The organism is Bacillus sp. YH3-2-B2 (assembly GCF_053663335.1).
Map to the genome: position 1 here is coordinate 113,974 of NZ_JBSJQE010000001.1, position 55,607 is coordinate 169,580.

Below are 55,607 nucleotides of genomic sequence, written 5' to 3' on the forward strand. Positions count from 1 at the left end.
CTATCTGGCGAGATTAAAAGGAATGAGCAAAAAAGAAGCGGAAAAAGAGCTCATGACATGGCTCGAACGCTTCGGCATTACAGATTACAAGAATAAGAAAGTCGAAGAGCTGTCAAAAGGAAACCAGCAGAAAATCCAGTTTATTTCGGCCGTCCTGCATAAGCCTGAACTGCTGATTCTCGATGAACCTTTCAGCGGTCTTGATCCGGTGAATGTCGAGCTGCTGAAAGAAGCGGTTATTTCTTTGAAAAACAGCGGCGTTTCCATCGTTTTTTCAAGCCACCGAATGGAGCATGTGGAAGAACTTTGTGAGAATTTGTGCATTCTCCAGAAGGGAAAACCCGTCGTTCAAGGCAATCTGAAAGACATTAAGCGGTCTTTCGGCAAAAAAAATGTCACCGTTCATTCAGATGATGACCTCAGCTTTTTAAAAACGCATGAAGGTGTCGTGAAATGGAAGGAAACAAATGACGGAATCAGACTGCAGGTTGCGAATGAACCGGTTTCTCAGGATATTTTCCGGGCGCTGCAAGGGAAAGGTTTTATACGGAAGTTCGAATTGGAAGAGCCGTCACTGCATGATATTTTTATAGAAAAGGTGGGGGCCGTATATGAATAAATTTTGGATTATGCTGTTTCATACATATAAAAACAAAATCGCGACAAAGTCATTCATTATTTCGACCGCCATTACCGTTTTATTAGTATTAGCGGTGACCAACCTGCAATCGATTATTTCCGTGTTTCAATCGGATGACGGCAAGCAGCAAATCGCGGTGATTGATGAAACGGGCGGGCTGTACCCGGCGTTTGCAAAACAGCTTAAAGCGGCGGATACAGACAATGATCTGCAGGCAATGGAGACGAAGGAGTCCGAAAAAGATGCCGTAAAGCGTGTCAAAGACGGTGAATGGGACGGACTGTTTATCATCAGACAAGATCAAAAAGGAACGATAACAGGAGCATACAAGGCGCTGACCATTTCCGATGAATCAGCGTATAAACTTCTCAAACAGGCTTTAACCCAGACAAAAACCGCTGTCGAAACCGCCAAGCTCGGCATTTCGGCAGAAAAAGTCAGCAGCCTCTACACTCCGCCGGAAGTCAGCAAAAGCGCGCTGGAAAAAGGGGCGAAATCTGAGGAAGAGCTCGGTCAGGTAATGGGGCTTGTCTACATCATGCTGTTTGTCATCTACTTTTCAGTCTTCATGTACGCAAGTATGATTGCGATGGAAGTGGCGACGGAAAAATCGTCCCGCGTCATGGAAATTTTAATTTCAAGCATGCCGCCGATTCAGCAGATGTTTGCCAAGCTGTTCGGTATCGCGCTCGTGGGGATCACACAGTTTGCGGTGCTGATTGCAGCGGGTTATTTCTCACTGAAGCTGAACCCTCAAAATGATGCGTCGTCGCCGATCAGTGCATTTCTTAATTTTACGGATGTTCCCGTCTCGACGATTGTCTATGCCGTCATTTTCTATTTGCTCGGCTATTTTCTTTACGCGACGCTTGCCGCGTTTCTCGGCAGTGTTGTCAGCCGGATAGAGGACGTGCAGCAGACGATTCAGCCGATGATTTTTTTAATCATGGCAGGTTTTATGATCGCCATGTTCGGCCTCGGCAATCCTGACGCCGGTTTTATTACCGTTACCTCTTATATACCGTTTTTCACGCCGATGATTATGTTTTTGCGTGTCGGGATGCTTGATATCCCGTTTTGGCAGGCTGCGGCCGGAATCGCCCTGACACTGCTCACTATCGTGATCTTTGCGGCGGTCGGCGCGAAAATTTACAAAGGCGGCGTTTTGATTTACGGAAACGCCGGCGGATTCAAAGCGATCAAACAAGCGCTGCGCATCTCCAAAAAATAAGTGAAACAGCCCGGAACAGCCGGGCTGTTTTTTTATTTTGCAGAACGTGCATTCGTATAAAAACGGTGCTAAAATAAGGGTAATTCAATTTGCAGAAAGGGGAGGGCGAGATGGCTGATCTGACGTTTATTCATGCCGCTGACCTGCATCTGGACAGCCCGTTTTACGGCATTTCGAATCTGCCTGAACCGGTATATGCGCGTATTAAAGAAAGCACATTTCACAGCGTCCGCCGTCTGACGGACGGGGCACTGCGGGAGCAGGCAGATTTCGTGCTGCTTTCGGGGGATCTGTTTGACGAAGCCAACAGAAGTTTAAAAGCCCAGCTGTTTTTGAGAAAACAGTTTACGAGATTACAGGAAGCGGATATCCAAGTGTTCGTCATATTCGGCAACCATGATCATTTGGGCGGTAAGTGGACGCCGATTGAATGGCCGGAAAATGTACATATATTCACCTCGGGTACACCGGAGGAAAAATCTTTCTTTAAAAACGGAGAGCTTGCGGCAAGCATATACGGATGCAGCTATCAGGAAAGAAGCGTAACGGTCAATCAGGCGGCCCGTTACCGGAAAATGACCGGCGCGCCTTATCATATCGGCATGCTCCACGGCATGTTATCAGGAGCGGAAGGGCATGACCCGTACTGCCCGTTTACGAAAGAAGACCTTGAAAAAAGCGGCATGGATTACTGGGCGCTCGGACACATTCATAAACGGCAGGTTCTGTCCGCCCAGCATCCCGCCGCTATTTACCCCGGGAATATTCAAGCCCGGCATTTAAAAGAAACCGGGCCTAAGGGATACTATCTCGTCCGGGCGGCAAACGGTGAGATGTCTTGGGAATTCAAAGAAGCGCATGATGTGTTATGGGAGGAAATTGATCTTGATATCTCCGGAGCTGAACATATGACTTCACTTCTGAAAGCCGCATCGGATACATTCTCCGGCTTGCGCGCGGCGGGCCGCCCGGCATGTGTCAGGCTGGTGCTTCGCGGCGCGGCGCCCCGCTTTTGGACGGAGGCGCCCGCAGGCATCGCAGAGGACTTTCTTTCCGCTTTACAGGAGGAAGAGGCCGAAGAGGAATGTTTCGTCTGGCCGCTCGCGCTTGAGGATCGGACGGATGATACAGACAGCGTGCCGCACGATCCGTTTTTTAAAGGGCTGCTTCAGGATATAGAACAATGCGCAGACATGAGCGGTGTATTTGAAGCCCTTGAGCGTCATCCCGTATATCGGCGTCAGATCACTTCATTTACAGATGAAGAGATACTGGATATTAAGCGGCAGGCTCAAGCCGTTTTAAGACGCCAGATGAAGGAGATTCAGCGATGAAAATAACGGCGATGCATATTTACCAATACGGAAAATTTTCCGACCGAAGTTTTCAGCTGTCAGATTCTCCCGTGCAAGTGATCTACGGATTAAATGAAGCGGGCAAAACGACATTGATGTCCTTTATCAAAAGCGTGCTGTTCGGTTTTCCGAAATCAAAAAAATACGAACCGAAAAACGGCGGGGTTTACGGCGGCACTGTGGAATTGAAGCATGTCGATCACGGTGCCGTCAAAATCGAACGGACAAAAGGCGCTGCCGAAAAAGTCAGAGTGTATACGGCTTCAGGCGAAATCAAGGACGGAGAATGGCTCAAACAGCTTCTCTCCGATACAGACCGGGCGCTGTACGAAGCGATCTATTCGTTCGATGTATTCGGACTGCAGGAGATTCAAGCTTTTAACCGGGACAAAATCGGCGAGTTTCTCCTGTATTCGAGCTTATTCGGGTCGGAAGCGGCGGCAAAGCTTGACGGGCGGCTGGCAAAAGAACTTGACAGGATGTATAAGCCGAACGGGCGGAACCCCCGCTTAAATCAGGAGTTGGATACATTAAAGCGGCTCAGCGCCCAGCTGAAACAGGCGGAAGCTGCGGAAGCGGGCTATCACAGCCTTCTGGAAGAGAAAAAAAGCGCCGGCGGCCGTTTGCAGGATGCTGAAGCACGATTGAAAGACATAACTGAAGAAATCAAAACAGTAAAATCGGCGATAGAAGCAAAGCCGCTCGCAGACAAAAAAACAGCCTTGGAAAGCGAACTTTCTTCTTATCCGGAAGCATTGAAGCAATTCCCGAAGGACGGGATGCATCAGCTTGAAAAATACGAATCGCATCTCCATCCGAAAGCGGCCCGTCTTGAGGGACTTCGGGCAAAAGCGGCTGAACTCAGGCGGCAGGCTGAGCTGCTCGCTCCAAATGAGGACTTGCTGCAAACAGAGCGGCAGCTGCAGGAGCTTTCCGGCGAGCAGCATATGTACGAATCGCGCGGTGAACAGCTTGCCGCCATCCAATCACAGATCCGGCAGACATCTGCCCGCGTTTCGTCAGGATTGCAGCAGCTCGGAAGACATGAGGAAGACGGCATTCTTTCACTGAACACCGATTATGAATATGAATGGCGGCTGCAGGAAGCCGTGCAGAGCGCCGGACAGGCAAGAGAAAGAAAGACACAGCTTGATGCGATTTTCGAACAAGCGCGGCTGGAGCTGGAAGAAGCCGAACGAAAACATGCCTTGACGGCGGAAAACATTTTGGACCCCGCTGTCAGGAAAGAAAAAGAAGCCGCTTTACAATCATATAAGCAAACAGCTGATACAGAAGGAAACGAATGGCAGGCACATATACAGCAGCTGGAAAAACAGCGCGTCAAACAAAAAAAGCTCTTTCTCGGTGCGGGCATTCTATTCATTGCGATTTTCGCTATGTTAAAGGAATGGCTGCCCGCCGCCCTTTTTACCGGCGCTCTGCTGCTGTATATGCTGTCCGGCATGCAAAAACCGCTGCCGTCAGAAAGAGGAGGGGCAGGTCACAAGAAAAAGAAGCCGACGATCTCCAAAGAAGCGGCTGATCTTCTGCAGGAAGAGCTTTGGCGTGACGGCCGGCACCGGCAGCAGCTGATTGCGGATCAAGCCGTGCTTGAACAGAAAGAAGCGGCATATGAAAGAGTCATCCGCCAATATGAAGAATGGGAGGCGGAAATGGCGCCGTCTGAAAAACAGGCGGAACTTTTTATGAAGGAACTGGGGTTTTCAGGAAGTCCTTCCCATCTTCTTGACGCATATCATGTGATGAAAGATGTCAAAAAAGAAATCCTTAACAAGCATGAGCTGACCATTGAAGCGGGCCGGCTGCAAAAGCTGCAAAGAGCATTTGAGGACCGGGTCAAAAAGCTGAGTCCTTCAGACGGAAGGGAGCTGTCCGTAAAAGAAAGACTGCGCGTTTTGCTGGCGCAGGCGGAACGGGCCCGTGAGGAAGCAAAACGAAAGCAGGCGCTCGAAACGGATCTGCTGCATGCACAAGAGCAAATGCGTGAATTAAATGAAGAAGTTCATTACTACGAACAGCAGGTCAAACAGCTTTTCATGGCGGCAGGCGCAAAAAACCGAGAACACTTTTGTGAACTCGCCAGGCTGAATGAAAGCCGCCGGGAAACAGAGCGGCAGCTGCGCGAAATCAAAACGCACTTGTCCGGCATAGGCGGAAAACAGCTTGAGCCGTATATGAGCCGCACAGTGTCCGAACTTGAACATACAGTCGTTCAGAAGGAAACAGAGAAAAAAACGCTTGAGGAAAAAAGCGCGCAGCTCCGTGAGAAAACCGCTTTATTAACGGTGAAACAAGAGCAGCTGGAGTCCTCGGGGCTTGTATCCGATTTAAAACAGCAGACAGAAATGCAGAAGGAGCGCGTGAAAAAAACCGCTAAAGTGTGGGCCGCATTACAGACGGTCAGACACATCATCAGGGAAAAAATGGAGCGGCATAAAAAAGTGACGCTTCCCCGTCTGTTAGAAACCGCCGGTGCATTATACGGACCGCTTACGGACGGACGCTATAACAAATTGTATTTCTCCGAGGCGGATGATTCCATTATGGTCATGCGGAAAGACGGAACGGTGTTTTCTGCTGGCGAACTCTCACAGGCGGCATGCGAGCAGCTTTATGCGGCGATCCGTTTTGCCCTTGCGTCAGAGAGAGAATCTGCGGTATCATTGCCGTTTTTACTTGATGACAGTTTTGTCCATTTTGACAGGCAGCGGCTGCAGCGGCTGTTTGATGTGCTGAATCAGCTCTCAGAAGGCGGGCGGCAGATACTTTATTTCACCTGCCATGAGCATGTCAGCCGGTCTTTTCACAGCGGACAAGTCATGCGGCTCCTGTCATAAAAGAGTTTATTTTCAAAAAAGAGGTATGTGCTATACTGGTATTATGTAAGATATGGAGGGAGCTTTTAATAGAATGGCAAAAGGTATTATGCTGCACGAGGTCGGCGAGCAGGTCGATCAGTACTTTCTGATTAAATCTTCGACTAAAGGAATCGCAAGCAACGGAAAACCATTCCTGACGTTAATGCTGCAGGACCAATCAGGAGATATCGAAGCGAAGCTGTGGGATGCCAAACCGACTGATGAAGTAACGTACGCGGCGCAGACGATCGTGAAGGTGATCGGAGATGTCCATCACTATCGCGGACGAAACCAGCTTAAGCTGAGAAACATCCGGCCGGCCGGCGAGAACGAAAATGTCAGTATTGATGATTTTCTGGAAACGGCGCCGATTCCGAAAAATGAAATGATGGAAACCGTCACTCAATACATTTTTGAAATGAAAAATCCAAACATCCAGCGGATCACAAGACATCTGGTCAAAAAATATGCGGCGGAGTTTATGGATTACCCGGCGGCGGCTAAAAACCACCATGAGTTCGTCTCCGGGCTCGCGTATCATGTAGTGTCCATGCTGAACCTGGCAAAAGCGATTGCCGATCTGTATCCGTCTCTTGACCGGGATTTACTGTATGCCGGAGTCATTCTGCATGATCTCGGCAAAGTAAAAGAGCTTTCAGGCCCCGTCTCCACGACGTACACCGTGGAAGGGAATCTGCTCGGGCACATTTCGATCATGGTGACAGAGCTTTCAAAAGCGGCCGAAGAGCTTCAGATTGACGCTGAAGAAGTGCTGATTCTGAAGCATTTGATTTTAAGCCATCACGGAAAAGCGGAATGGGGAAGCCCGAAACCGCCGATGGTGAAAGAAGCGGAAATTCTGCACTACATTGACAATCTGGATGCAAAAATGATCATGATGGACAGAGCGCTGGAACGGGTGAAGCCGGGCGAATACACAGAGCGTGTATTTGCGCTTGAAAACCGTTCTTTCTACAAACCGACGTTCCATCAATAAGATAAAAAGGCCGATTCTCTATGATCGGTCTTTTTTACGTTCAGCTCTCATAACTTGTCTTTATCAAGCATAGCTTAGAATAAAGACTCTTGGTGAAAAAGGGAGGAAACCGACGTGCTATTTTTTCCTTGGTGGGTATACCTTTGCATTATCGGAATTATTTTCAGCGCCTATAAGCTTTTCACAACAGCTAAAGAAGAGGAAAAGCTTGACCAGTCGTTTATTGAAAAAGAAGGAAGGGTGTATATTGAACGGATGGAACAGGAACGCGAGCGCCGTATGGCGGCGCCCGCAGGTGAAAACGCGGATGCAGAAGAAAACTCCAATCATTCCATCGCATAAAAAAACTGTGCGGCTCGCCGAGAGCCCGCACAGTTTTTTTATTTAGATTCAGAAGAAGTTGAAGTGTTAAACGTGTCTTTTAAGTCTTTGTCTTCCACTTTTACGTCAGCTTTTTTCATGACTTTTTGAATTGCCGCCTGTACAGCTGAGTTGTCGTTTAATTTCTGTTTAAGAACTTCTTCTTTCAGTTCTTTTTTCATGTCATCATATTTGCCGCGTTCTTCTGTCTTTTTGATGATATGATAACCGAATTTTGTTTTGACCGGATCGCTGACTTGTCCGACTTTCAGACCGAATGCAGCTTTGCTGAATGTTTCATCCATTGACTTTTTATCGAACCAGCCAAGGTCGCCGCCGTTGTCTTTTGAGTTGTCAGTTGAATATTCTTTCGCAAGCGTTTCAAACTTCTCGCCTTTTTTCAGCTTTTTCTCCACTTCGTCAGCTGTCTTTTTGTCAGCGACAAGGATGTGGCTCGCACGGATTTTACCTTTTAAGCCGTCGTAATATTCTTTCGTATCAGCGTCAGTCACTTTGATGTTGTCTTTCGCCGCTTTTTGTGCAAGCAGTTCGTACTTCACCTGATCTTTCAGGTAATCTTCGCCGTACTGCTGTTTAAGGGCGCTGTACTGATCGCCGAGCTGCGTTTTGTACTCTTTCAGCTTGTTATCGATTTCTTTATCCGATACTTTGTATTTTTTTGCTAATACTTTTTCTTGTACGAGCTGTGTCAGCACACTTGCGCCCGCGGTTTTTTTCATATTCGTGTAGAGCTCGCCTTTTGTTACATTTCCGGCATCCGTCTTGGCAATCACGTCGTTGTCGCCGCTGCTGCAAGCGCTGAGAGCCAGGACGCTCGTTGCCGTAATAGCTGCTATCGCGATTTTCTTCATTCCTTTAAACACTCCTAATCATCCAAATTAAATTGCATATGCGTATCATAACATATTGTGGCTTTCTGTAAAAAGATTTTAAATAAAGGGCATTCGTCTAGTCAAACTTTTTCCTGATACATACAAATATATTGATCATGAAAAGGAGGTAATGAACCATGGGCGGAGGATATTCAAACGGTTTCGCACTGCTCGTAGTACTGTTCATATTGCTTATCATCGTAGGTGCAGCTTACATTTGTTAAGCGAAACGGATCGCTTTTTCTAAAAGCGGTCCGTTTTCTTACCCGGGCGCCTAATCGTTTCAGAAGTAAATTGCATATGATGTAATTGGAAAAATAAAACGTTTTGTAGGAGGTGCTTTTGGAGATGGGTGAAGTATTTGCAGGCGGTTTTGCATTATTGGTTGTTCTGTTCATCTTATTGATCATCATCGGCGCTTCTTGGCTTTATTAAGAAAAAAATATGGCTGTCGGGGGTCAGACCTCCGTCAGCCATATTTTTTTGCCTGTTTACACAGTAAAGGAGATCTCGACGAATGAAGAGATCAGTAAAATTAAAATAGATACATTAATAAAACGGAATACCTTATCCTGCCGGTCTTCAGGAATCTCTCTGACAAGGCATAATGTATTTGTGAGCCTGTTTATGAAATAAAGAATAAACAGGGCAGCCACGATAAAATAGAATAAAATGATGGGAGATTCCCCCTCTCTCTGAACTGCTCCCATATTACATTACCAAATATTTATTAAAAAAGATAGAATGTAACCTGAAAAATCAGCGGGATATCAAGACTCCGGCACTTTTTTTACTAATATATCAAAACCGTCGGATTCCTGGTCAATCAGACATGATTTGGGCGCTTTGACCAGGTGCAGCGCAAACAGAAGATCAGGCAGGCAATAACCCGCATGAATGCTCGAAATCATATAAAAGTAATGAGCGTGTCTCGGAAATGCCAGTCCGGCATAAAACAATAACGGCGTAATGAATAAAAACGGGCTGATCGTAGAAATCAGCATCGTCGTTTTCGGTATGCCTTTCCAAGTCGGCATCCGCAAGAAGTACATTTTCATTTCCTTTTTTCTTTTTTTACAGATCATCGGCAGGACATGTATGACTTTATGTACAAATAAAGTAACAACGAGCAGAACACAAAAAGCAAACACGTGCCCGTCACTTAAACTGATATTCGGACGCAGCAGCCCGAATGCCAAGAAGTTGCATATAAAAAACAGGATCATAAAACCTACAGCAGTCAATAATAAACGAACCGCACCATAATCTTTGATCAGATTAATGGTTTTCCAGCAATTCATCAGAGTCATCCTTCCGTACAAAGATGGAATACAATCTCAAAATAATTTACTCTCTTCAGGAGAAAAAATCAATCCTTTTTTAAAGAAAAAAAATAACCCCGGAAAGGGAAGAACAGAAGAGCTCGGTGAAACATGGAAATGTACGGTTTAACCTTTCTTCTCTATTCATTATCAGCTAAAATAAGATTAAAGATAGAAAGAAGTGAAACGGATGGATTCAATGGATCAGCGTATCGGGCGTTTAGAATATTACATACAATTGCTGGTGAAAACGGTGGATATGGATAAGTACCCTTTTTATGCGATGATGATTGAAAAAGGGCTGACCGAAGAAGAAGGAGAAGAGGTCGGGCGGATCTGCCGCGAATTGGAGGACGAGCTGGAGTCGCAAAAAGCGCAAGGCTTTGTGACGTTTGACAAGCTCCTTGCACTTTTTGCGGGACAGCTGAACGAAAAATTAGATGTTCATGAAACGATTTTTGCTCTGTATGAGCAGGGGCTTTATACAGCGCTGATGGAAGAATTTATTGAGATTATGAAGCACTTTGATTAACTGTTGATCGGTTCCAGCTCTTCAGCCGTTTCATGGACAGCCGATTCGTCCGTTTTTTTCTTCAGCCTTCCGTCTTCACTATCAAAATCATTGTTTATGTTTGTCAATGATTTCTCGAATATCTCCATAAAATCTTCGCCGTAAATGTGGCGGATGACACAGGTTAATTCTTCAACTTCCGGAAACTTCCCGAATAAGTGGTAGATCGGCTGTGAGCCTTTAAACACCGCGTTTCTCGACGGGTCAAACTCCTCAAGCAGGCTTTCGAATACATTTTCCCCTTCTTCTGTTAACTGAATGTACGTGTTCCGTTTATCATTCAGCCGCTTGGAAAATTTCAGATATCCCCGTTCTTCAAGCTTTTTTGAAAAGTTAAATGCAGTTGATACGTGCATAACGCCGAATTTGGCGATTTCTGAAATAGAAGCTCCTTTAAGCTGATAGGCAATCCATAATATATGATGCTCATTAATATTAAGGTCGTACGGCTTCAGCCAGTTCTGCCAGTCTTTCTCGATAGATTTCCAGAGCGCTTTGGACAGCTGCGCCATTTTTTGGGTATAGATTAAAGCTTCTTTTAGATCGTAAGGCGGTTCAACACGATTCAATACAGATCACCTGCTTCACATTTTCTTTTCCTCTATTATGCCAATAAAATAAAGATTAATAAAGATGAAAATTTAAGAATTTTATAATAAATTCTTCATCCGTTGCTGGGAAAGGCTTTAAACCGCAAAAAAAAGTGCGGAACGCAATATGTCCGCACTTTTTTTGGTTGTATAGGATATTAGTTTTGTAAGGTTTTCTCCAGCTGTCTGATTTTCTCTTCAATATCAGCGATTTCCTTTTGGAGATCCTGCTGGTGCGGCTTGATTTCCTCCTGCCACCTTTTAATGCTGGTCTGAAGCTCTCCGCCTACGTCTTTAATGACTTCTGCGCTTTCTTTCGCTGTTTGGACAAGCTGGTCTTTAAGCGCCATTCCGTCTTTTTTTAACCGTTTGATTGTGTCCTCAATTGAATTGCAATTTGCTTTGATTTTGCCCCGCAGCTCTTTTCCGGATGAAGGAGCCGAAAGTAACACCGCTGCGCCTCCGATCAATCCGCCTACGAAAAGGCCTGTTAAAAGGGAACGTCCGTCAGCCATTTGAAATCACCCCGTTTTTTTTCTCATAACTTTTATCATTTTTGTTCAGAAGAATAAACTTCTATACATAGCTTGCTTTATTTTAGCATATTTTTTAAGGGAAAAGGAGGGAGAAGGTTGTCTGTCTTTATGATTGTTTTATCTTGTATGGCTCTTGTCTTTGCGGCGGGCGCCGTTTATTACCTGAAACTGCTCGGCCAGGCCGCTTCTTATCCGCCGAAGCGGGTCGTCCGCCAAAAGGCCATCGTCTGCTCAGCAGGAACCGCCCTCGCATTGTTCCTTATCTTTTTCACAAAACTTCTCGTATAAAACATGCTGAAACACATTAAAAAACCTCTTCCGGCCGGAAGAGGTTTCGGTATGCGGTTATTTCACCGTTTCAATCATATTGGACCGTTTTAAGATCGTCTGCACAATCGGATGCATAATGATAATGGCGATCGCATTCAGCGCAGCCGCCGGAAGGACGACCGCGAGCACCAAGGCGGTGAATCCGCCCGGCAGGCCGACAATCAGAAGGGCCAGCGCCAGAAAGAGCAAACCGGAGATGAAGGTGCCGGCTATTGTAATGACGGCGGCGGCCGCTGTTTTCACGCTCTTTTTCACCAAAAGCGCCAGCGCGAGAAACAGAAACGCCGTTACCGGTTTTTCAATGATATTCGGAAGCTGTCCGCCCGGAAAAGATGTCGTGAGTGCGGAAATGATTCCCGTTACAATCCCGATCATCAGCACGTTCTGCACACGGGGGAATAACAGAATACCCATAAACATCATCACAAGCATCATATCGGGTTTCATTCCGAATAATACCGGCGGCATAATGGAATGAAGCACCGCTCCGATTGCCGCAAACAGGGCCATAATGACTAATTCTTTTGTTTTCATACTAAGCTCTCCTCTGCTAAGCTTTTTCGCCATCCAATAATATGCTCGTCATTTATTGCGATGGCCGCAAAAATTGATATGCAAACAGTATATCAAAGGAACTGTTATGTTAGAAGAAATTTATTCGTTTTCCTGCTGGAACTTTTTCATAAACTGAGCCAGTTTTTCACAATCAGCCAGGCTGACGGCGTTGTAGATAGACGCCCTGCATCCTCCGACTGAGCGGTGGCCTCCGAGTCCGGTCATGTTAGCCGCTTTCGCTTCTTCAACGAATTTTTTCGTGAGACTGCTGTCGCGGAGGGTGAATGTGACGTTCATGTAAGAACGGCTGTCTTTTGCGGCATGCCCCGCGTAAAACCCGCCGCTTGCGTCGATTGTGCCGTACAGGACGTCGGCCTTTTCCTGATTGCGCCGTTCAGCCGCTTCGACACCTCCGTTTTCAGCCAGCCATTCAAGGACGAGGCTCAGCATATAAATCGCAAATGTAGGCGGCGTATTATACAGTGAATCGGCTTTTGTATGAGTGGAGTATTTCAAAATTTTAGGGACGTTGGCGTTTTCGTTTTCAAGCCATGATTTTTTCATGATGACGACCGTGACGCCGGACGGACCGAGGTTTTTCTGGGCGCCGCCATAGATGACATCAAACGTTTTGACATCAATTTTTCTGCTCAGGATGTCGCTTGACATGTCGGCTACGAGCGGGATCGGTGAATTCGGGAACTCTTTCCACTGCGTTCCGAAAATCGTGTTATTGGACGTAAGATGCAGGTAGGCGCCGTCTTTGATTCCTGTGAGGTCCGCTTCCGGTATATGGTTGTGGTTTGAATCTGCGCTTGTTGCCGTGACGGATGTGTTTCCGAACAGTTTCGCCTCGGCGAGTGCTTTTTCAGACCATGCGCCCGTTACGATGAAGTGAGCCGTTTGCTCCGGTGTTAAAAAGTTCATCGGCAGCATGGAGAATTGAAGGCTTGCGCCGCCTTGAAGAAATAAAATATCATAATCGTCGGGAATATCCATCAGTTCTTTCAGAAGGCTTTTTGCTTTTTGATGCACCGCATCATATTCTTTGCTCCGGTGGGACAGCTCCATGACGGACATGCCGGTGTCATTGAAGTTGACAAATTCTTTCTGTGCTTTTTGCAGCACATCCAGTGGAAGGGCTGCGGGTCCTGCATTGAAATTCGTTGTACGTTCCATGTTTACGATCTCTCCCTGTTTTCCGCTTTAGTGTAAGAAATAATACAATTATCCTATCACAATTTTTTGATTTTTTTGATATGAAAAAATATAATTTTATGTTTTTTGTGTTGCCGGACGCAAAAAAACCTCATCTTTAAGATGAGGCAAGCCGTTTTCTGACGGTTGAAGCGATCTCCTGAAGATCGTCAGGCGCATAGTCTTCGGCGTGGGTCTTCCAGACAGCCCCGAAACCGTCGCCTTTTCCGTAACGCGGAATGATATGCATGTGAAAATGGAACACCGATTGGCCCGCTTTTTCACCGTTGTTATTGAGAATATTCAGCCCGATCGGCTCGAATTCATCGCGGATGGCGCGTGCGATTTTCGGCACCGCTTCAAAATATTCTTTAGAAAGCTCAGGCGTAAACTCGTACACGTTTTCGATATGTGTTTTCGGGATCACGAGCGTATGGCCTTTTGTGACCTGGCTGATATCAAGAAACGCCACAACATGTTCATTTTCGTATACTTTTGAAGACGGAATGTCACCGGCAATGATTTTGCAGAAAATACAATCGTCCGCTTTGTGCATAGATGGGTTTCCTCCCTGAAAAGAAATATATGTATATTCTCATCGTACCACAAAAACGGCCAAAACAAAAAACAGGATGAACGGCTGCGCGTTCACCCTGATGCAGAAGTACGAGCTTTATCACAGAAAATTAAATATGCCTTTTGTAAGCACCTCATTTGTTTTTAAAATGAAGACTTATGGGTCTGCTTAATCATTCCTGGGACAAACACCTCATTTGATTATTTCATCATGAATGAAGAACATCATCAAAGCAGTGTGTGAAGAAATTGTAAGCACAGGACATGTTGATTTTCATCCAACTGTTCTAAGACGTCTTTTATAAACACCTCATTTTCAGTTGATTAAAGCTGTTTCCTTCTACATACATTATGATGTCCGCCAAAACGATAACTATGCACGCTTTTCACGTGAGAAAAAAAGGGAATCGTTTCAAATCAGACTTTATTTTTGGTACTATGAAGAAAAACGAATCAGAAGGGGAGAAATTATGTCTCTGCTATCGGTAAAAGACTTAACCGGCGGTTATACGAGAAACCCGGTCTTAAAAAATGTTTCATTCACCCTTGAGCCGAACCAGATTGTCGGACTCATCGGATTAAACGGCGCGGGCAAAAGCACGACGATCCGGCATATTATCGGATTAATGGACCCGCATAAAGGCTCGATCGAGCTGAACGGCAAGACGTTTTCGGAGGATAAGGAAAGCTACCGCTCGCAATTTACGTACATCCCCGAAACGCCGGTGCTGTATGAAGAACTGACGCTCAAAGAGCATCTGGAGCTGACGGCCATGGCGTACGGCCTTTCCAAAGAAACGCTTGAAAAAAGGCTTCCTCCGCTTCTGAAAGAATTCAGAATGGAAAAAAGGCTGAAATGGTTTCCCGCTCACTTTTCCAAAGGGATGAAGCAGAAGGTCATGATCATGTGCGCGTTTCTCGCGGAGCCTTCGCTTTATATCATTGACGAGCCGTTCCTCGGCCTTGACCCGCTTGCGATCAATGCATTGCTGGAGCGGATGGACGCCGCGAAAAAAGCCGGATCAAGCGTGCTGATGTCAACCCATATCCTGGCTACGGCAGAGCGCTACTGTGATGCTTTCATTATTTTACATAACGGCGAAGTGCGGGCAAGCGGCACACTGGAAGAACTGAGAGAGCAGTTCGGCATGAAAGACGCAGCTCTTGATGACTTGTATATTGAACTGACGAAGGAAGACGCCGGCCATGAATAATATGTCTACTATTTGGCAGTCCCGGCTTGAAGAGCATATAAAGGAAACCAGAATGTATATGAAATATATGCTCAATGATCATCTCGTCATTGTGCTGATCTTTTTTATTGCCGGCGCGGCGAGCTGGTACAGCAAGTGGGTCAAAGACATTCCCGTTCATTTTCCCTCATTTTGGGTGATGGCGGTGCTCTTTTCATTTGTGCTGACCGGTTCATACGTCCGGACGCTGTTAAAGGAAGCGGACCTCGTGTTTCTGCTGCCGCTTGAACCGAAAATGGGGACATACTTTAAGCATTCATTTAAGTACAGCTATCTGTCACAGCTGTTTCCGCTTATTGCTCTGTCGCTTGTATGCATGCCTCTGTTTTTCGCTGTAAGTCCGGGGGCGTCGCTTGCGTCGTATGCCGCAGTATTTATTCAGATGCTGGCGGTAAAAGCGTGGAATCAGGCCATGGAGTGGCGGATGACGTTTATGAATGACAGAAGCATGAAAATGATGGATGCGGTCATACGCTTTATCTGCAATATGCTGCTTTTATACTTCGTCTTACAGTCGTTTTATGTGTACGCTGCCGCCGTCTACATTGTGATGGCCGGCCTTTATGTGTATTTCACATCGGCCGCAAAACATAAATCATTAAAATGGGAAGCTCATATTGAATATGAATTAAGAAGGAAGCAGCGGTTTTACAGAATCGCCAATCTGTTTACCGATGTGCCTCACCTGAAAAAACAGGCAAAACGCCGGGCGTATCTCGACTTTTTGCTCAGAATGATTCCGTTTGAGCAGCGGAAAACGTTCTCCTATATGTATGCGCGGGCCTTTCTGCGTTCAAATGATTATCTCGGCATTCAGGTCAGGCTCACGATTATTTTTATCCTGATTATTATGCTCGTTTCCGCCAATCCGTGGATCACGGCGGCGTTAACCGTATTTACCGTCTTTATTACGGGAATACAGCTTCTTCCGCTGTTCGGGCATTTTCATCATCTTTCTCTGCAGGAGCTTTACCCGGTCAATCAGAAAGCGAAGCTGCAAAGTTTCTTTTCGCTGATGAAATCGGCATTAACCGTGCAGGCGCTGCTGTTCTGTGCAGCGTCAGCCTATGCCGCGGGAGTCAGCGGGGCGCTGTATGCGGCCGTTGCTTCAGCCGTTCTGATTTTTGTGATCATGCCTTCGTATATGGGCGGAAGATTGAAAAAGTACGGCAAGCTGTAATCAATCGGGTTTTTGAAACCTCAATGAAAGAAGGAGACACAGATGACCGACGATCAGCAGCTGATACAGGAAGCACTGCAATGGAAAGCGCGTTTTTTGCGCAAGGATTCCATGCTTGAACGCTTTTCTAAAGGAATGCAGGCGAAAATAAATGAGCGGATTCCCGATAAAATTCATGCCGTCATCACAGAAAGCATCAAAAAAATGACCGAAGCAACAATGGCGGGTTCAAATCTGGTGAAAAGCAAGCGGGATACAAACGGTATGACGCTTGCTGAAAAAGATGCCCTCGCCAGACAAACCATCGCATCGTACCAAAAGGTCGCTGCAGCCGAAGGTATCGGTACGGGGGCCGGCGGAATTTTTTTAGGGATGGCTGATTTTCCTTTGCTGCTATCCATTAAAATGAAATGTCTGTTCGATCTTGCCTCCATTTACGGCTATGATGTGAAAGACGGGGATGAGCGATTGTTCTTGCTGTTTATTTTTCAGCTGGCTTTCTCAAGCGGTGAACAGCGGAAACGCATATACTCAATGATTGAACAGTGGGATTCGAAAAAGCATGATGTCGATTGGAGAGTTTTTCAGCAGGAATACCGCGATTATCTGGACGTGGTGAAATTGTTTCAGCTTTTGCCGGTCGTCGGAGCCGCCGTGGGCGGAGCGGCCAATTATAAACTGCTGTCACAGCTCGGTGAGACGGCAAGGCACGTTTTTCATTTAAGAATCACAACAGCCGGTACGTAATGTACCGGCTGTTTTTTATGTCAGCAGGGGTAGCTTACCGCGGCGCCGATAAGCACCTTGGCGGCCGTCAGCATCGCTTTTTCATTAAAATCAAATTTCGGGTGGTGATGAGGATAAATGGTTTCCGCGTTTTCTAAAGCGGCGCCCGTAAAGAAAAAAGCGCCTTTTGTATGCTGCAGATAATAGGAAAAATCCTCTCCCGCCATCTGCGGCTCTCCTTCAACGACTTTCGTAACGCCGTCTGTTTCCGCTGCGGCTGCCGCCGCGTGCGCCGCTTCCTCAGGATGATTGACGACGGCGGGATAGCCGCGTTTGAAACGATATTCATAGGAAGCGGAGTGCATGGAGCAGATTCCTTTTACGACGGCTTCTATTTCTGCTTCGAGCAGGCTGCGCACACTTTCGTCAAATGAGCGGACGGTGCCTGATATGACTGCCTGATCGGCAATCGCATTAAACGGATTTTCAGCGGTGAACGAGCCGGCTGAGATGACGGCCGGCTGCACCGGATTTACCCGCCGGCTGACGATATGCTGAAGAGCCGTGACGATTTGTGAGCCGATTAAAACGGCGTCTTTCGTATCGTGAGGGATCGCACCGTGGCCGCCTTTGCCGATGACTTTAATCGTAAAGCCGTCAGCGGCGGCCATTACTGGGCCCGGGCGGCATAAGACCGTTCCGACGGGTTCAGTCGCCCATAGGTGTGTGCCGAAAATGGCATCGACATGTTCGAGGCAGCCGTCCTCAATCATTGCTTTTGCTCCGCCGGGAGATAATTCCTCAGCGTGCTGGTGGATCATCACAAATGACCCTTTCAGTTTTTCCCGGTTGCGGTACAGCACTTTTCCGGCCGCGAGGAGAGCCGCCGTATGGCCGTCATGCCCGCAGGCGTGCATGACGCCGGGAATTTGTGAAGCATAGGGCACATCTTTTTCATCCTGTATCGGCAAAGCGTCAAAATCAGCTCTGAGTGCCACGACCGGTCCCGGTTCACCGCCTTCAATACAGGCTGTGACACCGTTGCCCCCGACATTCGTCCGGATGGGGACGCCGAGCTTTTCATAAAATGAGGCGATGAACGCCGGTGTTTTTTTCTCCTTAAAGGATGGCTCGGGATTCATGTGAAGGTGACGCCTGATTTCAACCATTTCCTCATACAGCCCGTCAAGCTGAGCGTTTAAGCTTTTTTGAAGTGTCGTTAACGTCAAAAGCGATGCCCCCTCGTCTGCTTTTCCCATGATTGTATAGAAAATGTCAGAAGATTTCAATCTTTTTGCTACGGGAGAATGATGATGGCGGCGATCGTCGTGACGATAAGTCCGGCCGCAACCGGGATAAAGTTTTTCCTGGCAAGCTCAAACGGGTCAACTTTACAAATAGCCGCAGCGGGAATCAGTGCCCAAGGGACCAATGTTCCGCCCCCGACCCAGATCGCTGAAATCTGGCCCAGCGCCGTTAAAACGGCCGGGTCCGTATGAAGCGCGGCAGAAAACAGCTTTGCCATCGAGCCTGCAAGAGATATACCGGAAAACCCAGACCCGTCGAGCCCGGTAATCGCACCGACTGCGGCCAGTGCGATGCCGGCGAATTCTCCGGACATCGGAAAAGAATGGGACAGGGCCAGTCCGAGGTCATTGACGATCCCCGCAGACCCTTTCGGCAGCGGGGTGTTCAAAATATTTTTAAACCCCGCGTCACCGAGATAAAAGAAGGCCGCGATCGGAATGACGGGGCCGAATACTTTAAAGCCGAATTGAAAACCGCCGATAAAATACTCGGTGATCTTTTCTAAATGCCGCTCTTTATATACAATGAAATGAATGATCAGGAGAATGCCGATCGCGGTTCCTCCGACGAGTGCCGTCGCATCGTTTCCTTGGAGGCGGTATACGATCATGCAGATAATATCGGCGAGAAAAACAAGCGGAATGAAAACCGCCAGGATCACCCTGAGTTTTTTCGGCAGATACATACTTGTGTCCAAAGAACCGGAGCTGTCCAAGGAGAGGGGGGCCTTCGTTTTTTTTCGATCCCGCATGATGAGGAAGAAAGCGGTGATTGTCGTCGTTAACCCCATGATCAAAACGAGCGGAATACTTGCCTGCATGACATCGCTCACGGGAATGCCCGCGGCGTCGGCCGTTAATTTCGGGGCCGCCTGAATGACGTAATCGCCCGATAAAGCGAATCCGTGGCCGAACAGGTTCATCGCCATAGCCGCGGCAATCGGAGAAAGGCCCGCCCGGATCGCTGCGGGAAGCAGCACAGCGCCGATCAGCGCCACCCCGGGTGACGGCCAGAAAAAAAGAGAGATGGCAAACATCAGACAGCCGATAACCCAATACGCGACAGCCGGCCCTTTCATCAGCTTTGCAAACGGAGAAATCATCGCTTCATTAATACCGGTTTTGGTCAAAATGCCGCTCATCGCCACGATAAAACAAATGATGAAAATCGTCGGCAGCAATTCTCCGGCGGCATACGTAAAGCTGTGAAACAGGCTGCTGACCGAAGCGGAGAATGAATGCGTCGTCCATAGCGCAATCACAAAAATGCCGGCGAGTGAAATAAAGGTTGTATCTTTTCTGAGAAGCATAAAAACGATAATGGCCGCGATAAAAGCAACATAAAGCAGATGTACCGAGTAGACGCCGATCCCCAATTGAACCACTCCGTTTATAAATAGGATTGCTACAGGGTATTCATAGGCGGGCGGAAGGTGCAAAGAAGGATGCGTAAAATCGGGACATCAAAAAAGCCGGAGAATCTCCGGCGGTTTTCAGTCTATTGCGTAATAAGCGGTTACATAAGACGGACGGGAAAAAATAGACGTCGTGTCGATACCGGCAGATGTTCCGCGTTTTTTATGAGCTTCCTGATAAGAGTTTGACTGCTGCCAATCCTGAAAGGCTTTTTCCTCTTCCCACAGGGTCAAAATGACATACGTATCGCCTTCGAGCGGTCTTAATACGCGGATGGCTTTAAAACCGGGTTCATTTTCCACTTTGCCGGCGCGGTTTTTAAACCGGTTTTCAAACAGCGGACGGCCTTCCTGGGTAACGGCGATGTTGTTGAGGACGGCGTAGCCCGGATTTTTGATTTCCCCGACGCTGTCGATGCTTTCATAGGAATGGGGCGCCTGAAAAACGGTTTCTCCATTTGTTTCATGAATTAAAACCGCATTATCCTCCCCTTGCATCAGCACCATATTCTCACTCGGGTGTTTCTTGGCAATCGTCTTTAAAAAATCGGCTGTCCCGTATGTAATATAAACCTTCATATCAGCCACCTCCTGCTTGCTAGTATATCAAAAGAGTGGTATAAGTTTCTATTGGCGACTCATTCTGACATAATTCGAAACAATATTTCCCATACTACAAGTTAAGAAAGGCGAGGTGACTTATGCTGAAAAAGAAAAAAAGATTCTTTATTCCGGCTGTAATTGCGGCGGCAACCGCTTTTCTCGCGTTAATCGGATACATTATCATTATATTTCTCGGCCATTATGTCATCGATGAAAAGAAATTAATACTGCATGCATCTTCAAAAATCGTCGATCAAAACGGTGATGAAATCGCGAGCCTCTATACGGAAAATCGCGAGCCGGTATCCATTCAGCAGGTTCCGGAAGATGTGAGAGATGCCTTTATCGCCGTTGAAGATAAACGGTTTTACGAACATCACGGCATTGATGTGAAGTCTGTCGGCCGGGCGGTGTTCCGGGATGTTTTGGCAGGCGGCAAGGTGGAGGGCGGAAGCACGATCACCCAGCAGCTGGCGAAAAACATTTTTCTGACTCATGATAAAACATTTTTGCGCAAGACGAAGGAAGTCATTATCGCCATCAATCTTGAGCGTGATTACAGCAAGGACAAGCTGCTTGAAATGTACCTGAACCAGCTTTATTTCGGCCATGGCGTTTACGGCATTCAAGCCGCGTCCCACTACTACTTTAATAAAGAAGTAAAAGATTTAACCGTTGCAGAAGGAGCCGTTCTGGCAGCGATCCCGAAGGCGCCATCTCTTTATTCGCCGATTCAGCATCCGGATAAAAATAAAGAACGCCGCGATACGATTCTTGCAATGATGAACGATCAAGGCTATATCAGCGCCAAGGAAGCCGTCAGAGCCCAGGGCCGGACATTGGGGCTTAATGTCAAGAAAACATCAGAAACGCCTTGGTTTGACAGTTATATCGATCTTGTCATCAAGGAGGCGGAAGACCGTTATTCGATGTCAGGAGAACAGCTGCTTCAAGGCGGCTATACGATCCGGACGTCACTTGATTCCAAGCTGCAGAAAACGGCATATACCCTGATGAAGGAAAGCGGCTATTTTCCGGGGACGGATCAGGCGGCAGAGGGAAGCGCCGTCTTTATTGATAATAAAACCGGAGGCGTGCGCGCGGCGGTCGGCGGACGCGACTATGTGGCAAAAGGATACAACAGGGTTACGGCGAAGCGGCAGCCGGGCTCAACGTTTAAGCCGATTGCCGTATACGGGCCCGCCATGCAGGAAGACAAGTTCAAACCGTATTCGCTTCTCCAAGACAAACTGACGTCCTACGACGGGTATGAACCGAAAAATTATGACGGACAGTACAAGGGGGAAGTGACGATGCAGGACGCGATCACTTACAGCATAAATGCGCCCGCTGTCTGGACATTGAAGCAGATCGGCGTGGATACGGGAAAATCGTATCTTGAGAAAAACGGCATGAACATTTCTGACAACGGACTCGCGATTGCGTTGGGCGGTCTGTCTGAAGGCGTCACTCCGCTTCAGCTTGCCGGAGCTTATCATACCTTTGCGGCAAACGGAATGTATACGAAGCCATTTTTTATAGAGAACATCACAGACGAAGACGGAGAAACGTTATCCGGGCCTAAAAATGGCAAAACGCGCGTCTTCAGCGGACAGACGACATGGAATATGACGAGAATGCTTCAGCAGGTTGTAAAAGAAGGAACCGCTTCACAAGGCAGCTATCAAGGCGACCTGGCGGGGAAAACCGGCACGACCACATTTACCGGCATCCCCGGCGCGACAAAGGACGCCTGGTTTGCGGGATACACTCCCGGACTGACGGGAGCCGTCTGGATGGGCTATGACAAAACGGATAAAACCCATTACCTGAAAGGCGGCAGCCAATACCCGGTCAGACTTTTTAAAGATATCGTCACAAAAGCGGGTGAAAACGGCCGGACATTCAAAAAGCCTGAAAATGTGAAGGAACTGGGCAGCCCGATTGAGCTGGAGGCGGTAAAATCCCTGTCGGCCCGTTATACATTTAAGGCGATGGGACTGATTACGGTTCAATTAAAATGGGATATTCAAAAGGATGATCGGGTTGTTTACCGAATATATGAGAAGAAAGACGGAAAAGACAAGCTTCTGGATTCGGTGAAAGGAAAAGGCAGCTTTGACATACCGTACGCCAATCTGTTTTCAGGGGCTTCATACAAAGTCGTTCCATTTAATTCGCAGACGAATCAAGAAGGAGAGGGAACGGAATACGTTCAGCCGAAGCTTTTTTCTTCTTAATCATGAATTCGGCGATTTTTTGAACATTAAGCCTCAATTCTATACCATTCAGAAAAAACAAGGTATAGTGTAATGGGCGAAGAACACGAACGTATGGTTGCAGGAGGAAAGGTGGAAATTCAGATGAGTAAACGAGAAGCGTTTAATGATACGTTTTTAAAAGCGGCACGGGGAGAAAAAACAAATCACGTCCCTGTCTGGTACATGAGACAGGCGGGGAGGTCTCAGCCGGAATACCGCAAGCTGAAAGAAAAGTACGGCTTAGTCGAAATTACGCATCAGCCCGAGCTGTGCGCGTATGTGACGAGGCTCCCGGTCGAGCAGTACGGAGTGGACGCTGCCATTTTATATAAAGATATTATGACGCCTCTTCCTTATATCGGAGTGGATGTTGAAATAAAAAACGGAATCGGCCCGGTGATCGATCAGCCGGTGCGCTCTGCTGCGGATATTGAAAAGCTCGGCGAACTGAATCCCGAACAGGATGTTCCTTACGTGCTGGAAACGATCCGATTACTCGTAAACGAACAGCTGAATGTTCCGCTCATCGGTTTTTCGGGAGCGCCTTTTACGCTGGCCAGTTATATGATTGAAGGCGGGCCTTCTAAAAATTACAACAAAACAAAAGCGTTTATGCACAGTATGCCGCAAGCGTGGCAAATGCTGATGGACAAGCTCGCGGACATGATTATCGTTTATGTAAAAGCGCAGATTCATGCCGGCGCAAAAGCCATTCAGATTTTTGATTCATGGGTCGGCGCGCTGAACCGCGAAGATTACCGGCAGTTTATAAAACCGGTGATGGACAGAATATTCCGGGAGCTTTCAGCAGAGCAAGTTCCGCTGATCATGTTCGGCGTAGGCGCAAGCCACCTGGCCGGGGATTGGCATGACCTTCCTCTTGATGTCGTCGGTCTTGATTGGAGACTCGGCATAGATGACGCCAGAAAACAAGGCATTACAAAAACGGTTCAGGGCAATCTTGATCCGTCGCTTCTTCTTGCGCCTTGGGAAGTCATCGAGAAAAAAGCGAAAGCGATACTTGATCAAGGCATGAAAACGGACGGGTTTATTTTCAATTTAGGTCACGGCGTATTCCCTGATGTCAATCCGGCAACGCTGAAAAAGCTGACGGCGTTTGTACATGAATATTCCGCGGCCAAAAAAACGGAACAATCTTCCTGAGCAGATCGTTGGTTATAAGAAGATTTTCCTGTCAAAATCAAGGTAGACAGACCATCAAAAGAGGTGTTTAACAAAATGAGCAGCAAAAAGAAAATGGGACTTCTCGTCATGGCTTACGGAACGCCTTACAAAGAAGAGGACATAGAACGTTATTATACACATATCAGACGCGGAAGAAAGCCGGAGCCGCACATGCTTCAAGACTTAAAAGACAGATATGAAGCGATCGGAGGCATTTCTCCGCTGGCAAAAATCACGCAGGAGCAGGCGGAGAAGCTCGCACAGCGTTTAAATGAAATCCAGGACGACGTAACATTCAAAGTGTACATCGGATTAAAACATATTGAACCGTTTATTGAAGACGCGGTGGCGGACATGCATAAAGACGGCATTACAGAAGCTGTCAGCCTTGTGCTCGCCCCTCATTTTTCAACATTCAGCGTCCAGTCATACAACAAACGCGCGAAAGAAGAAGCGGAGAAGCTCGGCGGTTTGACCATCAAGTCTGTTGAAAGCTGGTATGATGAACCGAAATTCGTTGATTATTGGGTCGGCCAGGTGAAGAAAACGTATGAATCAATGCCGAAAGAAGAACGGGATGACGCGATGCTGATCGTCTCAGCGCACAGCCTTCCTGAAAAAATTAAAGAATACGGCGATCCGTATCCTGACCAGCTGGAGGAATCCGCAAAACTGATTGCCGAAGGCGCCGGAATTACCGATTACGCAGTCGGCTGGCAAAGCGAAGGGAACACCCCTGATCCGTGGCTCGGGCCGGATGTGCAGGATCTCACGCGCGAGCTGTATCAAAAGCATCCTTATAAAGCATTTGTATACGTGCCCGCAGGCTTCGTTGCCGATCATTTAGAGGTGCTTTACGATAATGATTATGAATGCAAAGCTGTGACCGAAGAAGTCGGCGCAAGCTACTATCGTCCGGCCATGCCGAACGCACAGCCTGAATTTATCGACGCGCTTGCAGCGGTCGTGCTGAAAGAGCTGGACAAGTAGAATTAAACGGTAAAGAAGGCGATAAAAATGAGTGGCGATAAAAAACATCTGGTCATCATCGGCGGCGGCATAACGGGATTAGCCGCCGCCTTCTACATGGAAAAAGAAATCAAGGAAAAACAGCTGCCGCTTGAGGTCACCCTGATCGAAGCGGGCCCGAGAGCGGGCGGTAAAATTCAGACGGCGCATAAAGACGGCTACATCATTGAGCGGGGGCCGGATTCTTTTTTGGAAAGGAAAAAAAGCGCGCCGCAGCTCGTTAAGGATTTGGGGCTTGAGCATCTGCTCGTCAACAATGCGACCGGCCAGTCTTACGTGCTCGTCAATGAGACGCTTCATCCGATGCCGAAGGGCGCGGTGATGGGCATTCCGACCAAAATCGCTCCGTTCATCTCCACCGGTTTATTTTCTGTACCCGGAAAAGCGCGGGCGGCGCTTGACTTTGTCCTGCCTGCGAGCAAACCGAAGGAAGATCAGTCTCTGGGTGAATTTTTCCGCAGACGCGTCGGTGACGAAGTCGTTGAGAATTTAATAGAACCGCTATTATCAGGGATTTATGCCGGAGATATTGATAAGCTGAGCCTCATGTCCACGTTTCCGCAATTCTATCAGACTGAGCAAAAACACAGAAGCCTGATTCTCGGTATGAAAAAATCACGTCCGCAGCCTTCGGGACAGCAGCTGACGGCCAAAAAGCAGGGCCAGTTTTTAACGCTGACGACAGGGCTTCAAACGTTGGTGGAGGAGCTGGAAAAGCAGCTTACGCTGACAAAGGTGATGAAAGGAACGAAAGTCACCCATATCGGCCGCGAGGAGAAAGGATATTCCGTGACGCTTGATAACGGCAAAGTGCTCTATGCGGAAGGATGCATAGTGACAGCACCGCATAAAGCCGCGGCGAAAATGCTTTCTGATCTGCCGGCGGTTTCATGTCTCAAAGACATGCATTCTACGTCCGTTGCCAACGTCGCCTTAGGTTTTCCTGAGGGAGCCGTCAAAATGGAGCATGAAGGTACGGGATTCGTTATCTCAAGAAACAGCGATTTCTCCATCACGGCCTGCACATGGACGAATAAAAAATGGCCGCACGCGGCGCCGGAGGGCAAAACACTTCTCAGGGCGTACGTCGGAAAGGCCGGAGATGAATCCATCGTAGATCTTTCAGATAACGAGATCATTAAAATCGTAATGGAAGATTTGAAAAAAGTAATGAAAATAAATGGCGAACCGGAAATGACCTGTGTGACCCGCTGGAACGAAAGCATGCCGCAATACCATGTCGGCCATAAGGAGCGCATCAAAGAGTTCAGAGATGCGCTGAAAGCTTCCTATCCGGGCGTATACGCGACGGGCGCGTCTTTCGAAGGGGTGGGCATCCCCGACTGTATCGACCAGGGAAAAGCCGCCGTATATGATTCACTCGCTTATTTATTTGAAACGTACCAGCCTCCGTTATCGTAAAACGGAGGTTTTTTGCATGTTCCCGTTCTGTAAAGGGAACACCAATAAAGAGAAAAAACATTTGAATCTTCTTTGCGACTGTGATAAGTTATCTTATGTACAAAATGACTAAAACGTTCAAACGGTCAATTTAACGAGGTGGGAAACATGTCCGTCGATCGGAAAAAGCTCATTCTGGAAGCGGCAACGAAGTCTTTTACACAATTCGGCTACAAAGCAACGACAATGGATCTGGTGGCAAAGCTTGCAAATGTGGGGAAGGGAACCATCTACACGTTTTTCAAAAACAAAGAAGAACTGTTTGATGATATTTTCACCACTATTTTAAGAGAAATGAAGGAACACGCAGACGAAGCGATGAAACCGGAGCTTTCATTTCACGAAAATGTTCACCGGGCGCTTGTCGCGATTTTGGAATTCAGAAAAACACACCAGCTGACTATTAAAATTTTTCAGGAGAACGCCGAGATTGGTACAATAGCCGTTCAGGATGTCATTGCGAAAATGGAGCGGGCCATTCTGTCATACATTAAAGAAAAGATAGAAACAGCCATTGAAAACGGAAGCATTAAACCGTGTGATCCGGAACTGACCGCTTTTGTGATGCTCAAGCTCTACATCGCGCTGATATTTGACTGGGAAAAAAACCATCCGCCTCTTGAAAAAGAGACGATCGCCGAATTGCTGGAAATGTATGTTGGTCAAGGATTATCTAAATAATAGATGATCCTTCACTTTTTAGGTGCCGTGACCGTTTTGTCAAATGAGTCAGTTTGCGGAAGGAGGCAACAGGGTTGAATACAATAAAAAGCCAGTGGAAAGACATTGTAACGAACAAGAAACTGTTAATCCCCATCATTGCCATATTATTCGTTCCGCTGATCTACAGCGGAGTGTTTTTGAAGGCGTACTGGGACCCGTACGGCACGGTGGATCAGCTGCCGGTTGTCGTTGTCAACCAGGATAAAGGGGCGGACTACGAAGGGAAACATCTTCAGATCGGTGACGATCTTGTGAAAGAGTTAAAGAAAAATGATAATTTTGATTGGCATTTTTCAAACGATCTTGATCAATCGTTAAAGGACTTATTAAATGCTAAATATTATTTATTGGTCGAGATTCCTGAAGATTTTTCTAAAAACGCCAGCACGGTAATGGATAAAAATCCGAAGAAGCTGGATCTGAAATATCATACGAATGCCGGATCAAACTATGTCGGCGCGACAATCGGCGAAAAGGCGATCGACAAGCTGAAAGCCTCCGTGTCGAAAGAAGTGACGGAGCAATACGCAAAAGTCATTTTTGACAATTTTAAAGATATTGCCAAAGGACTCGGCAAAGCCAGCAGCGGCGCCAAGAAAATAGACGACGGCACGAAAAACGCGAAAGACGGCAGCGCCAAGCTCAAGGAAAATTTAGCGAAGCTTACTGAAAGCACCGCCACCATCGGCGATAAAACGCAGCAGCTTGCAGACGGAGCGGCGAAAGTGACAAGCGGAATTCAAACGCTTGACAGCTCTATCGCAAAACTTCAGAGCGCAAGTGCCGAAATTCAAGATAAATCAGGACAGATTGCTTCAGGAGGAGGCCAAGTGGCCAGCGGGCTGAAAACGAGCCTTGACGCACAAAAGCAGCTCCAGCAAAAGCTTCCGGATTTAACGAATGGATTAAGCGCGTTAAACAGCAAGGCGCAGGAAGTGTCGCAAAAAGCGGCGGCATTTGAAGATGCGATCAATTCAGTCAACCTCTCAGATATTGAAAAAGCGGTTGGGGAGCTTGAGCAGACTGAAAAGGAATTGCAGCAGTTTAAGAAAAAGCTTTCTGATCTGAAAAACAGCCTGGATGCCCGGGATGACGCGGTCAAAAAGGTGATTAAGGACAGTGATTTCTTAACGGATGAGCAAAAAGCGAAACTTGTTCAGCTTCTGAATGAGAAGCTTCCGAAGGCCGAACTTCCGGATTTAGACAATATCGTCAGCCAGCTTCCGTCCGGCGGAGATATCCAGCTTCCGGATATGTCAGTCATAAAAAGCGCGCTGGCAGATGTAAAAGCGAAGGCTGATCAGCTGAAAGCACTGCCTCAGTCCACATCGAAACTGTATAACGGCGCGGCGGCGGTACAAGACGCGATTAACCAGCTGACGGCCGGAACTGATAAATTGTACAGCGGAGCGCAGACCGTCTTTGAAAGCCAAAACAAACTGACGGCCGGTATCGGCGAATACAACAGCAAGTTCGGACAGCTCAAATCAGGATCAGAAGCGTTAGTGTCAGGGAGCGGCCAGGTGTCAGGCGGCTTAACGAAACTGCTGGACGCGCAAAACAAAATCCATGACGGCTCGTCCAAAATTGAGCAGGGTCAAGCGTCTCTCGGCACCGGTTTAAGCAAGCTTTTAGACGGCACCGGACAATTGTCCAGCCAGCTGAAAGATGCGGCCGATCAAACAGGGGACATTAAGACAGATGACAAAACGTACAGCATGTTTGCCGATCCGGTAAAAACGGACGATAACGCGATTCATTCCGTGCCTAACTACGGTACCGGACTGACGCCTTATATTCTCTCTATGGGCTTGTATGTCGGCGGATTGATGCTGACGGTCGTATTCCCTCTGAGTGAAGCTTCAGGGCGTCCGAGAAACGGTTTTGAATGGTTCCTCAGCAAATTCAGCGTCATTCTGCTCGTCGGACTGATTCAATCCGTAATTGTCGCCACGGTTCTGTTAAAAGGAATCGGGCTTGATGTGGAAAGCACTTGGAGATTCTATCTCTTTACGATGATTACCAGCATCGCGTTCCTGTCGATGATTCAATTATTGGCGACAACGATGGGAAATCCGGGACGCTTTATCGCTGTCATCATTCTGGTGCTCCAGCTCGGGGCAAGCGGAGGAACCTTCCCGCTTGAACTCCTGCCGGGATTCTATCAAGTGATTCACGGGGCACTGCCGATGACATACAGCATCAACGGGTTCCGTGCCGTCATTTCAAATGGCGATTACGGCTATATGTGGCAGCAGGCATCCATTCTGTTGGGCATCGCCGTTGTCATGATCGCGCTGACCATTGTGTATTTTACGGTGCAAAGCAAAAAAGAACACAAAACGGAAGAAGAAATAACAGCATAAGAAAAAGAGGCTCTGAGCAGATGCTCAGGGCCTCTTTTTTTAGATTTCGATTAAAATCCCCATCTCACCAACAGTCCGGTATACGTCAATCCGCCGCCGAACCCGAACAATACCAGCGTCTGGCCTTCCGACAGTTTTTTTGCTTTCACAGCTTCATCCAAAGCGAGAATAATAGAAACCGATGAAGTGTTGCCGTAATATTCAACGCTTGTCAATGTCCGTTCAAGCGGGAAAGGCAGTTTTTCACAGATGGATTCGATCATCCGCATGTTGGCGCTGTGAGGAACGAACCAATCCAGATCGTCTTTTGAAAAGCCGGCTTTTTCTAAAAGGGCATTGCATTCCTCCGGCACGGTTCTGGCCGCCCATTTATATACTTCGCGCCCGTTTTGCACCATATTTCCTCCGCCTTTAAGCGGCTCGCCGTTTAATTCTGCGCTCAGTCCCGTGCGATACAGCACGTCCGCGCTTCCTCCCGCTGTTCCTTGCACGGCTGCCAAAAATCCCGGCGCTGATTCGTCGCGTTCCACCAATAGGGCGCCTGCAGCGTCTCCGAAAAGAACGCAGGTCGTCCGGTCAGTATAATCCGTTACCTTTGATAATGTTTCACCGGCAATGACAATCACTTTTTGATGGGAACCGGCGGTAATTAATGCGTCTGCGAGCTGAAGGCCGTAAGTGAGTCCGGCGCATGTGGCGTTAATATCAAGCGCTCCCGTGTGCGGCCAGCCGAAGTAAGCCTGAACGCGTGCCGCGGTGCTTGGAAACGCATAGTCCGCCGTCGTGGTGGCGACAAGGATCATATCGACATCATCAAGAGTTCCGCTGTATCGTTCTGCAAGGTTTTTCACCGCTTCCACACACAAATCCGATGTGAATTCATGTTCGCCGGCAATGCGTCTTTCCTTCATACCGGTGCGCTGGACGATCCATTCATCAGATGTATCGACGATGCGCTCCAAATCCGCGTTTGTTAATCGGCGTGCCGGAGCATATGTACCGATTGCTGTAATTTTAGATTTTGACATGAAAAAATCACTCCTTTATATCAGATTATAACACCTGATATTATTACTTGGTACTAATTTTAATAAAAAAAACCCAAGCAGCATCCGCTGTTTGGGGAGCATGAGAATCTATTTGTAAAACGGGCTTGTGTGAACGATTACCAATGACGGCAGCGGCAGCATGAATGATGATGCTTCTTTTTATCTTTCTTCTTTTTTTCTTTCTTCTTTTTACAAGGGTCTTCTTTTTTCTTTTTACAGTGATCTTTTTCTTTTTTACAGCCCCAGAAGGCTGCACCAGACCAATCATCCTCAAACCAATCCTCAAACCAATCATTATGAAACCTTTTCCGCTTGTGCGGTTTACGGCTGATCATACATTTCCCTCCTATGCTCATGCTCCCTTCATTCTATGAAAAAAGAGCAGGAAAAGATTGGACGGGTTATGGATCAAAAGAGTATATTTTAAGAAGAATAAAATTGATAGGAGGAATGACCTGTGGCAAATATGAAACATACGATGGAACTGATTAAAGAACTGGTGTCGATTCCGAGTCCGACGGGCAATACATACGAGGTTATCGCCTATACAGAAAGCCTTTTAAAAGAATGGGGCGTCTCCTCTTACAGAAACCGTAAAGGCGGTCTTTTTGTCACAATTCCCGGCCGTGATGACAAGAAACACAGATTGCTGACGGCGCATGTCGATACGCTCGGCGCGATGGTAAAGGAAATAAAGGCGGACGGCCGGCTGAAGATTGACTTGATCGGCGGCTTCCGATATCACTCAATTGAAGGGGAATATTGCGAGATTCAAACTTCTTCCGGCAAAACCTATACAGGCACCATCTTAATGCATCAGACTTCAGTGCACGTCTACAAGGACGCCGGTAAGGCAGAGCGGAATCAGGAGAATATGGAAGTCCGCCTTGATGAACCTGTCCGGACGAAGGAAGAGACGTCCGATCTCGGCATCAGGGTCGGCGATTTCATCTCATTTGACCCGCGTGTGCAGATTACGCCGAGCGGCTTTATTAAGTCCCGTCATCTTGATGACAAAGCGAGCGTGGCTCTGCTCTTGAATTTAATCCGCCGCATCACGGAAGAGAAAATCGAACTTCCGTATACGACGCATTTTCTGATTTCTAATAATGAAGAAATCGGCTACGGCGGCAATTCCAACATTCCTCCTGAGACCGTCGAATACTTGGCTGTTGATATGGGAGCGATCGGCGACGGCCAGTCTACGGATGAATATACCGTCTCCATTTGTGTGAAGGATGCGAGCGGCCCGTACCATTATCAGCTCAGAAAACATCTGGCCGGGCTTGCGGAGCGCTATGGCATTGATTATCAGCTTGATATTTATCCGTATTACGGTTCTGATGCCTCAGCAGCCATCCGTTCGGGCCATGACATCGTCCACGGGCTGATCGGACCGGGAATTGACGCTTCACACGCTTTTGAACGCACGCATGAATTATCGCTTCTTAATACGGCGAAGCTTTTGCACCGGTACGTTCTATCGCCGATGGCATAAAAAACCCTGCGCGGAAATCATTCCGTGCAGGGTTTTCATTTTAACCTGAAATGGTTGTGTTTTGTTCTGTTTTGGCGAGGCTCATGACCTTCGCGCCTTTAACGGGATCATACTGGCCTTCCCATTTTGACATCACAACGGATGCCAGCGCGTTTCCGGTCAGATTGACGACCGTGCGGGCCATGTCCATAATCCGGTCAACACCGGCGATGAATGCAAGGCCTTCTGCAGGAATGTTGAATGCGCCTAATGTCGCAAGCAGGACGACGAAAGAAGTCCCGGGCACGGCAGCCATTCCTTTGGAAGTGACCATCAAGACAAGCACAAGGGTAATCTGCTGCCAAATGGACAAGTCAATGTGGTATACCTGAGCGAGGAATAAAGCGGCGATAGATTGGTACAGCACAGATCCGTCTAAGTTAAAGGTATATCCGATCGGCACAACAAAGGAAACAATACCTTTCGGACAGCCGATTTTCTCCATTTTTTCCATAACGCGGGGGAGTACGGTTTCGGAGCTTGACGTACTGAACGCTAATAAAATTTCATCCTTCATATAGGCGAGGAATTTGAAAATGTTTACTCCGGCAAGCTTTCCGACGATTCCGAATACAACAATGAGAAAGAAAGCCAAAGCTACATACACTAAACCGACCAGTTTACCGAGTGAAAGCAGGGAACTGAGCCCAAATTTGGAAACGGTAACACCAATCAACGCAAAAACACCAAACGGCGCAACTTTCATGACGAGGTTCACAACATGGAACATCGCATGAGAAACACCTTCAAAGAAGGCCAAGACAGGCTTTCCTTTTTCACCGATTGCCGAGATGCCGAGTGCAAACAGCACGGTAAAGCAGATGATGGCAAGCAGATCTCCTTCGGCTAATGATTGGAAGAAGTTTGTCGGTACGATATGCAGGAATGTGTCTGCGATAGATTTGTTATTTTGTTCTTTTTCTGTTTCAACATATTGACTGATATCTGTCTTTTGAGCTTCATGTATATTAACGCCTGTTCCCGGATGAAACAGATTCGCCAAAGCCAGCCCGAGAATAATGGCAAAAGTGGTAATGATCTCAAAATACAAAATCGTTTTGAAGCCTAATTTTCCGACTTGTTTTCCGCTTCCCGCGCCGGCAACGCCGATGATTAAGCTGGAGACGACAATTGGAATCACTATCATTTTGATTAAGCGTAAAAACAAATCGCCGATAGGCTGTAAATATGTTGGAATGGCAGGATTGCCGTACCAGATGACACCGACTACAACCCCTAGTATGAGTCCGACGAAAATTTGCGTCGCTAGTCCAAAGCGTAATTTTTTCATAGATTACCTCCCGAAGAAAAAAGTGCAATAAGTATCTAAAAAGATAGCTATTAGAACAAATTATAATAGAAAAGAAAACAATCCGTCTATAGAAAAATATAGATTGAAAATACTGAATCTTTTAAAACGTACAGATAATTGCTAATAATGGTGAATAACGCCCTATTCAGAAAGTATGATGACGGCCGAAAAAACGGGCGCCGCACAACTTAGAATTGTGCGGCGCCCTATTGTCACATATCCTTAATTTTCAAGCAGTCATTGCACAGATTAATGTGACACTCATACTGCTCAACAATCTCATTTCCGCATTCTTCGCATTTCTTACCGGGTAAATTTCTGAAAAAATCCGACATCTTTTCCAACATACCCATCCCTCTTTCATTGTTTTGTCTCTACATTGTATTATAACAGTTTTGGAAAATCAACGGCTGTTTTGGCACAATGTTTAAAACATGCAATTTGTACGAAAAATAGGTATATTGGAGGAAAGGATCTTTTTATCATAAACATTCGGAGGGTCATATGAAAGTTACAGTTATTGGATGCTGCGGCGGGTTTCCGGCCGCAAACGAAGCAACTTCAGGCTATCTGTTTCAGTCCGGCGGCTATTCTCTGCTCGTTGATTGCGGAAGCGCCGTATTATCAAAGCTGTTTGCCTATGTTCCAGCAGAAGAGCTTGATGCCGTCATTTTGTCCCATTATCACCATGATCATATCGCTGATATCGGGCCGCTTCAATTTGCCAAACAGGTCGGCTCCTTTCTCGGAAAAGGGACGCATGCACTGCCGATTTACGGGCATGATGCTGATATAGAACAGTTTGAGCGTCTTACATATAAAACGCATACGAAAGGAGTGGCCTATCAGCCGGACCGCCCGCTTTTTGCCGGGCCGTTCACCATTACCTTCCTGAAAACGGTGCATCCGGTCACTTGTTATGCGATGCGGATTACTGACGGTTCAGCTTCTGTTGTGTATACGGCTGATTCAAGCTACCAGGACGCGTTTATCCCGTTTGCGGAAAATGCCGATCTGCTGATCTGCGAGTGCAATTTTTACGCGGACCAGGACGGCACGTCAGCCGGCCATATGAACAGTTTGGAAGCCGGACGTATCGCGGAGGAGGCCGGAGCGGGGGAGCTGATTCTCACACATCTGCCTCATTTCGGCGAGCACCGGAAGCTGAAAGAAGAAGCGGAATCCGTGTTCGGGGGCGAAGTGACAATCGCCGCTTCCGGATTGAAGTGGGAGAAATAAAGGAGGAGCACCATGTTATTTATCGACAACCAAAACATAACCGACCCGAGGATCAACCTCGCGATCGAGGAATATTGCGTGAAGCATCTCGACCCTGAACAGACATACCTGCTGTTTTATGTCAATCAGCCGTCGATTATCATCGGGAAGAACCAAAACACAATAGAAGAAATCAATACGAAATACGTAGAAGATAACGGAATCATCGTCGTCCGCAGGCTGTCAGGAGGCGGCGCGGTTTACCATGACCTCGGGAATCTGAATTTCAGTTTTATCACCAAGGATGACGGCGACAGCTTTCACAATTTTAAAAAATTCACCGAACCCGTTATTCAGGCGCTGCGCCAGCTCGGTGTGGAAGCTGAATTAAGCGGCCGAAACGACATCGTCGCGGACGGCAGAAAAATTTCCGGCAACGCTCAATTTTCGACGAAAGGGCGTATTTTCAGCCACGGAACATTAATGCTGGATTCCGCCATTGATCATGTCGTGTCAGCCTTAAAAGTGAAAAAAGACAAAATCGAATCAAAAGGCATTAAGTCAATCAGAAGCCGTGTCGCCAATATCAGCGAGTTTCTTGATGACAAAATGACGGCGGACGAATTCAAAAAGCATCTGCTTCACCATATTTTTAATACAAATGATCTTTCCGAAGTGCCGGAATATAAACTGACCGATGAAGACTGGAAAGCGATCCGAAAGATTTCCGAAGAGCGCTATCAAAACTGGGACTGGAATTTCGGCAGGTCGCCCGCATTCAACCTTCAGCATTCGAAACGTTATCCGGTCGGATCGATTGATCTGCGTCTTGAAGTGAAAAAAGGAATCATTCAGGACTGCAAAATTTTCGGTGATTTCTTCGGTGCGAAAGATGTGAGTGAAGTCGAACAGGCGCTGACCGGAAAACAGTATGACAGAACCGCTATCAGGGAGGCGCTGGCCGGAATCGATCTGAAACAGTATTTCGGCAAAATAGAGCTGGAAGATTTCCTCGAGCTGATTTATTAGAACATTTGCCGAACGCATGATTTGAATCAGCGCCCGTTTTTGTGAAATGATAGAACCATAATGAATGGGGAGGGATCATGATGAAAGTATTTCTCATCGGAGCAAACGGGCAGATCGGACAGCGTCTGACCGGGCTGTTTCAAAAAGACGGCACGCATACGCTGCGGGCGATGGTCCGGAAAGAAGAGCAGAAAGAAGCGCTTCAAGCCGCGGGAACAGAAGCCGTTCTTGCAGATTTGGAAGGAAGCACGGAAGACATCGCGAAAGCCGCTGAAGGCTGTGACGCGATTGTGTTTACCGCCGGATCAGGAGGAAGCACCGGATACGATAAGACGCTTTTGATTGATCTTGACGGAGCGGCGAAAGCGATAGAAGCGGCAAAGAAAGCCGGCATCAAGCGGTTCATTATGGTAAGCGCCCTTCAGGCTCATAACCGCGACAATTGGAATGAAGCGCTGAAGCCGTATTATGCCGCAAAGCATTATGCGGATAAAATTCTTGAAGCGAGCGGTCTGACGTATACGATTATCCGGCCGGGCGGGTTATTAAATGATCCCGGCACGGGAAATATCAAAGCCGCAGCCGATTTAGAAAGAGGCTCCATTTCAAGAGACGATGTCGCCAAGACCGTTATCGCATCCCTTGATGAACCGAATACGTATGAAAAAGCGTTCGATCTGACAGCAGGCGGCACGCCGGTCAGTGAAGCGCTGAAACAATTATAGTTTCCGGTTTTCAGGCACTCGGGGCTTTTTGCCCTTGAGTGTTTTTCTATATTTTTCTATAATAAAAGTGAACGTTTATTCCGGAGAAATGAATGACTATTCATTCATTACATTTTTAAAGGGGTGGGAAAATGAATCTGGTTTCCAAATTGGAAGAAACGGCATCGCAGAAACCGGAAAAACCAGCTTGTCTGTTTCAAGATCAGTACATGACGTATGAGGAGCTGGCAGGTAAAATCAAAGCATTTGCAAACGGCTTGGAGGACAGGGGACTGAAAAAAGGGGATCATCTCGCGCTGCTGCTCGGAAATACGCCTGATTTTGTTATTGCGTTTTTCGGCGCGTTAAAAGCGGGAATTGTCGTCATACCTGTTAATCCGGCATACACACCTTCAGAAATCGCATACATGCTGAAAAACGGCGATGTCAAAGCGATCGCCGGCATCGACCTATTAATTCCCGTATTTGAAAGCCTGCACGGCTCGCTGCCGCTGCTGGAGCATATCATTATCAGCCAGACAGCAGAGAACGCTCCATCGACAGAAGACCCTCAATTGCGCTTAAAAATGACAACGTTTACAAAAATGCTCCGCCCGGCGGAGCGCAGCAGAACTTATCCGACATTGTCCAAAGACGATACTGCCGTCATTTTATACACCTCAGGGACGACCGGAAAACCGAAAGGCGCCATGCTCACCCATCAGAATCTTTTCTCCAATGCAAATGATGTCGCCGGATACTTAGGAATGAATGAGAAAGACAAAATTGTGGCGGCATTGCCGATGTTTCACGTTTTTTGTTTAACCGTTTGTATGAATGCGCCTCTGATGAGCGGAGCGTGTGTCTTAATCGAGCCGCAATTCAGCCCGGCTTCTGTGTTTAAACTGATTAAAAGCCGTCAGGCAACCATTTTTGCCGGCGTTCCGACGATGTATAACTATCTGTATCAATACGAGCACGGCAAGGCGGAGGATTTTGCGTCCGTCAGACTGTGCATTTCAGGCGGGGCCTCCATGCCGGTCGCTCTGTTGCAGACGTTTGAACAAACCTTTGACGTCACCATTCTGGAGGGGTACGGACTTTCTGAAGCGTCTCCGGTTACTTGTTTTAATCCGTTTGACCGGGGGAGAAAGCCCGGCTCGATCGGGACGAATATTTTACATGTCGAAAATAAAGTCGTCGATACGCTCGGACGCGAATTGCCCGACCATCAAGTGGGAGAATTGATCGTGAAAGGGCCGAATGTGATGAAAGGCTATTACAAGATGCCCGAGGAGACGGAGCACGCGCTGAAAGACGGCTGGCTGTACACGGGTGATTTGGCGAAGCGCGACGAAGACGGTTATTTTTATATCGTCGACAGAAAAAAAGATATGATTCTCGTCGGCGGATACAACGTCTATCCGCGCGAAGTAGAAGAAGTGCTCTACAGCCATGAGGGCATTAAAGAAGCCGTGGTCATCGGCGTTCCTGACGCCAAAACGGGGGAAGCGGTGCATGCTTATATAGTGCCTGCGGACGGTGAGCTGACAGAGCAGGCGGTTTTCGATTACTGTGAAACACATTTGGCAAAATATAAGCGGCCGGCGGAAGTGGTTTTTCTTGATGAGATTCCGAAGAACGCGACCGGGAAGCTGCTGAGAAGGGCGGTCCGGGACATGCTTCCGAAATGACGGACGAAAAGCGAAGCCGGGGGCTTCGCTTTTACATGCTGATCCGGTCAGCTCTGCGATTCTTCCTTAATGATGCTTTGCACAAGCTTCGTATCATGCCGGGTCAGTTGGTAATACGTGTTTTTATACTTGTACATCATATAATTGCCGCTTTCGAGCCACATGCTGAATGAATCAAAACGGTCTTCATGGTATTTGACCGTTCCGTCGTAATCGGGAGACACGCTTTTGGTCAGTTTGACTTGTTTTCCTTGGTTCAAGATATCGAGCATATCTTTTACATTCTGCCTGTCTTTAATTTTGATCTCTTTTTTTCCGTGCTCTGACAGAATAATCAGATCTGCGTTGCTTGATGGAAACACATCGCCGGTCCGGCTGTATACATAGAAGAAAGCAATAACCAAAAGGGCGATTACTACAATAAACGCGATTATTTTTTTCATATTCATCACTCCGTCTTTTAGTCTTTCCCGCTTCCTGTTGTTCCATTCTTTTCTGTTGTGAAAAGATTAACATCCGTTTCGGAGGCTTGGTTCTATTTATTTGCATTTATGCTTACAATAGGAGTAAGTCATAAGGCTAAGGAGGGAGACTTCCATGCGCAAATGGATAGCGGCAGCGGGACTTGCCTATGTGCTGTACGGCCTTTTTTTCTATTGGTATTTCTTTATGACAGGAGACTCCGCCGTCCCGGAGGCCGTAAAGGGAACGAAAGCCGATCCGTCCTCGTTCATGGACCCGGGCCGCCTGGCAGCCGCTGAAAACTTTTCAAATGTAAAGGATTTTTTATTTTTCATCGGAGCGCCGTTAGATTGGTTTTTATTTTTTCTGCTGCTCATTACGGGGCTTGCCAAAAAAATAAAGCATTGGCTGGAAGCAGCGGTGCGCTTTCGGGTGCTGCAAATCGTAAGCTTCGTATTTGTGATTTCACTCATCGTTACGGCGGCTTCGCTTCCGCTTGAGTGGATCGGATATCGGGTTTCGCTTGCGTATCATATTTCGACGCAGACAGCAGCAAGCTGGATAAGAGACCATGTCATTGATTTCTGGATCAGTTTTCCGCTGTTTGCCGTGTGTGTGCTTGTGTTTTACTGGCTGATCACAAAGCATACAAAAAAATGGTGGTTTTACGCTTGGTGTCTTACTGTGCCGTTTACCCTGTTTTTGTTTTTCCTGCAGCCGGTCGTGATTGATCCTTTATACAATGATTTCTATCCGCTGAAAGACAAGGAGCTGGAAAGCAAAATTTTGTCGCTTGCCGACAAGGCCGACATTCCGGCCAGCCATGTGTATGAAGTAAATATGTCGGAGAAAACGAATGCGCTGAATGCGTATGTGACGGGCATCGGTTCGAATAAGCGGATCGTTTTGTGGGATACGACGCTTAACAAACTGAAGGATCGGGAAATTTTGTTCATTATGGGGCATGAGATGGGGCACTATGTGATGAAGCACGTGTACATCGGACTGGCCGGGTATCTGCTGCTGTCATTAGCCGGGTTTTATATCATTGACAAGCTTTATAAGCGGCTGTCCAAATTCTTCGGCCGAATGCTTCATATAAAGGGGCCTGAAGATCTGGCCGCCCTCCCGCTGTTATTGCTGCTCATATCCGTTCTCAGTTTTGCTTCTGATCCGATTACGAACGCCGTCTCCCGGTATCAGGAAAACGCCGCCGACCGTTACGGCATCGAGCTGACCGGAAACCGGGAAGCGGCGATTGAGACGTTTCAGGACTTGGCCGATACGGGACTGAGCCGGGTCAACCCGCCGTTTCTCGTCAAAATTTTCAGAGGGAGCCACCCGTCGATCATGGAGCGGATTGAACATGCGGAGGAAGAAAAATAATAAAAAAACCGGCGGGGCCATGGCCGACGCCGGTTTTTTATGTTTTACTGAGCTGCCGCCTGTACGTTGATCAGCCCTTTTCCATAGTAGAAAGCATCACCAAGTTTTGTAGTGGTGTTTTCTAAACTGCTGCGGACTTGAGTGTTTGTCCAGTTCGGGTGCTTAGAAAGAATCAAAGCAGCCGCTCCGGCAACGTGCGGAGATGCCATTGACGTACCATTGTACGCGCCGTATTTGTTTCCAGGAAGCGTGCTTTGGATAGAGACGCCTGGTGCCATGACATCAAGCTCAGAACCTACGCTTGAGAAAGATGCTCTTTGGTTGCTGCTGTTAACAGCGCCTACCGCAATGACAGAAGGGTATTTACCAGGGTAGCCCACTGTGCTTGAGCCGCCGGAAGTGCCTTCGTTACCGGCTGCCGCAACCACTACGACGCCGGAAGCAACGGCTTTGTCAACTGCCGCTTTTAACGCTGCAGAACCAGAAGGTCCGCCGAGGCTCATGTTAATAACGTCCATATTGTTTGCGATCGCCCACTCAATTCCGTTAATGATCCAGCTGTACTGGCCGGAACCGTCAGCGCCGAGAACTTTTACAGCGTAAAGAGATGCGCTTGGCGCAACGCCTAATACACCGACTGAGTTATTAAGAGCCGCAACTGTACCGGCAACGTGAGTTCCGTGAGAGTTGTTATCTTGGAAAGGATTTGTTTCAGAAGGAACCATGCTGGCTCCGCCTGCTACCTTTAAATCAGGATGAGAAGAATCGATACCGCTGTCGATAACCGCTACTTTAACATTTGATCCGGTGAAGCCTTGAGAGTGCAGAGCAGGGGCTTTAATCTGTGATACGCCGTAAGGCACGGACTGCGCGTACGCCTGTGCAACGTGATCTTCTTCAACGTAAGCGACGCTAGGGTCTTTTTTCAGCTCTTTTACAGCTTTTTCATTTAATGTAGCTGAAGCTGCGTCTACATATTTGAATTGCTTTTCCACTTTCCCGCCTTTTTCAGAAATGACATCTTTTTTCTTGGCGGCGCTCATCGTGCTCATTGTCTGCTTAAATCCGACAATATATTTCTTTTCCCCGTTCGATTTCCCTGCAGCCTGGGCAGAAGTCGTGCTGCCGAACGCCATCGTAAAGATTAACGCTAAAGCAAACAGCAAACTGATCCATACCTTTTTGCCTCTCACTCTTTATCCACTCCTTTTTTCATTTGCAGAATAACCAATAGACAGATTATTCTGTGGATTAATTGTATAGTATGGAATAATATTTTAGTAGACCCAATTTTTTTCAGTTTGTTTTATTTCTATTTAGGTATATCATCTCTCTTTCGTTTAATAGGAACCCGAAATATTTAAATTTTAATGGAAAAAACCGATGGAAGGACATGAGTATTTGTACACAGCCGCAATCGCTCTCTTGTTTACTGGGTCGAACGGTTTGATTCCATTTTTGGAAGCTGAGGCAAAAACAGGATAAATGTCACCTTTTGTTGAATGCAGAAGTCTGATGGAAACGAAAGCGGAATGAAATAAAGCGGCCGGCATGAATCAGTCTTTGGCTTTCTTGACGGAGAAAGCTGTGAAACCATTTTATGAAAATAATGATATTGAATATCATTGATACTTATATTGTCAATGATATAATTGCGGAAAAACGAAAGAGGGGGAACAGATGAAACCAATTTTCAGTATGCTGATGATCTTATCCGTTCTCTTCATAACGGCATGCTCAGAACGGGAACATGAAACCGCCGTCAGGCACGATCTGGGGACGGCGCATGTGGCTGCGCACCCGCAGCGCATCGCCGTATTGAATGAGGGCTTTATTGACACCCTCCATGATCTCGGCATAAAGCCGGCGGCCGCGGCGGATAACCGGAAAGAGCGAAACGACGGCAGTCCGTCCGTCGGGCCCCCGTCACATCCCGATTTGAAAAAGATCACTTCGTTAAAACCCGATCTCATCATTGCAGACTCAAGCCTGCACAGGGGGATATACCATGAGCTGACAAAGATCGCTCCGACAATCGCTTTGAAAAATGAAGCTGCGGATTATCAGGATGCGGTTGATGCTGCCCTTACCATTGAAAAGGCGGTCGGTAAAGAGGGCATCATAGAGAAACAATTGTCGGCTCAGGAAGAAAAGCTGAATGACATCAAAAGAAAGCTGGATGCAGAAGGCGGCACGATTTTATTAATTGACGCTGCAAATGGCAGCATTTCCGTAAAGGATGATCAGTTTTTTACGTCCCGGCTTTTGGCGCTCGCAGGGTTTACATATGCGGTCCAGACGGATTCCGGCGGGAAATCAGATGCTATCAAAATGACGCCCGGGCAGCTTTTGCAAATCGATCCTGATTACATCGTACTGTTGGACGGTGAGAAAGAACTCGAAAAAAATCACCTCTGGAAACAGCTGACTGCCGTAAAAAACGGCCGCGTTTACCGCGCGGACAGGGCGGCATGGACGGAGCGCCGGAGCATTGACGGTGCGGACGCCATATTACATGATCTGCAGAAAAAAATGCTCGCCAAAAAGGCCCAAAACTGAATTCGGGCCTTTTTGTTATGATTCTGATAGGTGGCTGCTTACATTGTAATCTTTGACGCGCCACTTATTTTCAATTCGTTCGATATTGCTCAGGCACGCATTGACAAGCTTTGCGTTTTGTATGTCGGTATCACCGTCAGAAATAGCGGACAAGAGGGCGTGAATGGCTGCGCCGTGAGCGACGATCAGTACTTTTTGCTCAGGAAACCGCTCCTGAACTTTCACTAAACCGGCAAGCATTCTGTCTGTCAGCTCTTCTGCGGTCTCCATATTCGGGTAGTTTTTATCCGGGTAGCGCTTCGACCGTTCCGGTAAAGACATTCCTTCCGCATCACCGTAGCTCCGTTCTCTGAAATCTTCCATGACGACAATGGGAAGATTCAAAAACCCGTTTATAATGTCAGCCGTTTTTCTGGCCCGTTTCATCGGGCTTGAGACGATGACATCCCATTCGGACCCCTTTAAGTACTCTCCTGTTTCTTTCGCCTGACGCTCTCCCGTCGCATTTAACGGAATATCCGATTTGCCTTGAAGCTTCTTTTGGGCATTCCAATCAGTCTCTCCATGTCTTACTAAACAAACGGCAGTCATAAAGTCTCCACTCCGATCATTTTTTATCGATATCATCTATTATACTGCCGTTACGTTAACACTTCAAAGAGAAGCGCCAGTCCGACTCCGCCTCCGCTGCCGATCGCTGCTGCTGCATAGCGGGCATCAGGACGTCTTTTTGCTTCATGAAAAAGCCGGGTGACAAGCGCCGCCCCGGAAGCCCCGTACGGATGCCCGACGGCCAGAGCGCCGCCCCGGACATTTATTTTAGAATACGGCACTTGAAGCTGCTGTGAAAAAACGCATATTTTGACGGCAAACGCCTCGTTGATTTCGTATATATCAATATCATCCGGTGACAGGTCCCGTTCCTTCAAAAGCTTTTTGACGGCATAAACCGGAGCTGCTGACGGATAATGCGGATGGACGCCGCTTACCGCGCTTCCGATAAAACGCAATCCCGGCTTTAAACCGAGAGACCGCGCTTTTTGTTCTTCCATCACACAAACTGCCGCCGCCCCGTCAGAAATTCCGCAGCTGTTGGCGGCGGTGACAGAGCCTCCGGGCTGAAAGACGGGTTTGGCGCGGGCGATGAGAGGCGCCATGTTCCGCTTTTTCAGCATATTTTCGTCAGAGGCGAATCCGTGGCAGGGGAGAATTTCCCGGCGGTACAAGCCGTCTTCGTGCGCTTTGACGCTCCGTTCATAGCTGAGAAGGGCATATTCGTCCTGCATCTTTCTCGTTACGCCGTAAGCCTGTGCCGTATACTCGGCCGCTATGCCCATATCAGGATCGCCGATGTGTTCAGGAGAAAAGCGCGCCCGGGATGAGAAAGGGGAACGGCTGCTGCTCTCCGCTCCTCCCGCGATGTATGTGCTCCCCGCGCCGGCTTTAACAAAGTGGCACGCGATTCTCACGGCGTCCAATCCGGAACCGCACTGCCTGTCGATGGCCGTACCGGACACGCTCAAAGGAAGCCCGGCGGCCAAGGCTGACAGCCGGGCGAGGTTCCCGCCGCGGCCCGTCGCGTTTCCGAGCAGGACTTCATCAATGTCTTCGGGCATGTTCCGGCTCAAATGTCGGATCAGCAGAGCTGCCAAATCTTCAGGGAGACAGTCTTTTAACAGGCCGTTTTCCCGGGCGAAAATCGTCCGCTTCGCATCCGTAATTACAGCTTCCATTCCATCATGTCCTTTGCCTGCTTTTGTACGGCGGCACGGGCGATCTTTCCGCCGGCTGTTTCCGGTATTTCTGAAAACAGCCATTTTTTCGGGATTTTATATGCTGCCAGCTGCTCGCGGCACTGTTTCTTCAGTTCCTTTACATTTGCATGTCCGTCGATCACCGCAACGGCGATGCTGCCCCAATAATCATCAGGGATGCCGATGACGGCCGCTTTTCTGACGCCCGGACAGCGGTTGAGCACACGTTCTATCTCTTCCGGGAATACATTCAGGCCGCCTGATACGATCATCCCGTTTTCACGTCCTTCGATATAAAGATAGCCTTCATGATCGATATATCCCATGTCATCAACCGTCATCCAGCCGGAATCATCAGGCTTTGCGCCGTTGATGTATCCGGAAAATTTCATCGGGCTGTTCACAAAAATCTTCCCCGTTTCGCCCGGCATGCAGCGTTCCCCGCCGGGCCGGCGGATTTCGATTGTAACATTTTCAAACGGACGGCCCGCCGCGTCAGGCTTTCGGGCGCTGTCTTCAGGCGATAAGAACGCCACGAAACTCAGCTCAGACGTTCCGTAAAAATCATACAACCGCAAATGGGGATAGCGCTCTGACAGCGCTTGTTTAGACGAAGCAGGCCAGTCTGCACCGGAAGAAATCACCTTGAGCGGTGTATCCGGAAACGCCTCTAGTGAGAGCAGGGCGTCCGTCATTGTCGGAACGGTATATAGAACGTCAGCTTGTCTGAGCCGGTCTTTCATTCCGGCCGGATTGAATTTTCTTTGAAGGAGGACGGTTCCGCCGATAAACAAAGTGCTGACAGCGCCGTATAAAAAGTGTGATGAGCGCAGCGTGCCCGGCACCAGCACTTTGTCATCAGGGGAAATGCCGAATTCACGTTTCGTACAAGAAAAGCTCTCCAGCCACGAACGGTGAGAGCGGGTGAAGGCTTTCGGCTTACCGGTCGATCCCGAGGTGAATCCGGTATAAAAGGGCAGGCAGGCGTTTTTGATAAAAGCGCCTGCCGCTTTTTCCGCCTCGATCAAAGGCCTGCATTCATCCCACAGGATGACAGGCGTTTTGATGCCGTCCAGTCTGCCGCTCAGCCGGCGGTCACAGATGACGAGATCGGTTTTGCTGATGTGCAGCTGGTCCGCGAGTTCCGCCGCCGCCGAGCGGGGATCTAACGGAACCGCCGTGCAGCCGGCATGCGCCGCCCCTGCGAAAAGTTGTAAAAAAGGGATGCCGTTCGGCAGTAATAGTGCAATGTTTTCCGGCTTACCTGAAAGGCTGCCAAGCCAGTTTGCGGTTTGGTTTACTAGCCTGTTCCAAGTTTGATAGTTGATCTGTTCTGTTTCTGTCTGAATCGCGATCTGTTCCGGCGCTTGTCCGGCTGTATCTGAATATGATGATGTAATCATGATGACTAAAATCAGCTTCCTTTCGTCGGCAAAAGCCGGCTAGCTTGAAGAGTTTTTCTGATTCTTACGGCTGCGAATGAGGCTGCGGCCGCTTTAAGCAGATCTCCGGGCACATAGATGAGGCTGAGCTTTACGGCAGTCAAGATATCAATGTGCATTATAAAAGCCTGAATGGGAATGCCGATGACATACAAAAACAGCACGCCGAACAAGAACTGTCTGATAAACAAATGGGGGACAGCAGCTGAGCGAAGGCCTTGGATGCTGAGGCTCAGCAGGAATGCCGCCAGCGGATATGCGATGAGATATCCGGCGCTCGGCCCGAAAAAAACCCCGAACCCGCCTCTTCCGCCTGAAAGGAGAGGTGCTCCGCATGCCACAATCAGCAAAAAAAGCAATTGGCTTAAAAACGCCGCTTTCGGTTTCAGGATGCTTCCCGATAAGAGCACACCGATCGTCTGGAGCGTAATCGGAACCGGCGTAAAGGATAAGAAAAGCGGCGGGAGCAGCCCCAAAAGTCCCATAATGGCGGTAAACACGGCAATATGCATCATTTCTGTCAATTTCATTATGTATTCCTCCAGCTTATCAAAATATGTTTATACAATAAAGCGAGTCTTTACATATGTCAACTCTATTATATTTTAAGTTAACAATAAAAAGACCGGCCCTTTATGAAAAAGGCCGGTCGGTTTATCTTTATTCTTCTGTAAGGATAACAAGTGAATCAACGGATGATGCAACGTGGGAAACGGCGCGGCTGACTTCTTGAAGGCCGCCGAGAAAGGCCTGCAAATCAACGTCGATTTTGCCTGTCTGGTCTTTGCTCGTTTTCATGCTTTGGACGATGTCATCAAACAGACGGTTGATCTGCGTCATTTTTTCTTTCGTTTCGCTTACAAGTCCGTTTACATCTTTGATATGTTTGGACACGATGTTGATTTGTGTATTGGTATTGTTCACAAGCTCTGATACGGTGGAAACGGTTTTTTTCGTATCCTCTGAAAGCTTCCTTACCTCCGTCGCCACAACGGCGAACCCTTTGCCGTGCTCCCCGGCTCTCGCGGATTCTATTGAGGCGTTGAGTGACAGGAGATTCGTTTGCTCGGCGATCCCCGTCACGATGCCGAAGATTTTTTCGATCTGCTGGGCAATGTCATTCAGCTTGTCCATTTCTTCTTCAATCTGCAGAAGGCTGGCGTCGATTTTATTCATCTGCTGCTGCTGGCTTTCAAGCTCTTTTTTCCCGCCGATTGATTTTTCTTCGACATGTACGGAAGTGACGGTGCCGGCTTTTGACGCCTCGGAAATGCCCTCGGATTTATCGACCAGCTCCTGCACGGCTCTGCTCGTTTCTGAAAACAAATCAGCGAGTGATCCGGATGTTTCCTGGATTTTCTGATGAAGACGGGCTTTCTTTTCCTCTTGTTCGTCACGCTGGCAGTTATATTCAGTCTGGAATGCTTCAAGGACGAGCTGCTGTTCAAGATTCAATATTTTCGTCGTCGCTTTGATCGCTTTTAAAAGCTCATGCAAATCCGGAATGGTTGCTTCATATATGTTCATCATCGACAGAAGCAGATCCTGAAACGCTCCCATATACCATTTCGGTTCAAGGCCGATCCGCAAGTGGATGGAAGCGATGCGCTGTCTTTTTTCAATGAATTCATCATCAATCGTGCCGGCGAACATCTCATGGATATGACGCCGTAATGTTTTTTTCAGTCGCTCAACCGTGCTGTGGTCGTTAATGATCGTCATTAATGATTTTTCGTGATCCAGATTTCGGTAAAAGGAATCGACGATTGTTGAGATATGTTCTTTAATTAACGGCTGCAGCTCTTCAAGCACATGAAGTTCTTCGTTTCCGAGCCTGACCATTTTCAGCTGTTTTTGGACATCTGCATATTGATTTGAAAGCGCGATGCGTTTTTTTCCATCGGCTTCTGAAAAATATGCTGTTTCTTTTTTGCGGTCTTTTTTAAATAACAATATAAGTTCCCCCAGATATTCTCTTTTTCTTTTTATCGGTTTGGAAGGAACTTGAATGAAGGAATCTGATAAAAATATTTTAATGCGGAAAAAAATAAAACCATTCGTACAGAATGGTTTAGTCAATCTTGGGTGAGACGTTTCAGCGGCTTGATGGCGGGACCTTCGGCAACCCCGCCGTCGGGTGTGAACCGGGACCCGTGACATGGACAGTCCCACGTCCGTTCGCCGTCATTCCATTCAACCTCACAGCCTAAATGGGTGCATGTCGTATCGACAAGATGCAGACAGCCTTTTTCATCTTTATAGGCGCCGGCCCGTTTGCCGTTTACCGTTACGATTTTTCCCTCCCCGGGCCCAAGACTCTCAGGCGAAGCGTCCGGCCTCTCAAGTTTGCCCGAGATAAGGTGTTTGGCCACGTCGGCATTATAGGAAATCAGTTTTTTCAGTCCGGGATCTGCGTGGAAGCGTGACGGAATAAACAGGCCGGAAAACGGGTTCTTTTTGTTTTGAATATGATCAGCCAAAAGCTTCGCGGCGAGCGCTGAGCTTGTCATGCCCCATTTTTTAAAACCGGTCGCCGCCAAAATATGTTCTTCATCGCCTGAGATGGGACCGATGAACGGAATTTTGTCAATGGTGACAAGGTCTTGTGCAGACCAATGATATGGGATGCTTTCAACTCCGATTGTGTCTTCCGCAAATTGTTTCAGCGCTTCGTAATGCCCGGACATTTCTTTTCCTTGGCCTGTTTTGTGGCTTTCACCGCCGACAAGCACCAGTTTTTCACCGTTCAAATCGGTGTATCGCAGTGATCTGGACGGCTTGTCTATGCTGAGATACATCCCATCCGGATACGTTTGTTTCGGTTTTACCGCGAGTACGTAGGATCTGCTGGCATACATTCTGGCGGCATAAAGCCCGCCTCCGTCATAAAAAGGAAAGTGGGAAGAGCAGACAATGTAGCTGCACTTGATGCCGTGTCTGTTCTTCGTGACCACTTCCGGCTGCGGTTCTTTTTTTATGTCGATCGCAGCCGTCTGTTCAAAAACCCGCGCCCCGTTTTTAACGATCTCTTTCACGAGCGCCGCACCATATAAAAGCGGATGGAATTGCGCCTGATTCTTCATGGCGAGGCCGAGCCTGCAATCAACGGGGACGGGAAGTTCTTTCACAAGCTCATGTTCAATACCGAGCTTGGTATAAGCTTCCTGCTCACTGCGGATTTTTTTGACGCCTGATTCTGTATTCGTGTAAAGATATGCGTCTTGTTCAATCAGTCTGCAGTCAATCGAAAGGTCCTTGATGATCTGCTTCATGTCTTCTATGGCGCGGAGATGGGCTTCGAAATACAGCCTTGCGCTGGTCAGGCCGATCTGCTGAATAAGATCGGCATAGATGAAATCATGCTGGGCGGTGATTTTTGCGGTTGTGCCCGCGGTCGTCCCGTTTAAAATCCGGTCTGCTTCAATGACAGCGACACGGAAACCTCTTTTCGTCAGTTCGTATGCCGTTGTCAGACCCGTAATTCCTCCGCCGATAACCGCAACGTCGCATTCCGTATCTTCAGTGAGGGCGGGAAAGGAAGGAATGTCAGCTGTTGCTTGCCAATAGGAAGCCGGTTCCTCGTTTGAAAAAGTAGTCAATTCAGATTTACCTCCTCTGTTGTATATTCTTAATTTTTCCAATAAGACTCTGTTCATACATGAAATTCGTATAAGATGCTCAAATTACTCATAATATAGTAATTAATGTAAAGGAGTGATCAAAATGGCGAATCAGAAGAAGAAAACCTTGCCGCCGCAGCATCAAAACCGGCAGCCGGGCTTTGAATATGTAATGGACCCGCGCCCCGTTTTTGACAAACCGAAAGCGGCGAAAAAACTTGAAGGGAAAACGGCGATCATCACGGGCGGAGACAGCGGGATCGGCCGCGCCGTATCCGTTTTATTCGCGAAGGAAGGCGCTAATGTGGTCATCGTTTACTTTGATGAGCATCAGGATGCCGAAGAGACGAAGCAATATGTAGAAAAAGAGGGGGCGAAGTGTCTGCTGATCGCAGGGGATGTCGGCGACGAAGCCTTTTGCAACGATGTCATCCGCCAGGCGGGCCAAGCCTTTCCTTCCATTGACATCCTGGTCAACAACGCGGGTGAGCAGCACGTGCAGCCGGGGATTGAGAAAATCACGAGCCACCAGCTCATCAGAACGTTTCAGACGAATATTTTTTCAATGTTTTACTTGACGAAAGCCGCGCTCCCTCACCTGAAAAGAGGAAGTTCAATCATTAATACGGCCTCCATTACCGCCTATAAAGGCCACAAAACATTGATTGACTATTCAGCGACAAAAGGGGCGATCGTCACGTTTACAAGATCTCTTTCCCAATCTCTTGTCACTCAGGGCATCAGGGTAAACGCAGTGGCGCCGGGGCCGATCTGGACGCCGCTGATCCCGGCGAGCTTCTCGGCGAAGGAAGTGGAAGTCTTCGGCTCAGACGTGCCGATGCAGCGCCCGGGAGAGCCTGTTGAAGTGGCGCCGAGCTATTTGTACTTAGCAAGCGATGATTCTTCCTATGTCACGGGACAGACGATTCATGTGAACGGCGGCACCATCGTAAACGGATAATGTAAAAAAAGCCAATCCATATGGATTGGCTTATTCACTCTGTTTGAGAGCGGCATATTCTTTTGAAAGCGTGAGGAACGCTTCTTTATTTTTATCATCAAGCGCCTTATTAATCTGCATTGTCAGCATGGCGATCCGGCGTTTATACAAGGATTCATCAAGCACCATTTGAATGTAAATATCGGCCATTGTCACATCGAATTCGTTTGCTTTTTCCGTGTTGCGGGACTTCATGAGCTCAGTGTACGACTTTTTCTCTTTCATAAAGAATCCCCCCAATGCCTTTTTTATAGTATATGGATAACGGCCGGAAAAATCAATTAATTTTTATAATCTTTAGACAACTAATACTTGGAAATATATCGACATATCCTGCAAATTGACGAAAAAACGAAAATGATCATTGTATAAATGAGGTGAAATGAAAAAGAAAAATAATATTTAAATAGTAATTTAAGACTAAATTGCAGCTTTAAAAGGTGATTTTTAGCTATATTCAAAAAAAACCTGTCGTTTTCCAATGACAGATGATAGATTATTAGTATAAATTTTCAAGAAAAGGATTGGAGGCTGCACATCATGTGCCAGAAAACACACGCACCCTTAGAAAGCTACGAAGTAAATCGTTCAACCATCGCTGTTTTGCCTGAGGAAATAGACGGTAAAATGGGGTCGAAGGTCATTGAAAAAGACTGCATTCTGTATGTCAGCATGAAGCCGATTCACATCATCGACAGAAGCTGCCGCTACTTTGGCTCCAGCTATGCCGGGAGAAAAGCAGGAACATATGAAGCGATTAAAATTTCTCACAAGCCGCCGATTATGGTGGACCCTTCAAATCACATCTTTTTATTCCCTACACTTTCTTCTGCAAGGCCTCAATGCGGCTGGATATCTCATGTGCACGTTAAAGATTTTCAACCGACGGCATTTGATGACACAGCGGTCACGTTCTCAAACGGCAAAACGATGGAACTGGAAGTATCCTATCATTCTTTTGAAAATCAGGTTTACAGAACCGCCTATCTCAGAACCACTTTTCAGGACAGGATGGGCAGTCATATCCCGAAGCGGCAGGAATTCATGCTGTATCCGAAAGAAGAGCGGACAAGAATGATCTACGACTTTATTTTGCGGGAGCTGGGGGAGAGATATTAGAGAAAGCTGTGATGTGAAGGGACGGGCCCTTTCCTTTTAGGAAGGGCTTTTTTCGATTTACATGCCCGGATAGAGTTGTATCGTGTCCGTCCGTTGGCTATGATGATGTAAAGAGTAATGATATTTCATTTTAGGAGAGATGGGCATGGATGTGTTTGCAAAATATGTATCAGGAATCGATAACCCGGATCACCGTCTCAAAGCAGAGGAAATTTTGTCGTGGACGGCTGACCAATTTCCGAACTTAGAAGCACAGATCAAGTGGAACAAACCGACATTTACCGATCACGGCACCTATATCATTATGTTTGCCGCGGCAAAAAATCATTTGAGCATTTTACCTGAAAAAGAGACGATGGAGCATTTTGCCGATGACATCGCCCAAGCCGGGTACAGCGCTTCTTCACGCCTGTTCAGAATTCGGTGGACTGATCCGGTGCACTATGATCTGCTTAAGAAGATCATCGAATTTAACATCAAGGAAAAAGCTGAAAATCCGGGGTTTTGGCGCTAGCGGACGTGATGTTGAAGGAGGAAGACATGGACGTTTTCAAAGACTATTTATCAAGTATCGACAGCCCTGATCATCGTCTGCGAATGGAGGAAATCCTGTCGTGGACGTCTGAGCAATTCCCGGGTTTAACACCGCAGATCAAGTGGAACACGCCGATGTTTACCGATCACGGCACGTTTATTATCGGCTTTGCGGCAGCAAAGCATCATGTAAGTGTTTCCCCCGAAGAAGCTGGAATTGCGCATTTTGCCGACGACATTGCCCGTGCCGGCTACAGCGCTACTTCCCGTTTGTTCAGAATTCAATGGACTGAACCGGTGCATTATGAGCTGCTTGAAAGCATGATTCAATTCAATATCCAGGATAAGGCGGACTGCTCAGCGTTTTGGCGGAAATAATGAAAGAAATGTTAAAAAACAACCCTGAGGAGGGCTGTTTTTTTATTAAACGTAATCCGAAAAATAAGGGATTTGCGTATCCGGCAGACCCTCACAAACGCACGATGACAGAAATCGTGCGTTCAAAATTCTTTATTTGACGACAGACATGCTGACGCTGCTTCCTGACACTGTCAATTTGGCAAAATCCTGTGTATCAATCACAGGTGTGACTGCTTTATTGTCGATCGTGATGTTCGTAAAGGCTGTTGAGAAGTTTGATTTGATGTAAGGGCGCTGATCCTCTGATGTGACCGCAACGGTGGCGAGCGCTTTCCATTTTGAGACAGAGCCTACATTTGTTTGGGCGAGTTCTGAGATGATGCGGCCGGTGTATCCGTCATTATTCGTGCCCCAATATGTGGCGCGGGTATTGCCGTTCAGATTTTTGTAAATGGTCAGCTGTACGGTGCTGCCGGGCCGGAAGCCTTTCGTATAAGTGAATTGGCTTTCTCCTTCCAGATACCGGACCTGGCCTTGTCCCTTTGAACCGACTTTCATGATCGGTTTCCATACATGATAGGTGTCACTGTACTGAAGCCCGATATCAGCCTCTGTGCCTCCGGTAAATCCTGAGTAAATATAGGCTGTCCCATTTGACACCTGAATCGAGCTTGGAAGCTGAATTTTCGTGACGAGAACTGAGCCCGTGCTGTTCAGATAGGCCCTTCCGCCGATTCCTTTACTGAGCTGGGACGCCGCTTCCGCCGTATTTGGACTGATCACCCCCGGAATATCCGCCGTACATGCGCCGAATAGAACGGCTGTAGTGAGAACACCCGCAACAAGCCCTTTTTTCATCATCATTTCTCCTCCTATCATCATAGTCAGATAGCGCTATCAATTCATATTATAAAAGGTTTTGGGAAAAATTCCATAAAAGATATACGGGCGGACATAAATTAAAACTATTTTCCTATTTATCTTGTAAATGGAGATTATTTGAACTATGATATGTTCAGCCATACAACATGATTCAGGAAAGGGGATAGGATAGAAATGAAAAAGACGGCAGCTGTGCTTTTGTCTTTCGGCCTGGTGTTCGGTTGTTCATACGGAGCGGGGCAGACGGCAGAAGCGAAAACAAAGGTAAAAACGTATCAAAACTGCAAGGCGCTGAATAAGGTGTATAAGGGCGGCGTGGCCAAATCGTCGAAAGTGAAAAACAAGGGCGGCAGAACAAAGTACAAGCCGTATGTATCAAAAGCGCTTTACAATGCAAATAAAAGACTTGACCGGGATAAAGACTATATCGCATGTGAGAAATAAAAAAACAAGCCTCTTTAAAGAGGCTTGTTTTTTTAAATGGATTCGGCGGTGACGGCGGTTCCGTATCCGATTAATTCGGATGTGTTCTGTCCTGCGGTCAGTTCGAACCGCAGGCCGACGATGGCGTTCGCTCCGAGCTGCTCCGCCTCTCTGATCAGCCGCTCTTTCACCGCTTTTTTGGAGTCTTCCAGCATTTCGGTATAGCTTTTTAATTCGCCGCCGACGACAGATTTTAAGCCTGCAAGCAAGTCTTTTCCGATGTGACGGGACTGGACGATACTGCTTGTCACTAAGCCTTTTACTTCCGTAATCTGTTTTCCGGCGACGGTTTCGGTCGTTGTCATGATCATGCGGCTTTCCCCCTTCATGTGTCTTACCGCTATTTTATCATTAAGCCGCCTTTTCGGCTGCGCTGATTTGTTTTTTTCTGACTGCGGCGCTGACTGCAAACATGACGGCAATGTTCAGAACCAGCGCGATGATGCCTGTATTCATATCCTTAACGATCTGCGGAAGAAACGGAAAGAGGGTTCCGACGGTTGATTCGGTCAGCGTAATGAAGGCCACTGTTCCGACCCCGGCCGTTATGCCGGCAAAAGCGCCGTGGCTTGTGATGAAACGCCGCTTCGGCAGGCTGAATAAGAGGGCGGGGAAAAGCTGGGTGACAAGGCTGTAGCCCATTAAAAGCAAGGTGACGATGGTATTTCCGCCTTTCAGCGTAAAATATACGGATATCAGCGCGATGACGGGTACGGCGTATTTTGCGAGCCGTGAGACTTTTTCGTCAGTCGTGCCGGGCCGAATGGCTTTGTACACATTTTTGGCGAACAGCGTGCTTGAGGCCATTAATATCATTGAACCGGGTACAAGCGCCGTCAGAATGCCCGCCGATCCGATCAGCCCGACAAACCAGGGATCAAAGGTTTTCACAGACAGCTTTAATAAGGCGAGATCCGTGTCCGCCCCTTTTAAACCGGGCACCTGCAGAATCGCCGCAAATCCGGTAAAGATGACAAACAGCAGGACGAGCTGATAAAGAGGCATGATGATCGCGTTTTTCCGAAACACCCGCGGATGCTCCGCCGAATAGGAAGCGGCAAAGGTATGAGGCCACATATAAAAGCCGAGGGCGGTCAGCAAAACCGTTGAGCTGAACCAGGAAACGCTCTGTCCGGTTTCCGGCAGCGTGAGAAAACCGGGTTTTGCGGCGTCAATTTGTTTGAACATCTCCGTAAACCCGCCGTAATAATGAATGGGCAGATAAATGCCTAAATACAGGACGATGCCTAAAATCATGATATCTTTGACGACGGATATCCACGCTGAACCATGGATTCCTGAAATCATCACATAAATTGTGATGGAGACAGCGCCGATCCAGACAGCGGCGGAGGGCGGAATCTGTCCGTATGACGTTGCTGAAACAATTAATCCGAGCCCTTTCAGCTGCAGGACGAGATAGGGGATGAGGGATGCGATGCCGACGAGCGATACGAGAATGCCGAGGAGCGGGCTGTTGTATTTTGAAATAAAAAAATCTGATTGCGACATCAGTTTGTGTTGTTTGGCGTAAGTCCACACGGCTGGCAGAAGCCAATATGACAAAATGTAGGCAAGGCAGCCGTACGCGATAATATAAAAGGCCGGGCCTCCTTTTCCGTAAGCCCATCCGCTTCCGCCGAGGAATGTAAAGGTCGTGTATATTTCTCCCGCCATTAATAAAAAGACAAACATCGTGCCGAAGCCGCGTCCGCCCACCGTCCATTGTTCAAGGTCCATGCGTTTTCCTTTTCGGGCCCGGATTCCGAGATATACACAAAACAGGAGCACGGCGGCCATTACGGGAAATGCTGCGTTCATTCCGTCTCACCCGCCTTGTTTTCTTTGTCCAATTTGTAAACGGCGGCCATCAGAACGGAAGTCAGCACCGCCCAGATGACGACAAATGCGAGAATGAAAGG

59 protein-coding genes and 1 pseudogene (2 of these 60 only partly in view) are annotated in these 55,607 nt (G+C 47.6%); 31 read left to right on the plus strand and 29 right to left on the minus strand.

The genetic code is table 11. From position 1 onward, the window contains the following. The 6 genes from ACWJJX_RS00670 to ACWJJX_RS00695 form a co-directional block, all read left to right on the plus strand. Positions 1 to 619: the 3' portion of an ABC transporter ATP-binding protein gene (locus ACWJJX_RS00670; RefSeq protein WP_003155257.1), read on the plus strand. Its footprint begins 278 nt before the window's first position; 619 of the gene's 897 nt are visible here — the last part of the coding sequence; its start codon lies off the left edge, out of view; the stop codon is at positions 617 to 619. Then, a complete protein-coding gene (locus ACWJJX_RS00675) occupies positions 612 to 1,871 on the plus strand; it encodes an ABC transporter permease (RefSeq protein ID WP_070082698.1) in 1,260 nt (419 codons plus the stop codon). Before ACWJJX_RS00670 ends, ACWJJX_RS00675 begins: the two co-directional genes overlap by 8 nt. A 110-nt stretch (positions 1,872 to 1,981) precedes the next feature. Beyond that, a complete protein-coding gene (locus ACWJJX_RS00680) occupies positions 1,982 to 3,205 on the plus strand; it encodes a metallophosphoesterase family protein (RefSeq protein WP_172614567.1) in 1,224 nt (407 codons plus the stop codon). Then, positions 3,202 to 6,084: an AAA family ATPase gene (locus tag ACWJJX_RS00685; RefSeq protein WP_454022653.1), complete on the plus strand. Its 2,883-nt coding sequence runs from the start codon at positions 3,202 to 3,204 to the stop codon at positions 6,082 to 6,084. The genes ACWJJX_RS00680 and ACWJJX_RS00685 overlap by 4 nt, the downstream gene beginning before the upstream one ends. Before the next feature lie 73 nt (positions 6,085 to 6,157). Then, positions 6,158 to 7,102 (plus strand): 3'-5' exoribonuclease YhaM, encoded by a 945-nt coding sequence (gene yhaM, locus ACWJJX_RS00690; protein ID WP_003155251.1) that lies wholly within the window; start codon positions 6,158 to 6,160, stop codon positions 7,100 to 7,102. 114 nt (positions 7,103 to 7,216) lie between these two features. Then, complete coding sequence (locus ACWJJX_RS00695; RefSeq protein ID WP_454022654.1) at positions 7,217 to 7,444, plus strand: sporulation YhaL family protein; 228 nt, start codon at positions 7,217 to 7,219, stop codon at positions 7,442 to 7,444. Between the two features lie 38 nt (positions 7,445 to 7,482). Here the strand turns inward: ACWJJX_RS00695 and ACWJJX_RS00700 are convergent, their stop codons facing one another. Beyond that, a complete protein-coding gene (locus ACWJJX_RS00700) occupies positions 7,483 to 8,334 on the minus strand; it encodes a peptidylprolyl isomerase (protein ID WP_003155249.1) in 852 nt (283 codons plus the stop codon). A gap of 158 nt (positions 8,335 to 8,492) precedes the next feature. On the opposite strand from ACWJJX_RS00700, the gene yhzE1 reads away from it, so the two are divergent. Together yhzE1 and yhzE2 are read left to right on the plus strand one after the other, a co-directional pair. Beyond that, the gene (gene yhzE1, locus ACWJJX_RS00705) at positions 8,493 to 8,579 is read left to right on the plus strand and encodes a sporulation protein YhzE1 (protein ID WP_017417375.1); all 87 of its coding nucleotides are present in this window, start codon (positions 8,493 to 8,495) and stop codon (positions 8,577 to 8,579) included. Positions 8,580 to 8,703: 124 nt separating this feature from the next. Beyond that, positions 8,704 to 8,790: a sporulation protein YhzE2 gene (gene yhzE2, locus ACWJJX_RS00710; protein ID WP_003155248.1), complete on the plus strand. Its 87-nt coding sequence runs from the start codon at positions 8,704 to 8,706 to the stop codon at positions 8,788 to 8,790. 56 nt (positions 8,791 to 8,846) lie between these two features. Here the strand turns inward: yhzE2 and ACWJJX_RS00715 are convergent, their stop codons facing one another. Together ACWJJX_RS00715 and ACWJJX_RS00720 are read right to left on the minus strand one after the other, a co-directional pair. Next, entirely contained in the window at positions 8,847 to 9,065 is a 219-nt protein-coding gene (locus tag ACWJJX_RS00715) for a hypothetical protein (protein ID WP_003155245.1), read from the minus strand. Positions 9,066 to 9,125: 60 nt separating this feature from the next. Continuing rightward, positions 9,126 to 9,656: a DUF3267 domain-containing protein gene (locus ACWJJX_RS00720; protein ID WP_007409225.1), complete on the minus strand. Its 531-nt coding sequence runs from the start codon at positions 9,654 to 9,656 to the stop codon at positions 9,126 to 9,128. A gap of 211 nt (positions 9,657 to 9,867) precedes the next feature. Here ACWJJX_RS00720 and ACWJJX_RS00725 point away from each other — a divergent pair, with 211 nt between their 5' ends. Beyond that, complete coding sequence (locus ACWJJX_RS00725; RefSeq protein WP_003155243.1) at positions 9,868 to 10,209, plus strand: YhaI family protein; 342 nt, start codon at positions 9,868 to 9,870, stop codon at positions 10,207 to 10,209. Here ACWJJX_RS00725 and ACWJJX_RS00730 read toward each other — a convergent pair. Beyond that, positions 10,206 to 10,817 (minus strand): HTH-type transcriptional regulator Hpr, encoded by a 612-nt coding sequence (locus ACWJJX_RS00730; RefSeq protein WP_003155240.1) that lies wholly within the window; start codon positions 10,815 to 10,817, stop codon positions 10,206 to 10,208. The genes ACWJJX_RS00725 and ACWJJX_RS00730 overlap by 4 nt on opposite strands. A gap of 179 nt (positions 10,818 to 10,996) precedes the next feature. Further along, positions 10,997 to 11,353, minus strand: coding sequence for a YtxH domain-containing protein (locus ACWJJX_RS00735; protein WP_007409224.1), 357 nt, complete (start codon positions 11,351 to 11,353; stop codon positions 10,997 to 10,999). Between the two features lie 117 nt (positions 11,354 to 11,470). On the opposite strand from ACWJJX_RS00735, the gene ACWJJX_RS00740 reads away from it, so the two are divergent. Next, positions 11,471 to 11,662 carry a hypothetical protein gene (locus tag ACWJJX_RS00740; RefSeq protein ID WP_007409223.1) on the plus strand — a complete coding sequence of 64 codons (192 nt, stop codon included), beginning with the start codon at positions 11,471 to 11,473 and terminating at the stop codon, positions 11,660 to 11,662. 57 nt (positions 11,663 to 11,719) lie between these two features. Here the strand turns inward: ACWJJX_RS00740 and ACWJJX_RS00745 are convergent, their stop codons facing one another. The 3 genes from ACWJJX_RS00745 to ACWJJX_RS00755 all read right to left on the minus strand — a co-directional run bounded on the left by ACWJJX_RS00745 (position 11,720) and on the right by ACWJJX_RS00755 (position 14,012). Beyond that, positions 11,720 to 12,238: a tryptophan transporter gene (locus tag ACWJJX_RS00745; RefSeq protein ID WP_003155234.1), complete on the minus strand. Its 519-nt coding sequence runs from the start codon at positions 12,236 to 12,238 to the stop codon at positions 11,720 to 11,722. Between the two features lie 120 nt (positions 12,239 to 12,358). After that, the gene (gene serC / locus ACWJJX_RS00750) at positions 12,359 to 13,438 is read right to left on the minus strand and encodes a 3-phosphoserine/phosphohydroxythreonine transaminase (RefSeq protein WP_454022655.1); all 1,080 of its coding nucleotides are present in this window, start codon (positions 13,436 to 13,438) and stop codon (positions 12,359 to 12,361) included. 136 nt (positions 13,439 to 13,574) lie between these two features. Beyond that, positions 13,575 to 14,012: an HIT family protein gene (locus ACWJJX_RS00755; RefSeq protein WP_057080120.1), complete on the minus strand. Its 438-nt coding sequence runs from the start codon at positions 14,010 to 14,012 to the stop codon at positions 13,575 to 13,577. A gap of 490 nt (positions 14,013 to 14,502) precedes the next feature. On the opposite strand from ACWJJX_RS00755, the gene ecsA reads away from it, so the two are divergent. The 3 genes from ecsA to ACWJJX_RS00770 are packed head-to-tail and all read left to right on the plus strand — an operon-like array spanning position 14,503 to position 17,212. Next, a complete protein-coding gene (ecsA, locus tag ACWJJX_RS00760; protein WP_003155231.1) occupies positions 14,503 to 15,246 on the plus strand; it encodes an ABC transporter ATP-binding protein EcsA in 744 nt (247 codons plus the stop codon). After that, positions 15,239 to 16,465 carry an ABC transporter permease gene (locus ACWJJX_RS00765; RefSeq protein WP_007409219.1) on the plus strand — a complete coding sequence of 409 codons (1,227 nt, stop codon included), beginning with the start codon at positions 15,239 to 15,241 and terminating at the stop codon, positions 16,463 to 16,465. Before ecsA ends, ACWJJX_RS00765 begins: the two co-directional genes overlap by 8 nt. 42 nt (positions 16,466 to 16,507) lie before the next feature. Further along, positions 16,508 to 17,212 carry an EcsC family protein gene (locus ACWJJX_RS00770; protein ID WP_454022656.1) on the plus strand — a complete coding sequence of 235 codons (705 nt, stop codon included), beginning with the start codon at positions 16,508 to 16,510 and terminating at the stop codon, positions 17,210 to 17,212. A 20-nt stretch (positions 17,213 to 17,232) separates the two neighbouring features. Here the strand turns inward: ACWJJX_RS00770 and ACWJJX_RS00775 are convergent, their stop codons facing one another. The 3 genes from ACWJJX_RS00775 to hmoB all read right to left on the minus strand — a co-directional run bounded on the left by ACWJJX_RS00775 (position 17,233) and on the right by hmoB (position 20,492). Then, positions 17,233 to 18,420: a M20 family metallopeptidase gene (locus tag ACWJJX_RS00775; protein WP_353407501.1), complete on the minus strand. Its 1,188-nt coding sequence runs from the start codon at positions 18,418 to 18,420 to the stop codon at positions 17,233 to 17,235. A 68-nt stretch (positions 18,421 to 18,488) separates the two neighbouring features. Further along, the gene (locus ACWJJX_RS00780; protein WP_369614349.1) at positions 18,489 to 19,874 is read right to left on the minus strand and encodes a hypothetical protein; all 1,386 of its coding nucleotides are present in this window, start codon (positions 19,872 to 19,874) and stop codon (positions 18,489 to 18,491) included. A 117-nt stretch (positions 19,875 to 19,991) separates the two neighbouring features. Next, complete coding sequence (gene hmoB / locus ACWJJX_RS00785; protein WP_003155224.1) at positions 19,992 to 20,492, minus strand: heme-degrading oxygenase HmoB; 501 nt, start codon at positions 20,490 to 20,492, stop codon at positions 19,992 to 19,994. A 122-nt stretch (positions 20,493 to 20,614) separates the two neighbouring features. Here hmoB and ACWJJX_RS00790 point away from each other — a divergent pair, with 122 nt between their 5' ends. The 6 genes from ACWJJX_RS00790 (at position 20,615) to ACWJJX_RS00815 (ending at position 29,541) form a co-directional block, all read left to right on the plus strand. Next, complete coding sequence (locus tag ACWJJX_RS00790) at positions 20,615 to 22,756, plus strand: transglycosylase domain-containing protein (protein WP_173612617.1); 2,142 nt, start codon at positions 20,615 to 20,617, stop codon at positions 22,754 to 22,756. A 123-nt stretch (positions 22,757 to 22,879) separates the two neighbouring features. Further along, positions 22,880 to 23,941: a uroporphyrinogen decarboxylase gene (gene hemE, locus ACWJJX_RS00795; protein ID WP_015388477.1), complete on the plus strand. Its 1,062-nt coding sequence runs from the start codon at positions 22,880 to 22,882 to the stop codon at positions 23,939 to 23,941. Positions 23,942 to 24,016: 75 nt separating this feature from the next. Further along, a complete protein-coding gene (hemH, locus tag ACWJJX_RS00800) occupies positions 24,017 to 24,952 on the plus strand; it encodes a ferrochelatase (protein ID WP_003155221.1) in 936 nt (311 codons plus the stop codon). A 27-nt stretch (positions 24,953 to 24,979) separates the two neighbouring features. Next, on the plus strand, positions 24,980 to 26,413 hold the full coding sequence (gene hemY / locus ACWJJX_RS00805; RefSeq protein ID WP_003155220.1) for a protoporphyrinogen oxidase: 1,434 nt from the start codon (positions 24,980 to 24,982) through the stop codon (positions 26,411 to 26,413). Positions 26,414 to 26,560: 147 nt separating this feature from the next. Beyond that, on the plus strand, positions 26,561 to 27,133 hold the full coding sequence (locus tag ACWJJX_RS00810; RefSeq protein WP_003155219.1) for a TetR/AcrR family transcriptional regulator: 573 nt from the start codon (positions 26,561 to 26,563) through the stop codon (positions 27,131 to 27,133). Between the two features lie 74 nt (positions 27,134 to 27,207). Beyond that, positions 27,208 to 29,541: a YhgE/Pip domain-containing protein gene (locus ACWJJX_RS00815; protein WP_102421692.1), complete on the plus strand. Its 2,334-nt coding sequence runs from the start codon at positions 27,208 to 27,210 to the stop codon at positions 29,539 to 29,541. A gap of 50 nt (positions 29,542 to 29,591) precedes the next feature. Here ACWJJX_RS00815 and fabHB read toward each other — a convergent pair whose 3' ends face one another. Then, positions 29,592 to 30,569, minus strand: a complete 978-nt coding sequence (gene fabHB / locus ACWJJX_RS00820; protein ID WP_003155217.1) for a beta-ketoacyl-ACP synthase III FabHB — start codon at positions 30,567 to 30,569, stop codon at positions 29,592 to 29,594. 137 nt (positions 30,570 to 30,706) lie between these two features. Next, positions 30,707 to 30,925 (minus strand): hypothetical protein, encoded by a 219-nt coding sequence (locus ACWJJX_RS00825; RefSeq protein WP_070081583.1) that lies wholly within the window; start codon positions 30,923 to 30,925, stop codon positions 30,707 to 30,709. Positions 30,926 to 31,056: 131 nt separating this feature from the next. On the opposite strand from ACWJJX_RS00825, the gene ACWJJX_RS00830 reads away from it, so the two are divergent. Further along, positions 31,057 to 32,088, plus strand: coding sequence for a M42 family metallopeptidase (locus ACWJJX_RS00830; protein ID WP_007409206.1), 1,032 nt, complete (start codon positions 31,057 to 31,059; stop codon positions 32,086 to 32,088). 40 nt (positions 32,089 to 32,128) lie between these two features. Here the strand turns inward: ACWJJX_RS00830 and ACWJJX_RS00835 are convergent, their stop codons facing one another. Both ACWJJX_RS00835 and yhfH read right to left on the minus strand, forming a co-directional pair. Beyond that, positions 32,129 to 33,418, minus strand: a complete 1,290-nt coding sequence (locus ACWJJX_RS00835; protein ID WP_003155211.1) for a cation:dicarboxylate symporter family transporter — start codon at positions 33,416 to 33,418, stop codon at positions 32,129 to 32,131. Positions 33,419 to 33,651: 233 nt separating this feature from the next. Continuing rightward, on the minus strand, positions 33,652 to 33,792 hold the full coding sequence (yhfH, locus tag ACWJJX_RS00840; RefSeq protein WP_012117221.1) for a protein YhfH: 141 nt from the start codon (positions 33,790 to 33,792) through the stop codon (positions 33,652 to 33,654). A 151-nt stretch (positions 33,793 to 33,943) separates the two neighbouring features. On the opposite strand from yhfH, the gene ACWJJX_RS00845 reads away from it, so the two are divergent. The 4 genes from ACWJJX_RS00845 (at position 33,944) to ACWJJX_RS00860 (ending at position 38,084) form a co-directional block, all read left to right on the plus strand. Then, positions 33,944 to 34,678 carry an MBL fold metallo-hydrolase gene (locus ACWJJX_RS00845; RefSeq protein WP_326360245.1) on the plus strand — a complete coding sequence of 245 codons (735 nt, stop codon included), beginning with the start codon at positions 33,944 to 33,946 and terminating at the stop codon, positions 34,676 to 34,678. 12 nt (positions 34,679 to 34,690) lie between these two features. Continuing rightward, positions 34,691 to 35,686: a lipoate--protein ligase LplJ gene (gene lplJ, locus ACWJJX_RS00850; RefSeq protein ID WP_003155205.1), complete on the plus strand. Its 996-nt coding sequence runs from the start codon at positions 34,691 to 34,693 to the stop codon at positions 35,684 to 35,686. 80 nt (positions 35,687 to 35,766) lie between these two features. Then, positions 35,767 to 36,411, plus strand: a complete 645-nt coding sequence (locus ACWJJX_RS00855) for an SDR family oxidoreductase (RefSeq protein ID WP_003155203.1) — start codon at positions 35,767 to 35,769, stop codon at positions 36,409 to 36,411. A 131-nt stretch (positions 36,412 to 36,542) separates the two neighbouring features. Then, complete coding sequence (locus tag ACWJJX_RS00860; protein ID WP_014304738.1) at positions 36,543 to 38,084, plus strand: fatty acid--CoA ligase family protein; 1,542 nt, start codon at positions 36,543 to 36,545, stop codon at positions 38,082 to 38,084. Positions 38,085 to 38,131: 47 nt separating this feature from the next. Here ACWJJX_RS00860 and ACWJJX_RS00865 read toward each other — a convergent pair whose 3' ends face one another. After that, positions 38,132 to 38,527: a hypothetical protein gene (locus ACWJJX_RS00865; protein ID WP_326374963.1), complete on the minus strand. Its 396-nt coding sequence runs from the start codon at positions 38,525 to 38,527 to the stop codon at positions 38,132 to 38,134. A 154-nt stretch (positions 38,528 to 38,681) separates the two neighbouring features. On the opposite strand from ACWJJX_RS00865, the gene ACWJJX_RS00870 reads away from it, so the two are divergent. Next, positions 38,682 to 39,932, plus strand: a complete 1,251-nt coding sequence (locus tag ACWJJX_RS00870) for a M48 family metallopeptidase (RefSeq protein WP_003155197.1) — start codon at positions 38,682 to 38,684, stop codon at positions 39,930 to 39,932. Positions 39,933 to 39,976: 44 nt separating this feature from the next. Here the strand turns inward: ACWJJX_RS00870 and ACWJJX_RS00875 are convergent, their stop codons facing one another. Further along, positions 39,977 to 41,125 carry a S8 family peptidase gene (locus ACWJJX_RS00875; protein WP_003155195.1) on the minus strand — a complete coding sequence of 383 codons (1,149 nt, stop codon included), beginning with the start codon at positions 41,123 to 41,125 and terminating at the stop codon, positions 39,977 to 39,979. Positions 41,126 to 41,612: 487 nt separating this feature from the next. Between ACWJJX_RS00875 and ACWJJX_RS00880 the strand changes: the two genes are divergently transcribed. Then, positions 41,613 to 42,491: an ABC transporter substrate-binding protein gene (locus ACWJJX_RS00880; RefSeq protein ID WP_454022657.1), complete on the plus strand. Its 879-nt coding sequence runs from the start codon at positions 41,613 to 41,615 to the stop codon at positions 42,489 to 42,491. A gap of 15 nt (positions 42,492 to 42,506) precedes the next feature. Here the strand turns inward: ACWJJX_RS00880 and ACWJJX_RS00885 are convergent, their stop codons facing one another. The 7 genes and pseudogenes from ACWJJX_RS00885 to ACWJJX_RS00915 all read right to left on the minus strand — a co-directional run bounded on the left by ACWJJX_RS00885 (position 42,507) and on the right by ACWJJX_RS00915 (position 49,286). Next, positions 42,507 to 43,082: a histidine phosphatase family protein gene (locus ACWJJX_RS00885; protein ID WP_007610462.1), complete on the minus strand. Its 576-nt coding sequence runs from the start codon at positions 43,080 to 43,082 to the stop codon at positions 42,507 to 42,509. Between the two features lie 50 nt (positions 43,083 to 43,132). Then, positions 43,133 to 44,224 (minus strand): acetyl-CoA C-acyltransferase, encoded by a 1,092-nt coding sequence (locus ACWJJX_RS00890; RefSeq protein ID WP_063174174.1) that lies wholly within the window; start codon positions 44,222 to 44,224, stop codon positions 43,133 to 43,135. Continuing rightward, positions 44,212 to 45,648 (minus strand): acyl-CoA synthetase, encoded by a 1,437-nt coding sequence (locus ACWJJX_RS00895; protein ID WP_454022658.1) that lies wholly within the window; start codon positions 45,646 to 45,648, stop codon positions 44,212 to 44,214. The genes ACWJJX_RS00890 and ACWJJX_RS00895 overlap by 13 nt, the downstream gene beginning before the upstream one ends. Positions 45,649 to 45,659: 11 nt before the next feature. Continuing rightward, positions 45,660 to 46,217 carry a biotin transporter BioY gene (locus ACWJJX_RS00900; RefSeq protein WP_326374960.1) on the minus strand — a complete coding sequence of 186 codons (558 nt, stop codon included), beginning with the start codon at positions 46,215 to 46,217 and terminating at the stop codon, positions 45,660 to 45,662. A 130-nt stretch (positions 46,218 to 46,347) separates the two neighbouring features. Next, positions 46,348 to 46,863: a methyl-accepting chemotaxis protein gene (locus ACWJJX_RS00905; protein WP_369719112.1), complete on the minus strand. Its 516-nt coding sequence runs from the start codon at positions 46,861 to 46,863 to the stop codon at positions 46,348 to 46,350. A 243-nt stretch (positions 46,864 to 47,106) separates the two neighbouring features. Beyond that, positions 47,107 to 47,847 (minus strand): annotated as a pseudogene (locus tag ACWJJX_RS00910) (protoglobin domain-containing protein); the annotation flags it as partial. Then, complete coding sequence (locus tag ACWJJX_RS00915) at positions 47,763 to 49,286, minus strand: FAD-dependent oxidoreductase (RefSeq protein WP_454022659.1); 1,524 nt, start codon at positions 49,284 to 49,286, stop codon at positions 47,763 to 47,765. The gene ACWJJX_RS00915 and the pseudogene ACWJJX_RS00910, both read right to left, overlap by 85 nt. Before the next feature lie 124 nt (positions 49,287 to 49,410). Here ACWJJX_RS00915 and ACWJJX_RS00920 point away from each other — a divergent pair, with 124 nt between their 5' ends. Beyond that, the gene (locus tag ACWJJX_RS00920) at positions 49,411 to 50,268 is read left to right on the plus strand and encodes an SDR family oxidoreductase (RefSeq protein WP_003155182.1); all 858 of its coding nucleotides are present in this window, start codon (positions 49,411 to 49,413) and stop codon (positions 50,266 to 50,268) included. Positions 50,269 to 50,298: 30 nt separating this feature from the next. Here the strand turns inward: ACWJJX_RS00920 and ACWJJX_RS00925 are convergent, their stop codons facing one another. Next, the gene (locus ACWJJX_RS00925; RefSeq protein ID WP_003155181.1) at positions 50,299 to 50,532 is read right to left on the minus strand and encodes an IDEAL domain-containing protein; all 234 of its coding nucleotides are present in this window, start codon (positions 50,530 to 50,532) and stop codon (positions 50,299 to 50,301) included. 315 nt (positions 50,533 to 50,847) lie between these two features. Here ACWJJX_RS00925 and ACWJJX_RS00930 point away from each other — a divergent pair, with 315 nt between their 5' ends. The 3 genes from ACWJJX_RS00930 (at position 50,848) to ACWJJX_RS00940 (ending at position 52,338) form a co-directional block, all read left to right on the plus strand. Further along, on the plus strand, positions 50,848 to 51,426 hold the full coding sequence (locus ACWJJX_RS00930) for a competence protein ComK (RefSeq protein WP_003155179.1): 579 nt from the start codon (positions 50,848 to 50,850) through the stop codon (positions 51,424 to 51,426). Positions 51,427 to 51,571: 145 nt separating this feature from the next. Further along, on the plus strand, positions 51,572 to 51,940 hold the full coding sequence (locus ACWJJX_RS00935; protein WP_045207079.1) for an iron chaperone: 369 nt from the start codon (positions 51,572 to 51,574) through the stop codon (positions 51,938 to 51,940). Positions 51,941 to 51,966: 26 nt separating this feature from the next. Beyond that, positions 51,967 to 52,338: an iron chaperone gene (locus tag ACWJJX_RS00940; protein WP_044053077.1), complete on the plus strand. Its 372-nt coding sequence runs from the start codon at positions 51,967 to 51,969 to the stop codon at positions 52,336 to 52,338. 132 nt (positions 52,339 to 52,470) lie between these two features. Here ACWJJX_RS00940 and ACWJJX_RS00945 read toward each other — a convergent pair whose 3' ends face one another. Then, a complete protein-coding gene (locus ACWJJX_RS00945; RefSeq protein WP_003155170.1) occupies positions 52,471 to 53,181 on the minus strand; it encodes a YrpD family protein in 711 nt (236 codons plus the stop codon). A 195-nt stretch (positions 53,182 to 53,376) separates the two neighbouring features. On the opposite strand from ACWJJX_RS00945, the gene ACWJJX_RS00950 reads away from it, so the two are divergent. Then, positions 53,377 to 53,646, plus strand: coding sequence for an excalibur calcium-binding domain-containing protein (locus ACWJJX_RS00950; RefSeq protein ID WP_003155168.1), 270 nt, complete (start codon positions 53,377 to 53,379; stop codon positions 53,644 to 53,646). A gap of 32 nt (positions 53,647 to 53,678) precedes the next feature. Here ACWJJX_RS00950 and ACWJJX_RS00955 read toward each other — a convergent pair whose 3' ends face one another. The 3 genes in view from ACWJJX_RS00955 to ACWJJX_RS00965 are tightly spaced (at most 40 nt apart) and all read right to left on the minus strand, a layout consistent with a single transcriptional unit that may run on beyond the window. Beyond that, complete coding sequence (locus ACWJJX_RS00955) at positions 53,679 to 53,996, minus strand: YbjQ family protein (protein ID WP_003155166.1); 318 nt, start codon at positions 53,994 to 53,996, stop codon at positions 53,679 to 53,681. 40 nt (positions 53,997 to 54,036) lie between these two features. Then, positions 54,037 to 55,506: a sodium:solute symporter family protein gene (locus tag ACWJJX_RS00960; RefSeq protein WP_317461360.1), complete on the minus strand. Its 1,470-nt coding sequence runs from the start codon at positions 55,504 to 55,506 to the stop codon at positions 54,037 to 54,039. Then, positions 55,503 to 55,607 carry the 3' portion of a DUF3311 domain-containing protein gene (locus ACWJJX_RS00965; protein WP_454022660.1) on the minus strand. 96 nt of this gene lie beyond the right edge of the window, so 105 of the gene's 201 nt are visible here — the last part of the coding sequence; its start codon lies beyond the right edge, outside the window; the stop codon is at positions 55,503 to 55,505. Before ACWJJX_RS00965 ends, ACWJJX_RS00960 begins: the two co-directional genes overlap by 4 nt.

Excerpts from the sequence above, each read along its gene's own strand:
- ACWJJX_RS00675 (WP_070082698.1), top strand. The coding sequence starts at position 612 with ATGAATAAATTTTGGATTATGCTGTTTCATACATATAAAAACAAAATC.
- ACWJJX_RS00680 (WP_172614567.1), top strand. The coding sequence starts at position 1,982 with ATGGCTGATCTGACGTTTATTCATGCCGCTGACCTGCATCTGGACAGC.
- ACWJJX_RS00685 (WP_454022653.1), top strand. The coding sequence starts at position 3,202 with ATGAAAATAACGGCGATGCATATTTACCAATACGGAAAATTTTCCGAC.
- yhaM (WP_003155251.1), top strand. The coding sequence starts at position 6,158 with ATGGCAAAAGGTATTATGCTGCACGAGGTCGGCGAGCAGGTCGATCAG.
- ACWJJX_RS00700 (WP_003155249.1), bottom strand. The coding sequence starts at position 8,334 with ATGAAGAAAATCGCGATAGCAGCTATTACGGCAACGAGCGTCCTGGCT.
- yhzE1 (WP_017417375.1), top strand. The coding sequence starts at position 8,493 with ATGGGCGGAGGATATTCAAACGGTTTCGCACTGCTCGTAGTACTGTTC.
- yhzE2 (WP_003155248.1), top strand. The coding sequence starts at position 8,704 with ATGGGTGAAGTATTTGCAGGCGGTTTTGCATTATTGGTTGTTCTGTTC.
- ACWJJX_RS00715 (WP_003155245.1), bottom strand. The coding sequence starts at position 9,065 with ATGGGAGCAGTTCAGAGAGAGGGGGAATCTCCCATCATTTTATTCTAT.
- ACWJJX_RS00720 (WP_007409225.1), bottom strand. The coding sequence starts at position 9,656 with ATGAATTGCTGGAAAACCATTAATCTGATCAAAGATTATGGTGCGGTT.
- ACWJJX_RS00725 (WP_003155243.1), top strand. The coding sequence starts at position 9,868 with ATGGATTCAATGGATCAGCGTATCGGGCGTTTAGAATATTACATACAA.
- ACWJJX_RS00735 (WP_007409224.1), bottom strand. The coding sequence starts at position 11,353 with ATGGCTGACGGACGTTCCCTTTTAACAGGCCTTTTCGTAGGCGGATTG.
- ACWJJX_RS00745 (WP_003155234.1), bottom strand. The coding sequence starts at position 12,238 with ATGAAAACAAAAGAATTAGTCATTATGGCCCTGTTTGCGGCAATCGGA.
- serC (WP_454022655.1), bottom strand. The coding sequence starts at position 13,438 with ATGGAACGTACAACGAATTTCAATGCAGGACCCGCAGCCCTTCCACTG.
- ACWJJX_RS00755 (WP_057080120.1), bottom strand. The coding sequence starts at position 14,012 with ATGCACAAAGCGGACGATTGTATTTTCTGCAAAATCATTGCCGGTGAC.
- ecsA (WP_003155231.1), top strand. The coding sequence starts at position 14,503 with ATGTCTCTGCTATCGGTAAAAGACTTAACCGGCGGTTATACGAGAAAC.
- ACWJJX_RS00765 (WP_007409219.1), top strand. The coding sequence starts at position 15,239 with ATGAATAATATGTCTACTATTTGGCAGTCCCGGCTTGAAGAGCATATA.
- ACWJJX_RS00770 (WP_454022656.1), top strand. The coding sequence starts at position 16,508 with ATGACCGACGATCAGCAGCTGATACAGGAAGCACTGCAATGGAAAGCG.
- hmoB (WP_003155224.1), bottom strand. The coding sequence starts at position 20,492 with ATGAAGGTTTATATTACATACGGGACAGCCGATTTTTTAAAGACGATT.
- ACWJJX_RS00790 (WP_173612617.1), top strand. The coding sequence starts at position 20,615 with ATGCTGAAAAAGAAAAAAAGATTCTTTATTCCGGCTGTAATTGCGGCG.
- hemE (WP_015388477.1), top strand. The coding sequence starts at position 22,880 with ATGAGTAAACGAGAAGCGTTTAATGATACGTTTTTAAAAGCGGCACGG.
- hemH (WP_003155221.1), top strand. The coding sequence starts at position 24,017 with ATGAGCAGCAAAAAGAAAATGGGACTTCTCGTCATGGCTTACGGAACG.
- hemY (WP_003155220.1), top strand. The coding sequence starts at position 24,980 with ATGAGTGGCGATAAAAAACATCTGGTCATCATCGGCGGCGGCATAACG.
- ACWJJX_RS00810 (WP_003155219.1), top strand. The coding sequence starts at position 26,561 with ATGTCCGTCGATCGGAAAAAGCTCATTCTGGAAGCGGCAACGAAGTCT.
- fabHB (WP_003155217.1), bottom strand. The coding sequence starts at position 30,569 with ATGTCAAAATCTAAAATTACAGCAATCGGTACATATGCTCCGGCACGC.
- ACWJJX_RS00825 (WP_070081583.1), bottom strand. The coding sequence starts at position 30,925 with ATGATCAGCCGTAAACCGCACAAGCGGAAAAGGTTTCATAATGATTGG.
- ACWJJX_RS00830 (WP_007409206.1), top strand. The coding sequence starts at position 31,057 with ATGAAACATACGATGGAACTGATTAAAGAACTGGTGTCGATTCCGAGT.
- ACWJJX_RS00835 (WP_003155211.1), bottom strand. The coding sequence starts at position 33,418 with ATGAAAAAATTACGCTTTGGACTAGCGACGCAAATTTTCGTCGGACTC.
- yhfH (WP_012117221.1), bottom strand. The coding sequence starts at position 33,792 with ATGGGTATGTTGGAAAAGATGTCGGATTTTTTCAGAAATTTACCCGGT.
- ACWJJX_RS00845 (WP_326360245.1), top strand. The coding sequence starts at position 33,944 with ATGAAAGTTACAGTTATTGGATGCTGCGGCGGGTTTCCGGCCGCAAAC.
- lplJ (WP_003155205.1), top strand. The coding sequence starts at position 34,691 with ATGTTATTTATCGACAACCAAAACATAACCGACCCGAGGATCAACCTC.
- ACWJJX_RS00855 (WP_003155203.1), top strand. The coding sequence starts at position 35,767 with ATGAAAGTATTTCTCATCGGAGCAAACGGGCAGATCGGACAGCGTCTG.
- ACWJJX_RS00860 (WP_014304738.1), top strand. The coding sequence starts at position 36,543 with ATGAATCTGGTTTCCAAATTGGAAGAAACGGCATCGCAGAAACCGGAA.
- ACWJJX_RS00865 (WP_326374963.1), bottom strand. The coding sequence starts at position 38,527 with ATGAAAAAAATAATCGCGTTTATTGTAGTAATCGCCCTTTTGGTTATT.
- ACWJJX_RS00870 (WP_003155197.1), top strand. The coding sequence starts at position 38,682 with ATGCGCAAATGGATAGCGGCAGCGGGACTTGCCTATGTGCTGTACGGC.
- ACWJJX_RS00880 (WP_454022657.1), top strand. The coding sequence starts at position 41,613 with ATGAAACCAATTTTCAGTATGCTGATGATCTTATCCGTTCTCTTCATA.
- ACWJJX_RS00885 (WP_007610462.1), bottom strand. The coding sequence starts at position 43,082 with ATGACTGCCGTTTGTTTAGTAAGACATGGAGAGACTGATTGGAATGCC.
- ACWJJX_RS00890 (WP_063174174.1), bottom strand. The coding sequence starts at position 44,224 with ATGGAAGCTGTAATTACGGATGCGAAGCGGACGATTTTCGCCCGGGAA.
- ACWJJX_RS00895 (WP_454022658.1), bottom strand. The coding sequence starts at position 45,648 with ATGATTACATCATCATATTCAGATACAGCCGGACAAGCGCCGGAACAG.
- ACWJJX_RS00900 (WP_326374960.1), bottom strand. The coding sequence starts at position 46,217 with ATGAAATTGACAGAAATGATGCATATTGCCGTGTTTACCGCCATTATG.
- ACWJJX_RS00905 (WP_369719112.1), bottom strand. The coding sequence starts at position 46,863 with ATGAATAAAATCGACGCCAGCCTTCTGCAGATTGAAGAAGAAATGGAC.
- ACWJJX_RS00920 (WP_003155182.1), top strand. The coding sequence starts at position 49,411 with ATGGCGAATCAGAAGAAGAAAACCTTGCCGCCGCAGCATCAAAACCGG.
- ACWJJX_RS00925 (WP_003155181.1), bottom strand. The coding sequence starts at position 50,532 with ATGAAAGAGAAAAAGTCGTACACTGAGCTCATGAAGTCCCGCAACACG.
- ACWJJX_RS00930 (WP_003155179.1), top strand. The coding sequence starts at position 50,848 with ATGTGCCAGAAAACACACGCACCCTTAGAAAGCTACGAAGTAAATCGT.
- ACWJJX_RS00935 (WP_045207079.1), top strand. The coding sequence starts at position 51,572 with ATGGATGTGTTTGCAAAATATGTATCAGGAATCGATAACCCGGATCAC.
- ACWJJX_RS00940 (WP_044053077.1), top strand. The coding sequence starts at position 51,967 with ATGGACGTTTTCAAAGACTATTTATCAAGTATCGACAGCCCTGATCAT.
- ACWJJX_RS00945 (WP_003155170.1), bottom strand. The coding sequence starts at position 53,181 with ATGATGAAAAAAGGGCTTGTTGCGGGTGTTCTCACTACAGCCGTTCTA.
- ACWJJX_RS00950 (WP_003155168.1), top strand. The coding sequence starts at position 53,377 with ATGAAAAAGACGGCAGCTGTGCTTTTGTCTTTCGGCCTGGTGTTCGGT.
- ACWJJX_RS00955 (WP_003155166.1), bottom strand. The coding sequence starts at position 53,996 with ATGATCATGACAACGACCGAAACCGTCGCCGGAAAACAGATTACGGAA.
- ACWJJX_RS00960 (WP_317461360.1), bottom strand. The coding sequence starts at position 55,506 with ATGAACGCAGCATTTCCCGTAATGGCCGCCGTGCTCCTGTTTTGTGTA.